Here is a 54,855-nt window from a genome sequence, read left to right as displayed (position 1 = left end):
TGAGCGGGTGCGATGTAGTAAAGGCTCTTGATGCAGCACATAAACAAGATAGAGACTGGAGATTGGGCCACAACACCTCCAACGATGGATATCTACTAAGAAAAGATCTTCATGCACTTTACGATAATCGATTAATGGTTATCACTGAGAGTGGTGAAATCCAATTTGACCAATCAGTTTTGAGTCATTATCAGGAATTTATGGGTAAGAAAATAATTCGAGCAAATGACCCAATTTAACTTGCTCCCGCCCGGACAACTTCAAACTCCAACGCCAAGCCAACATAACGGCCAACTATTACCACCGGGATTACCGGCGCCAAAACGCCAGCCTCTGATTGCTTGCCTATGGCTCAAGGTGTGAGACTATGAGACCGCTTTGGAGCGACAGTGAGCGAGTTTTGGGGAAATACTGACGGGCCAACCGGCTAAAAAATCCTGAAATGCCGGAATTCTGAAAAGCTGCAAAACTACACCTACTTGAAAATAGTTAAATTCTGAAAACTGAAAAGCTGTGTTCAAATACTTAAACTAGAAAAGTTATGATGAATGCTTAGGTGACTGAATGTGCAACGATGAATTAATTAAAACAGATAAATTAAAAATTGCTATTGGAGGGACAGTTATCAGCTTTCAGTTTATTGAAAACGACCTTGCTTATTTCATTGGTAAGCTTTTACTGCTCAAAGAAGATAAAGATGTGCATCGGATTTCTGCTGCTATGAGTTTCAAACAGAAAGTTGATTTCTTTTGTGAAATTTATCCGACTCGGCGATGGAAAAATTGGCCTGAAATGAATATCAAAGCGGTCAAAAATTCTTTGGTGGCCGCTGAAGAATTTAGGAATTCAGTTGTACATTCTTTTTGGTATGTAAGTGGAAAAAGGAAAATTGTCTGGATGAGAAGTAAAGGCTCTTTAAGGTCTAAAGTTGGATTGAATCATGTTGATGGGATTGCGGACATACGTGCATTGGAACAAGGTGTGGAAGCACTAAAGAAAATACGTGATTGGTATCTTGGTAAAACTGAGGAATTGATTACTGAAACAACAAAAATCAAAAAACTGACTAAAAAACTCACTCGCCAAGTTAAGTTCTCAGTAGAGCATTGAGAAAAGAAAAACGGCTCACATTTCTGCAAGCCGTCTTTTGTGTTTTGGTAGGGTGTGCGGGGATCGAACCCACGACAAACGGATTAAAAGTCCGCCTACCTTCATATCCCAAACAAAAAAGACCCAAGGCGTTAACCTTGAGTCTCTGTAAATGGTGGCCCCTCTGTGAGTCGAACACAGCACCAACGGATTATGAGTCCACATTGTTGAGGCACTATGCTTACCATTACGCAACAATACATATACTTAAATTACGTTATGCAACTAAATAGATGTGTCACCTGACTATAGCGTTGAACTTTTGTTGTATCTCTGTACGATTGTGCCTGAGTAATGACATCAAACATCTTACGCTTGAAGAAAGGGGCAAATTTTGCGCGTCCTACTTGAGATGGTTTAGCGCCCATTCGGCTACAAAGCCTCACGTTCGAAATCATCTGGCCTGTGCTCTCCACGCTTGATGCGCGCAATGCGATCGTCTCTGAACCGAAGTCCATCGCGTAACAGATACAAGAGAGAGACGGCATCTTCTCCGCCTGGGCCGAGGTCGAAGAAGGTTGTTGAATCCAGGTAGTACAGAGATACTGCATTCAGCAATTCTTCCAGAGAGGCTAATGAAGCCTTGACAACTGCGCGAGATGCAGGAGCAAGTGGCTGAACACTTTGGCCAAGCGCAAGATCGAGATCACGATGGGCAAGCCTCCTGTTGCGCCAATCTCGTGCGAACTCACAAGCAGCAAGGGTAGTGGCGGTGAGAGACTCGACTTTCGTACCGATGGGGGAGCTGGCCAGCAGTGCAGCAAGCTGGCGCACACTGAGGTTTGCCTTGCCCATAGACTTTGGTGGATCGGTCAGCCGAGCTAGATGAAGAAGCACATCCTCCCAGAGAGTATCTTGAACCGTGCGAATCATTGAGGGCGCAGCCTGATTCAAGAGGTTTATGCGCTCAGGGTTGGTGCCGAACAACGCTACATACTGAGCCCACTTCTTGTGGATCCAGGCTACTTCTTGCCAAAGTGCGCTGTAGATTGTACCAATCTCTTCACCCATCTTGGCGATGTGATCGGTCTTCGCTTGTGCGGCCGTACGTTCGGATGCGGACATGATGCGCCTTAACGTAGTGCTAACCGGCTCTGCGCGGCTTTATCGCGCAGCGCCCTACGCCCACAGGGAACGAGGTTCAAAGACATGTTAAACGTTGCCGACACCTAAAAAGCCTCATATCGTCTACCATATTTTAGTTGCAACAACTGCAGCCGCAATATTTGCGCAACTCTTCGGCAGACGAGATATTGATTTGAACTGGAAAACATTTAGCCCCAGAAAATTGCAGATAACGTGACCTATGACGTCCATTTGTGAATGAAATCACTCCTTCTACCACATCTTGAAGCAGACCAAACCATTTCTTTCTGGATGATAGTTCAAATGAAACTACGGGCATTTCAGGCACACCATTTCCGTTGGGATCAAGAAATTTTTGTATAGCTTCTTTTCTGTCTAACTGCCATCTATCAACCGTTGGAATTATGTATCCAGGCATTTCTCTTGAAAAGCACTCCATGAATGCTGCAGTATCAACAACAACTACACAATAATCATTTCTATCAAAACGACGTTTCAACTTAACAAAGTTATATGGCGTGTGATTGGCAGCTAAAGGAACCGTCCAGATTTCATCAGTATGAGTGACCATAAGTCTTTATTATTAGTTGAATTTTAAAGAATGTCTTAAAGAAACACTGAGGAAATGCTTCTCTACTTAAGCTGGGATCTAATAGTGCTCTTCTTAAATGATTATACGTTATAATCGATTAAGAGCAGTTTTGGCAGTTACTAGTTTAGCTTCTTGAAATGAAAAAACCCGCCATAAACGACGGGTTTCTTTGTTTTTTCGTATGTCTAAAGGTGGAGACTTAAGTCCGCGTTTCCTCTAGCTAACCTAAATTATTATACATAAATTATCTCATTTGTCAACACTTATGCCTGTTACACCACTAATGGCTGGGTTTATTTGCGAGACCATCACAAGATCTAGGCTCACTAGTTTTCATGCTAATGTTGCTGGCGGCAGTGATTCAGATGCAGTTAGATTGTATTTGTGGAATGCAAACCTTTCGTCCTCTTTGCTACTACCTATAGCGCTACTAGAAGTTGTGCTTAGAAATGCCGTTTCAGAGGCAATTAGTAACACATATGGGCCTAACTGGCATCAAAACAATGCATTTATATTAAGTCTTCCCGATCCAAAAGCAGCGTATTCGCCTCGCCGCGATCTTATTAACACAGCAGCTCAACATCAACTTATCGGCAAAACGATTCCGGAGCTTAAATTTGCTTTTTGGCGAGATATGTTTACAAAGCGCCATCAAGGACGAATTTGGGGAAATGAGTTAAGAAAAGTTTTTCCTAATGCCCCTCATGCATTGAGTGAGAGTGCGGTCAGGCTTCATATATATCACTCCCTAACGCAGATTAAAACTCTACGTAACAGAGTAGCTCACCATGAGCCAATTTTTCAACGAAACACTCAAAGTGACTTTGATCTTATTAAAGAAATTATTGAAATGCGTTGTAGCGCCAGTCACTATATGCTTTTGGAAAATGAAATATTCACTCAAACATTGGCCAATCGCCCATAATTGATTGTTTTATTCGCTTAGTATTTCTAAAACAAAACTTACTTGTTAGCTTTATTTCTTTTGTTAGTGGTGTGTTTCTTGCACTTTGAAAAACCTTGTTGAACTCATCGATTAATATTATCCGTCTTACTTGATAGCAGGTAGTCTTCCACCTGGTGCAACAATTTTGGAGCTAATTGACCGTTTATTTTTACCAATCCGCCAGCTGAAACTGATATTTGACCCATAGCACTTTCGTAAGTGATTTCATACGTACCAGTGTCCACTTTATATTTAGATCCCTGGAGAACAACTAGTGCATTGGGGTCGATACCCTGTTTTGAAGAAAATTCCATTCTAGATATTAAGTCTTCAGCGATAACAACATCACTAACTTTTAATCCAATTAATTTGATAGAGTCCGCATCTACGAACACTTTCATGGGTTCAAAGTTCGTAAATGACACTGGCTCACTTATGAAACCGAGCCCCACAATAGACTCGATAGCATTCAATAAGTCTTTAATATTTCTGCCAGGATTATCTACTCTGATAAACAAATTACCACGAATATCAATGACACTAAAGTCAACATAATTGACATTCAGAATATCAGAATAGGAAACATTTCCGTCTAAATCAAAACTTGTAACTACTACTTTAGTCTTCCAATAAAATCTAAATGGAGATTTCTCCGCATCCCTGTTCAGTATCGCAAACCCTGAATTACCTTCATTGGTGTAGGGACGTTGTAAAAGAACTTCGGACAAACTGACCATCTCTTTAGGTAGACGAATGTTGTACCAACGATATCTGACTAACATTATTCAGTCACCGTAGTCGATTGCATTTGAAACTGTTGTCTTAACTCAATAACAAGTGCACGAGCTTTAGCTTCAACAACTCTAGAAATCGAATCAATTTCTTGCTTGGTTGGACCCCTTCTTCTTGTGGATAATGCACCGTCCTCAAAAGGATATACACCACTCAATATAAATGAAAAACCAGTACAATCCTTCGGATCGGAGAATACAGCTTCGATGTCATAAACATTACCCACACCTGTGTTTTCTTGGGTCGTCCATCCAATTTTAGTTATGTAATATAGGTTGTTATCTAATAGCCTATTTAAAATTTCAGAGCGAGTGACACCAAAACCTCTCAGTGCAACTCGCTCAACATGATTATCGGTATCAGAATCTGTCGTTTCATCTTCGCTTTCATCACCCTCTTCCAGCTCAGGCATAGCTTTATAAACAAAAACATCAGTTACATCTTTTCGAGTAAATCCAGGAAGGCTACTTACTAGATCATGAAAAAATTTTGATCTCAATTTTGGGCTTGTTATATCGAATAAAGATACCGCTTTTCTCTCGAGTGGTTGAGTTGTGTCTTTATCCAAATTGCCTAATATGCTGTCACGTACATTGTTCAGATAATCATTATGCGTGTTTCGAACAATATAGCCATCTGCAGTTTTCTCAAACTCAATAATTCCGTCTCTAACTTGCACTTGGGCAAACTCACTGAGCTTGTAATCAATGGTTGAATACTGAACATTCATTGTAAAAATATTCCCATCGCGAGTGACTTGCACTACGTCGCCGGCCGCTTCTAATTCATGTTGCAATTTACTACACGCGGCTTTAACTGACTCAATATCATTCTGGCCAATAATATCCATTGAAGTAATTCGTTCTCTACGTGGTGTAATTCCAAGCCTTGAAGAAATGTCTTTATGATCAAAGTAATCATGTCCCAATCTAGCAAAATAATTTGCTAACTCATCTCTAGGCGTTTTTTTACTAACAATGATATTTCGACGTTGGAATAACTTGAAAATGGTTTGCAAATCCACCTTATGCTGGTTTAATGCATCAAAAACATTTTTATCCGTAGCGTAATAAAGTGATGCTCCATGAGAGTTATTTTTCATTCGCGCCACCCCATATCTCCTGGATTATAAGTAGCAGTTACGCTAGTGATTCTGTCGATTTGTATTTTATCTAATAAGGCCTCTCGAGTTTTATCAAACCCCCAAGACTTTACATATTTCTTCTTGGCCAAATGAAAAACACTTTTCAAATCATCCGTTGACTCTGTATTTGTTACTCTAATTCTAATTTTTTCCTCAGACTCAAGCATTTGATAGCGCGATAAAGTGTCTAGCAAATACTCGAACTCTTCTGAGGTTGTTCCGTCTCGATTGTAATAAATCAGGTAACCAGGACCGAAGTTATCAGCTGCCTTATGCCTGATTATTAAGTAGGGTCCAGTAAGTGACTCCACAGTTGCTGGTTGCCCCCAAATATCCCTTTGCCTTCGATTCATAACCAAATCAGGATAATAAAAAGTGTAATCTTTTGGTGCCTCGCCCAGTCCTCTCAATCGCAAGATATCATTAGCAATACTAAACAGTCTTTGGATGTCGTGAGGCCCCAAAAAATGCAATATTGAACCGTGTGAAATAGGCAATGAATATAAATCTATTTTGTTTATGGCATCGTAAAAAGACTTTTGGTACTCATTGTCGTGGTTATGGACAAACAACATTCCTCGCACTTCATATGGTTCATCTGAAGGAATGGAATATTTAGACCTCAAATCTGCAGACTCCCTCGCACATTCGACTGTCATACACATTGACTTAAAAGCACCACGGAGTTTAGTAGATGTAATCGAATCGACTTTATAACTTTTTAGATCAGTAAGAAGATATATCTTTTTTCCTAAGTACGGATCTTCATAAAAAAAGATCACATCGGCAGGATGTGAGATTTTGGGAGAACCCCCATCACTTTTATGATCCTCATTGGTACATTCAAAGTTGTCATCCATTTTGGGGTGAAATTCCCAATTAAAATATTGAAAAATATCTTTAGATAACTTGGCGGCGACTTCAGCAATATTGATTGTTTCTGACATGATTCGTTTAGCCTTATTTTTTTATTAATAAACAAAAGCACACCCTAGAAATCTAACATTACAATACAACATCTATCTATGCCACAAAAATACAATTCCTAATGCGCTAAACTAAAACTTAATAAGCTTTAAGCTGCCTTCAGGTCAGCACAGTGTCCGTACTAAATTAAGTCCACATTAAATTTTATTGGCATTTCCACCTCCCGAAAGCCGTGCACCAATTCCCAATCCACCGGCAAAGCTAATCAGCGGTATAAGTAGACGCTCTGCAGGATCATAATTTCCTTGAAAGGCAGCAACAACACTACACCCCCCTACAACAATTACAACTAGTGCTCCTAATCCAATAATGTATTTTTCTAAGGTCGCTTTACCAACGCTAGCCTCGTGACTTCGCTCAATGAAGCTTTTAATCAATTCTGCTGCATGCGGTGCGAGCGCATCAACTAGTGGCTGCCAATTAGTTTCATCTTTTTGTTGTTTGTCTTCTAACTCTTCACTCACGTCAATTCCCCCAGAAAATTAATCGGATTTTTTATAAGGCTAACTATAAATCGATAATACCCAAATAGATTGAATGTTTGGTAGAGTTGTTTCTAGGTAGTCGCTGAAAAAATTTAAAAAAATCACTATTTTATTAGGAAGATTTAGATGTCTATCGAGATTCCAAACTCACTCTCAGAGGTACTAGATACTTTTGATCAAAGAATGCCACCGATAGACGAGCATTCAGTAGCATCTGAACTTAACAAAGTTGCAGATGTTGATACGTTTTCTCCAGCTCAACGCAAAGCATTTGATGCCGAAATCTATGCTTTCAATTTTCAACCTGCGCGCGGTAAAGATTTCGGAGTATGGGGAATCTTTTGGCACGAATTAAGTAGCGTCACAACAAAATCTGGAGAAACACATTTGTTTCCAGATATTAAGCTAATTGATGCTGAAATCTTAGAGCATTGGAATCTTCGCTCACAAGATGTTAAGCACCCAGTTCTTAAAGCGCGCTATTCCGATTTGATCTGGGAAGTAGGGAAGTATTTTAACAAGCAAATTAAACATAAAAATGAACCTAAGCGAACAGTATCCAAAGAAGTATGTACTAGAGCTGTAAATGCATACGTTGAAAGTGTTGAAAAAAATCTGTTCGAACATGAATTTACTGCATGGGATCGATTGGAGAGAAGCTTAGCGTTGTCAATTAGCGTGAAAGATGGAGACCTTATCCAGGTCGTTAGAAAAGCAATTCTTAACTTCACACAAACTCGAATCAAATCTGGCGAAAAATGGATGTGGAGTCGTTTTGATAAGCTTATGTGGGAAAACTCAATAGCGCTGCAAATTAATGACGACGAAAAGAAACTTGTCATTGAGGTTTTGGAAAATACCCTAAGAGTGACTTCAGACTCCTCTAATAAAGGGAATTTTGATCCACATTTCTCAACATTAGCCGCAGATAGATTGCAACGCTGGTACACCCAGACTGGACAGAAGGATGAGGCGAAAAATGCAATCGTTTTGTCTTGTAAAGCATTTGAAAGTGCAGCAGAACTGGCCAACGCAACATTAGCCATCGCCTGGCTTCAAGATCTAATACCTCGCTACAAAGAAGCGGGTCTATTAGATGATGTTGCAAGGATTGAGCAGTTAATTTACAAACGCTTTAAAGAGCCAGATAACGGCATGGCGACTTTCGAGACTTCCATAGAGGTATCACATACGGAAATGGATGAGTATGTACAGAATTTTCTTACGGACTCTAAAGAGAATTCACTCGAGTTACTTGCTATTCACTTCATGCTCAGAAAAAACGATTTGAAAGACTTCGTACATAAGTCCGCTAAAGAAGCCCCTCTTTCCGCATTAATTGGTATCAGCTTAATAAATCAAGATGGGCTAACAGTCGCAACTATTGGATCTATTGAAGACGATCTTGAAGGAAGATTAATTCATCAAGCTACCACTAGCATTAACTTAAATAACTTATGGTTAGATCAGGTATTGAAGAGAGTCTTAAGTCATCACAATCTAAACGCTGAATCTTTAACAGAATACTTTGAACATTCTCCTTTGTTCCCAAAGGAAAAACTTTCATTAATTAAAGCCGGAATAGTTGCTTGGTTTGAAAAAGATTACCTAACCTGCATACATATCCTTGTACCCCAAGTTGAGGCAGCACTTAGAGAAGTACTCAGGTGCTTGGGTGGTTCAACAATTAAACCAGCTAGAGAAGTTAATGGCTTTAAGTTTATTGGTTTAGGCGACGTCCTTCACCACCCATTAATAGAGCAAAAAATTCATAGCGACATTCTTTTTCATTTCAAGGCGCTTTATATTGACGCGAGAGGAATCAATTTGAGAAATGAATTAGCTCATGGACTAATTCGAGCGGAATTGTTGGACAGCAATACTGCGAATCATGTAATTCATTCCTTAATTCTCTTACGTTGCCTTATTAAAAAGGTAGATGAAAAACGGCAATAACAAGGTTAATCATAATGGCGCAGATTATCTGGTATTTGGTTTGTGACTTTGACCAATCTTAATGATTGGTTTTTGATTCACATAGCTTACTTCAACTTTGGCACCCTTAATAAGTGATTGATCGCCGTTGATTTTGGCCAACTCGTGGATAACCACCCGATTCCGACCTAAATATTGAACCGCATGATGGGCAGTGATTTCAATCACAGTTCCAGAGTAGCTACTATTACCTGGTTTTATGAATTCAAATCCATAAGATTCAGCAACACGTTTTGCATCATTAAAGCTAATTTCAAAATTATTTAAGAGATATTTTTGATCATTCCGTAGGTGAACATTTTGCCTTATGACTACTTGAGTGCTTTGTCCTATGGCATCAGTAGTTTTTAACTGTTTACCAGCTCTAAGCAGGTGTTTTTCAACCATCTCCAAATGACGCTGCATCTCCAACTCACCTTTATATTTATTCATAAGTTGGTTTATCGAGTGGTCTGTGAACTCTACCCTCAGTCCCTTTTGAGCTGCCACCAATGCCGCACGCTCTTGAAACTCTCTTGGCCCGCTCAATGTTAACTTATTCCCAAACTTTGCTTGAGCTAGTTTCAAAGCAGCCTCAACTGTCAGAGCATCTGTTTTCAGCAAATCTACTTGTTTACCGGTATCCTTGATAACGTCTACACCACGAATTTTATATGTGACCAGACCTCCCCTATTGATCTCAAACTTGAGATTAAATGCCGCTGGATTTAACTTATTAATACTACCTGTAGTCAAAATACTGTTTTGCTCGAGATTGAGCTTAGGCCTGTTTTTTACTAGGCGCATAACCTCAGCCTTTGCCACTTCATCACCTTGCTTTGCGTAACCCTCTAGAAAAAGACGATATTTCTCAAAGTAGTGTTCTTTTTGCTCTATTTTAATGACGTCCCTAATAGCCTCAAACTCAGCTTTAACTTCCAACTCTTGTGTAATTCGCTCCATGTTCGCAATTGAGATTGCTGCTCGACGTTCAACATATTTCAAGCCTGGATTATTTTTAATGTCAGATCGCCTTTTTACATAGGTCGATTTAATTAATTCGATCTTTTGCTTCTGATATGAGTAAGACACCTTCAACTCTTCAGTCAGCCTTAAATAATTGTCGCTACGCTGCTTATGAAATGTCATCCATAGTTGTTTTCTTCGCTCTTTGGAGTGTTTTTCCAACTCATGCCGAAGCTTGTTATCAAGCACATCGCCCCCACCATCATCCATTCGATTATTTCGGAGGTTTTCAACCTTTGATACTAAATTACTGCGGTTTGAGTTTTTTTCTGTCCTACCATGTACCGGGCCAATTTTAGGCTCTGCTTCACCAAGACCTTTAGCAAGATTGCTTCTGAGGTCTAAATCAACTCCATGCAATTTCGCAAAAATGGAATATGTTTTTCGCATATTTTCGACCATATGCTTTTCATGCCATTTACGATCCTTGGCTGCTCCGCCTTTATGAGGAGATTTTGAATTTGCTCGCCGAAAGAACTGATCAGCATCACGATTAATACCATCTAGCTTGCGTTCTGTGAACATCAAATGTGCGTGGACATTTCTGCCCCCATCAGAAGCTTGTTTGTCATGAACAGCCAGGCGATAAGGATGATTGGAAGCTAGGGTTTCGACTGCAAACTCTTTTGCATAGGCGATGGGATCAACAATTTCACGGGGTATCGCAAACTCAAACTCTGTGTAGGTTCGCCCATTGTCTCTTTCCATTCTGTCCGCGACACCAAAGAAGTCAGCGCCATCACGTGCCCAGCTGGGCATGTTTACATCGGCCACAAAAATCACATCGGCTTTTTCTGCATATCTACCTTGACCGGCAATATATGAAGCGTGCTTTTGTCCCCTACCAATCTTGCCATTTTTAACGCTGAAATGCTGACTGGCCATACACGCTACTCCTTTGACGTTCGGGGTTTGCGCGTCGTTTCCTCACGCAGTGAGAAACGGGGAATCGCGCTTACTTTAAAAAAGTAAGCAAACTATAAGAAGGCCGTAGAAGTGTGTAAAGTTAGTGAACAATAAGCTACTTATTAGTTAATAATTAGTGACTTGCACCATATTAAAGAAAATTCAATTGGTCAGATAAATCTCAATAGGGTTTGGAGCTCACTTGAACTTGGAGTAGTTGGAATATCTTGTAATAACTTTCCACTATATTTTCCAAAGTCAATTCTAGTACTCATCAAGATTACGAAAGTGTTGTAATTTGGTATAGCTTCGCCTTTTTGCCATCGCCTCCAATTCCGCTCTGAAGCTTTAGAAGGCACAGTTATTTCTGTCAAAACCTTGGTAACTTTGTCAGTTTCTAATTTTTTAGAATGAGGGCTAATCAGTTGCTCCAGTTTCTGGCAACTTTTTACCTCAAGAATCTCCATTAAAGATAAAACCCATTTAGAAACAAATTTCTTCCCAATGCTCACCCTAAACTCATCACTTTCAGGTCTACCTTTGCCCTTAGTTGATTTTATTTCCTTACTTACGGATTTAAATCGTCTGATAACTCGTTCAGATTGAGTAATTAAAGCTTCCTGCTTCTCAATCTCAAGCTTCAGCTCGCTAATTTTGCGCTGAGCTTTATTAATTTCTAGTTGGGCATACCAAGCGTCCGCCTCCTCCAAACAAGTCCAGTTTTTGCTCTCGCTTTCAAAATATTCAGCCATGTACTGGATGTCATTTTCCAGCTTCTCATGATGCCATCTCATTAACTGAAGACTCAACTCGTCCATTTCCTGCATATTCCCACCACCTTTATATTTCGGACAAATAAATGTTACTAAATAAATTATATGTTTATTTAAAAGGAATTAAAAGGTCATTTAATACTTATTAGTATTTCATTAGTCCTTAATTAATAGACGAGCAAATGGTATGAGTAGAAAGTTCAAGGAGATCGACCCCAACGAATTTGCTAACGCAAATGACATTGATAAAACAACTATCAAAGGAGAAATGAGAAAACTGTATTCAGAAATTGACCGCAAGTTAAAAGAGGGAGGCTGGTCTGCAAAGGATGTTGTTACCTGGTTTAGCGCTCGTGGGTTACCCGTTAGCGTAGAGTTGTTTAGGGTCTATTTACGGGACTTAGATAAGGAGCATGGTTATAAGCGCTCAACCAATGAGTACGTAAATCCAACAGAGAGCCAATTGGGCAATTCATCAGTTACAACCCTCACAAGTACTTCAGCTACCCAGCCTTTTAAAGCCGGTATTAACAACATCACCAACCGACCTACTGCAGGGGAAAGCCCCAAGATCTCTAGCCCAGCTGATCTAAAGAAAGCCAGATCACAAGAGGTTAATTTAGACGATTACGAAGAATAGGACATCAAAATGAAAATTGCAGTTTTGAACTACACGGGCACAGTCGGAAAAACAACGATTGCTGCACATTTGTTATCTCCAAGAATGCCGAATGCAGAAGTATTTGCTATCGAATCAATCAACGAAACCGCCAGTGGTTTAGGGCTTGAAGTTGAGACCATCAAAGGCGAAAAATTTAAAGACCTGTTCAAAAAGCTTCTCAGCTTAACTGACGCGATCATTGATGTTGGTGCTTCGAACGTTGAGGCCTTTTTGAATGGCATGATCAAAGCAGAAGACTCCCATTTGGAGATTGATTTGTTTTTAGTACCGGTTACTAGTGGGTCTAAGGAACAAGCAGAAACCATTAAATTCATAAACACGCTTTCCAGCTTAGGTATTCCTAACGAAAAAATCAAACTCGTATTCAATCGGGTTGAAGAGGACGCAGAACAAGAATTTGCTCGCCTATTCACCTACTCGAAAAAAGAAAATAAATGCATTGCCCTTCCTGAGGCAGCTATTTTTGAGAATGAGTTGTTCGATATGGCTGCAGTAAAAAAAGTCACGATCTCAGCAATTCTCGCAGATGCAAATGACTACAAATCAATGCTTATGCATCTTGGCAAAGATGGCGACAAAAAGCAGGCCTCACAATATGCAGACATGCACTTCATGAAAGCATTGGCCAAGAGCGTAAATCGTAACCTCGATCAAGTATTCGCCACTGTGACCTCATAGGAAACACTATGTCTGACGCTCGCACAAAATTAGACATTCTGTATCAAGAAGTCTTGGGAGATGTGAAAGAAGTACTTGATCGCATGGACCAGTTGAAAAATGAACTGCCTAATGTTTTTGATGGTGCTATAGCTTTAATACAAATAGAGCACAAAAACATTTCCCTCTCTGCAGACAAGCTAAATGCAGGCTCACAAGACATCGTTAGCAAAATTGAGGCATATGTTCAGGCATCTGCAAAAAGCGCCGCTGAGACTGCCAAATTAGACATTAGTCAAGCTGCTGCAGATTCTATAAACGTGCTTATTAAAGGCTCTCTACAACCAATTCTGCTTCAGGCAAATATCGATGCTAACAGCAATTTAGATGAGCTAAGAATGATCTCTGAAAATATCCTAGCCACTTCTGAAACTGCAACGAATAACGCCATTAATTCCCTGAACAGTGCAATAAATAAATTAAAGAAAGATGTCGAGAAAGAAACGGAAAAAATTGAAGCAAACAAGTGGAACCACATGCTTCACAGCGGCATCGGCGCTTTATTTGGAACAGGTTTAACCATAATCATAACCACTATGGCATATCTGTTACTGAGATAAATGGTGAGGTTACTTTCTGAGGGCAGCCTCACCAACATTTCCAAACAATTTCGAAGGAAGAAAATGCAAAACCATTCTACCACTCTCTTAAAGAAAGGCGATCCATTCGTAACTGACAACAGAAAGCTGAATCGATTGCTAAAGATCTACTGGCATCAACTTCACGCCATGGCTGATGCAGAGCTCGCTGGATTACCAGAGCCTACTTTCTTTACACCTAAACTGCCCAAAAATCTGATTACAAGAACTTAACAAGGAGTAATAAATGAATCAAAAAACACGCTCACTAATTGCATTTGCCCTCTTTGTTTGGGCAACAACCTCAATGTATCTGGTTTGGTTTACAAAGTATGAAATGATCGGCGGCTTTGGATTCTTGGTAATGGCTGCCTTGAATATCTATTACAAAAAACATTCAGTTGGGAGTGCAGTATGAAATTTAAGCCAATCTTAATTGCTGCAATCCTCCTGCTGCCTGTAGGATCAGCTCACTCAGATACTGTGTATTGCGTTAACTGTTCCAATGAAGTCATGGAAATGGCTCGCCAGGCACAGAATTTTGCTCAATACGCCCAACAAACCTCAAACATCATTGCTCAATTGGAAGTGATGAGAGCCCAAGCAGAAAGACTGACAACTGCCACACCATTTTCACAAACGTCTTCACTATTAAATAACCTTATGCAAATTGTGAATCAAGGACAGGCACTGGGATACGACATTAGCAACATAACTCGCCGGTTTGAGAGTCAGTACCCTGGTTTCAAGGTGAATGGAAGTTATTACGACAATTACAAAAACTGGTCTCAAACGACTAGCGATTCTCTTCGTGCTGCATTGATGGCTGCAGGAATGCAAATGAATAACTTTGCTACTGAATCTGCAACCGCCGATACTTTGAGAACAATGAATCAGAGTCCAGCCGGTCAATTACAAGCAATACAAATAGGTAATGCAGTTTCCTCAGAAATGCTAGATGAAATGCGTAAGTTACGCCAAATTAATACGGCGCAAATGCAAGCTCAAAACGCTTACATGTTAGGGCAACAGCAGAAACTGGATACCGAACAAGCACAATCCAAACAATTTTTGGATCAGGTTCCATTAAATCCAAAACTCATCAAAAACATGAAGTAGGGGAGCATCTATGAAGAAGACTAAAAATAAAATAATGACGGTGGCCGCAGTAGCAGGTTTCATTATTTATCTGTTGATTAATTCATTCACCAATGGGGAAAAATTTGATCTTGGCAAAGAAACGCTCTCTGCAGATACAGAGGGCAGATCTTCTAAAGAGGCTACAAAGAAAATTTTTGATCAAATTGAATTGAATCCAAATATCGTAAAGAACTCCAGATAGGAATCACTATGCGTTTAATAGTCTATTTTTTGATTTTTGGTTTTAGCAGTGCATTGTTCGCGGCTGAACCAGCAGGTGTTTTATCAACAATTGAGAACTCTTACAAACCCTTGAAAGGCGTATGGCATGCTGCAATCATACCATTTGCTTATTCTCTCTTCTGGAAATTGGTATTACTCGATGTAATCGTTTCCACTTTCAAATTAGCTTTAGAGCGCAAGGAAGTGGGAGACTATATGGCATGGTTTTCTAGAAAGATGCTTACCGTTGGTTTTTTCTATTCGGTAATGAAGTTCAGTGACACATGGATTCCTTACATCATTCAGTCTTTTACGCTGATTGGACAAAAAGCTTCAGGGTATATGGACGCCTCTCCAGACGGGATAGTAGCGTATGGGGTGGATATGGCAATGAATATGCTAGCAGTTCTTGGAAAGCTTGGACTCGGTGATGTAGCGATACTGTTCCTTCCAATTGGCTTTTTTGCCATTTTAATATTTATCGCGTTTTGTGTAGTAGCTGGGCAACTGTTAGTTACATTGATTGAAAGTTATATTGTTGTTGGCGCTGGGGTAATTATGCTTGGTTTCTCTGGATCTCAATGGACATCGGATATGGCAACTGCTTATCTAAAATATGCTGTTGGTACTGGCGTTAAATTGATGATGACTTATCTAATCATCGGAGCTGGCATTATAGTTTTCCAAAATATGTCGATTGATGTAGATAACTTATTGAAATCTTGTGCTGTAGCTTGTGCGCAATCTTTGATATTTGTGTTCTTAGCTTGGAATATTTCTAGTATGGCAAGCGCCATGCTGTCAGGCTCTCCTTCTTCAACACTAGGTGGTTTGATCGGTGCAGCAACAACCGCTACTGCTGCAGTTGTTGCTACTGCAACATTTGCAACCCAAGCGACTAAAACAGGAGCATCGGCTGCTAAGGATCTGGCATCAGGTACTACAGATCTTGCACGTAACTTTGGTTTTAACCGTAGTAACTCTTTAACCGAAGGCTCAAAAAATTCAGTACCGGTTCCAGATCCTACTGGACCTGCGCCAACTGGAGATAAAGGTAATTCAAATAGGTCAGAGTCGCCTGCTGGGGATGCTAATCGCGCAAGCATAAGCGGAGAAGGCAATAGAACAAGCAATGCGATTGATCGATTTGCAGCACAACAGCAACAAAACAAGGCTAGTTCAGGTTCAAGTATGAGTGACAAAATCCGAGATTTAAATAAATATGTACCGCAGGATCAAGCAAATATCCAAGTACAAGGTATAAATCTTAGTCATGGTAAGGATTAAATCAATTAGACAAATAGCCGCTTTCGAGCGGTTATTAACTTAATTCAATAAGGATTAATGAATCATGAAAACTAAAGCAATTCAAGACATGACCATTGAAGAACTTCTCGCTGCAGGATACACCGAAGAAGCTGAAGCTTGGCGACAAAAACACGAGCGGAAAGCTCGTACTCGGCAATTAGTCAAAGATGGGATTCGCTCACCCGAAAGCATGTTTTTGATCCCTAGAGAAGTTGCAAAAGCTTCTAAAGTAAAGCATCGAGGGTTTAAAGATTAACAATTGCGTTTTAGAGTGTGAAAAATCTTTCTAGCGCGCTTTCATCGCCAAATAATATATCAACGTTAATCTTAAATAATTCAGTTTGAAATAGACTGTTTTCTGCTTCCTCCCTGGTAATATTTTTAGGTATGCTTTTGATTTTTCCTTCTTTTGAAATTGCTACGTACAAAGCATCCTGTTTGAGATGATCCTTAACCGGTTTGCGCAAACGCTTCTTTGCTGCTGCCACGACCTCTTTAGCTTTTTTCTCATCAGGGTATGCAGAAGTGAAGCCACCTATCCAGCGGGACTTCGCTTTCTCTGCTTCAATAAAGTTAACTACAGCTTCAGCAAGGCCCTGTTTGATAGCGTGACTACGTAGCGAATCATACAAAGTTGAATCCCAACGTTTATTGTCCGCACTGAGCTTCAACGTGAATGCTTTACTGAACTCTTCTTCAGCTAATATTGCTAGAGCTGTCGCACGGGAATATCGATGTGATTCAAAAAGTAATCGCGCATCTATACTGAGTTCGCAGCCATTGTCATAGGCCGCATGGGCAGCCAATTCGAGATCCTTCGTTAATTGCTCATCAACGTCTTTTTTCCATCCCAGACTTTTATCAGCCATATTTACAAACCTCCAATCTTGCCATTTAAAATAGCCTAGATGATAAACTTCAAAGCATGAAGAAACCGTCTCAAATTTCCAAGACTTACCCATAATGAATAAGATACGACATGGCCACAGCCCCTAAAGACCTTGACGAAATATATGCTGATACATGGGATAGACGAGAGCAAAACCTAGCTGGATTCACTTACGGTGAATATCTCCAGACAGAACATTGGCAACGTATTAGAGAAAGAGCAAGCAAAAGACCAAATTATCAAAAATGTGAGTTCTGTCAGTCTCAGCAAGTTGAATTACATCATACAAGTTACAAATGGATTTTTACTGACAATGAGTTAAGAGTAATCATTAGCCTCTGCCGAACTCACCATCAAGAAATTCATGATCTAGCAAAAGTACATAAAGTCTCAGTCCGAGTGGCTACCAATCTTCTTCGTAGGGTGTACAAACCAAACTACTGGCTAAAAAATAGAATTGAAAAATAGACAATACTTTAAGTGTGTCCTAAAGCTCTCACCTTTCAATTTTCTCAACCAGGTTGAGTGGGAAATTAGCATCATCAATAAGAAAAAAAGTGGCTGAGTGTGGGAAATAGCCCTTATTGCCAAACACTTTAGACCAAATTTTTATCGATTTTACCCTCTAAAAATTCAATCATTGTGAGTTCCGAAAAATCTCACCATAAAAATTGATATACCTGAGTTATCCACAACGGACTAGGTTATATATAGGTTAAATACGGTTAGCGAAGATCTAAACACCTCTGAAAGCCTTATTTCATATGGGTTTAATTGAATTCTGCATATTTCTAAACACAACAATTTCTATTTCTAAACACAAGGTCTGCTATTTCTAAACACAACATTGCCTCCCTCAAAATGATATTTCTAAACACAATAATCATTTCAGTTTAAGCTTACGTTTGACATGCACCAATTCACCCATTATTTGCCAAGACTCCAAGAATCCCACATCGACTAACTTTGTTAATGCCCTCTCAATTAACTGGCGTAGCGAGGCCAAGTTTTCAGTTGCGATGCCTGCACCGCGCTTCAAAGTGCCAATTTTCACGGCATAGGGTTTACTGTGACTAGCATAGTAACTATGCAGCCAAGTAGCCATTCCGTCGGGCAAGGCACAGCGTTGCGACCATTCGAGCTTGGTGTAATGAACATCTCCAAATAACGCTAATAATTCAGGTGCTACCTTAACTTGATATTGACTTAAGGCCATACCTGTCTCATTGCGCCATTTGAACATCGGTATCATTGAAAGACTCACCCCTTCTTTTAACCTCTCAGAGTAAATAGACAAAGAAGTCGCTTGCATGCGTCCTAAGGATTGACGTAAACGCTCATAGCTTCGTCCATCTATAGACCATCCAACTGCCTTACAAAGGGAATATGGGGTGAAATTAACGGTGTTACCTAACGGGCATTCTTTCGCCAGGTGCAGCAGTTGCAACCACACCGTTTCATCATCTTGGCGCAATTCCTCACCAGTGAAAGTAATCCTAGTCTCTCCAATAACTGCAATATTGGATTGCCTCAAATACTCTCTCGCTTGCCTTCTATTTTTCGCATTAAATAATGCTGACTGAGCAATTTCATTTGGTAAACAGCGAAGTCCATCACTCCATAATGGCAATTGCTTTGCAACATTACAAACTTGTTTATTTTGCAGTCGCTTGCTATCACTATTAGTTTTTTTTAACTTAGCTTCTAAAGCTTTTTTTGCAATCTTTGGAAAGGGATGCAGATGAAGATCGGCCTCACTAGTACGAGCACCGTTAACTCCGGTTTCATGATCAGTGTCATCTAACATTCTTGGCCAGCTTCTTATGAATGCCCAGACTCAAGGCAACGTTTTCTTAAGAGCTCAATATTTACCAAACTATATTTGCCAATAGAATAAGTCGGTAAATAGCCTTTATTGATAAACCCTATCACCACTCCCAATGGCAAGCCTGTCAAATCAGCGAATCTTTCCCTAGAAACTAATGGATGCGTAATGCTGTGCTGAACACTGAATTCTGGAGACTCGCTTGAACCGGTTGTATTTTCTTTATTGTTCATCAATATTACCTCACATAGTTAGTTAACGAATATATGAAGTAATGCTAATTAACAATAAATGACCGCTCAATTTCAAATAATATAAATACTTAATTATTTAATTATATTTATTTGTCCGCTTTTCTGATGTCACGCACAGTAAGATATTGTTGAGCAATGCGTGCTAAGACTGAGAAATATTATGGCGATAAATCAAGTAAAAACCGGATGGCAAGTAGATATTCAACCTGGTGGCAGATCGGGTAAGCGGGTCAAAAAGACCTTCAAAACAAAAGCCGAAGCAATTGCATGGGATCGTTATGTCCAAGCTAAAACACAAGAGTCATCTGACTGGGTTCCACCAAAGAAAGACACTAGATATTTAAGAGAGTTAGTAGAGTCCTGGTATCAGTATCATGGTGTAGAACTCAATGACGGCTTGAGACGAAAAAGACTGCTCTTAACTATGTGCGACTCAATGGGGAATCCCAAAGCAGAAACTTTCTCAACTGAACAATTTGCACATTACAGAATTAAAAGAATTGAGGCTGGAATCAAGCCAAATACTCTCAATCGGGAACATGCTTATTTAAGAGCTGTTTTCAATGAGAATATCCGCTTGGGCAATTGGAAGAAAGCTAACCCACTATCTCAACTTAGAGCTTTTAAAATTCAAGAACAAGAGCTTTCATATCTAACTCTCCCTCAAATCCAAAAACTGTTAAAGCGCCTCGAGTTATCTACTAATCCCCATGTCATGCTGATCACCAAAGTTTGCTTAGCAACAGGCAGTAGATGGGGCGAGGCAGAAGCTTTACGTATATCTCAAGTGAAGAATGGTCTTATTCAGTATGTGAACACAAAATCTACCAAGGCCAGATCTATTCCTATTTCAAGAGATCTCGAATCACAGCTTACTGAACATCATAAAACTCATAAAAATGGCCAAAGGATATTTTCATCAGCTTACTCTGCTTTCAGGGAAGCTCTTGAGCAGGCTAGCCTTAAATTATCTGAAGGCCAACTAACTCATATTCTGAGGCACAGTTTTGCGAGTCATTTTATGATCAACGGAGGCAATATCATCGCATTGCAAAAAATCCTTGGGCACTCTAGCCTTGCGATGACAATGCGTTACGCTCACCTATCTCCAGAGCACTTACAAGAAACCCTAAGCCTTAACCCATTAGCTAAGCTACACTCCGGTTCATCCTTGCACGACTAAGATAATTTTTATCATTATCAATAAACTTAATTTTTGAATTTCATTTGCATTATTTCCATAATTGTGGAAATATAGAATATATGGATATTAAATCGGCAGTGACACAACTCTCATCAATCGCTCAAGAGGCACGCTTGGAGATATTCCGCTTGCTCGTTCAAGCAGGAATTGAAGGGCTACCAGCGGGAAGTATTGGTGAGCAGCTAAAAATACCGCCAAGCACGCTCTCTTTCCACCTTAAAGAACTGAGCTATGCCGGACTGATTAACTCACGCCAGGTCAGTAGATTCATTTACTACACAGCAAACTATGCGGCTATGAATGGTTTGCTTGCATACCTCACTGAGAATTGCTGTGCAGGTGTCAACAATTGCTGTCCCGATGTAACAAGCTGTAATTCCGAGAAAGGTAACGAATCATGAAACGTATGCATTTGCATGTCTCCGTTGACGACATCACTCAGAGTGTCGGCTTCTATAGCAACCTTTTTGGCGCATCTCCAACCGTATCTAAACCGGACTATGCCAAGTGGATGTTGGATGACCCGTTAGTTAACTTTGCCATTAGCAAGCGTGGCGCTAAAGCTGGCTTAGACCACATTGGGATTCAGGTTGAGAATGAGTCTGAGCTTGAGGAAATCAAAGAGCGCTTAGAAAAGGCAGAGCTTAGCTTGGTGACTGAGGAGGGCACGACTTGCTGCTATGCAAAGTCAGACAAGCATTGGGTGCAAGACCCTTCAGGCATTGCTTGGGAAACTTACCGCACATTAGACAGTGCACCTACATTTAGCGGACAAGAAACACCAGAACATAGCGCGGCCTGCTGCATTCCTGCCACTCAAAAGATTGAGTTCGCTACAAGAAAGAAGTGCTGCTAAATGAATGCTACTGCCCAACCAAGCGTAATCAGTAGCTTTGAGCGTAACCTGACATGGTGGGTGCTTGGCTGCATTGTGGTCGGCATTGGATTAGGTCAGGTATTCCCTAGCTTTTTCCAAGCTGTAGGCGGTCTCAAGGTGGCTGAAGTAAATCTACCTGTGGCTGTCCTCATATGGTTCATGATTATCCCCATGCTGCTTAAAATTGACTTCAAGACCATGGGCGATGTTCTGGCGCATGGCAAAGGGATAGGCGTCACATTGTTCATCAACTGGATAGTGAAGCCTTTTTCTATGGCCTTGCTAGCTTGGATATTTATCCGGCACTTATTCGGTGACTTGTTACCCGCAGACCAGATTGACAGTTATATAGCAGGCCTGATTTTGTTAGCGGCTGCCCCATGCACGGCGATGGTATTTGTCTGGAGTGGCTTATGTGGTGGAGAACCTAGGTTCACGCTGTCTCAAGTTGCACTGAATGATGCCATTATGCTGTTTGCCTTTGCGCCGCTGGTAGCGTTGCTGTTAGGTCTGTCCAGTATCGTCGTACCATGGGACACACTCGTACTGTCTCTGCTGTTGTTCATTGTCGTGCCTGTGGTCATCAGTCAGTTTATACGTGAGGTCTTGCTGGCAGGTCGTCCGAGAGCACTTGATGCATTGCTTAAGCGCATTCAGCCTGTATCTCTGTCTGCTCTACTTGCCACACTGGTCTTGCTGTTTGGCTTCCAAGGTCAACAGATAATCGCACAGCCGTTTGTCATCGCTTTGTTAGCTGTGCCTATCATCATTCAGGTGTATTTCAATTCCATGCTGGCTTACTGGCTGAATAAGAAGCTCAAGGTGGCTCACTGTGTAGCAGCTCCGTCTGCCCTGATTGGTGCATCAAACTTCTTTGAGCTGGCTGTAGCAACGGCTATCGCTCTATTTGGGTTCAACTCAGGTGCAGCGTTAGCCACTGTTGTCGGTGTGCTCATTGAGGTGCCTGTCATGTTGTCTGTAGTGGCTATCGTTAATCGTAGCCGTGATTGGTACGAAACTGCCTAACAATCGAAAGTTATAAATGAACATCCTATTTTTATGTACAGGTAACTCCTGCCGCTCAATCCTAGCTGAAGCTACATTCAACGCTTTAGCGCCAGAAGGCACGAAAGCAATGAGTGCAGGGAGTCAGCCTACAGGTGAGGTGCATCCACGTTCTATAGCGTTGCTTAAGCGTGAAGGCATAGCTACCGACGGTTATTACAGTAAGTCATGGGATAACCTACCAGTGACACCAGACATCGTGATTACAGTATGCAGCAATGCAGCAGGGGAGACCTGTCCAGCTTATCTTGGCAACGTACTAAGAGCGCATTGGGGAGTGGATGACCCAGCCAAGGCGACAGGCACAGACGCTGAAGTTGACGCCTCATTCATCAAGGCATACTCAATACTTCGCAAGCGTATTGAAGCATTCTTAAGTTTAAGCCCTGAGTTGTTAAGTGACAAAGAAAAGCTAAAGCAGGAGTTGCAACGCATTGGTGAGATTGAATCTGTATAATCAGTTTATCTAGTCACACTCTGGATTACTGATGGCAAGCTGCTGTGAAGACAAGGGATGCGAAGTAACGGCTTTGAGGGAGTCTCATAGTCGAGTGCTTTGGGCTGTTCTAATCATCAATGCAGTGATGTTTGTTGTTGAAGCCTACTCCGGCATAGTTGCTCACTCAACGTCACTGTTGGCAGACTCTTTAGACATGCTGGGAGATGCAATTGTCTACGGCTTCAGCTTGTTTGTCTTGGCAAAGTCTCTCCGCTGGCAGGCTGTAGCTGCTGTGATTAAAGGCGTATTCATGCTGGCCTTTGGAGTTGGAGTGCTACTAGAGGCTGTCTATAAGGTCTTAAATCCAGTTGTGCCTAATGCTGAGCTTATGGGGACGATAGGTGCGCTTGCTCTGTTTGCTAACCTCGTTTGCTTTGGCATGCTTTATAGACACAGAAGCGACAACTTAAACATGAGTTCGACTTGGTTATGCTCTCGAAATGACCTGATTGCTAATGTCGGAGTATTGATTGCAGCGGGTGCCAGCTACTGGTTAACCTCACGCTGGCCTGATATTGCGGTAGGGACTCTTATTGCTGGATTGTTCCTGCACTCCTCTGTATCTGTCTTGAAGGAGGCACTTGAAGAGTTGCGTCAGCCGTCTCCTGCTCCGGTTAGTCAGCCTCAGCCTGTGGCCATTAGCGTTAGTATGCCAATCAGGCAAAATAAAAAGTAACAGAAGCCTGATTCTTCATTAAGTTAAACTCAAGAAACTTCGTCATGTTTGAATTAAAAACTATTACACTTTTTGTGATCACTGCCCTTGCCGAAATCATTGGATGTTATCTGCCTTATCTGTGGCTGAATCAAAATAAAAGCCCACTCTTGTTGATTCCTGCTGCAATTTCATTAGCTATCTTTGCGTGGTTATTAACACTGCACCCTTCCGCTGCGGGGAGAGTATACGCAGCATATGGTGGTGTTTATATATTCGTAGCCATTTTCTGGCTGTGGGCAGTCGATGATATAAAACCTAGCAACTGGGACTTCCTGGGGGCGAGTGTAGCGTTACTAGGCATGGCAATTATCATGTTTGCACCAAGAAATTAAGCACGTGCCTTTGTAAGCATACCCTATGCAACCCTATAAACCACTTCCAGTCTTCTCTAGTGGCTTTGCTGTCGGCACATTGGGAGGACTTATTGGGCTCGGTGGTGCTGAGTTCAGACTCCCATTGCTGATTGGCCTATTCGGCTTTGATGCACTCTCAGCGGTCATCCTTAACAAAGCTCTAAGCCTTGTCGTAGTGGCATCCTCATTACCGTTTCGGATGGGGACAATATCCTTATCAAGCATCTTGGAACGATGGGATGTGATTGTTACCTTGCTGGCTGGTAGCCTAATAGGTGCATGGTGTGGTGCCTCATGGGCTACTAAGCTGAAGTCTAAGACACTCTGTCGGGTGCTTGCGGTGTTGCTGGTGCTGATTGCGGTAGCATTGCTGTTCGGTCATGAGCCGAACACAAGTAGCGGGGCATTGCTTACTGGTGTGCCTCTGGTCATCACAGGCATTATTGTAGGATTTGGGATTGGGATAGTAGCTGCCCTAATGGGTGTGGCTGGAGGTGAGTTGCTAATCCCGACGATTGTCTTATTGTTTGGTGCTGATATTAAACTTGCGGGTAGTTTGTCATTGGCTGTCAGTCTCCCCACGATGATTGTAGGCTTCACCAGATACAGTAGGGATAAGAGCTTCAGCATCATTAAGCAGCAAAAGCGCTTCCTCTTGATTATGGCTGCTGGCTCGCTGGTTGGTGCTTATTTAGGAGGCCGCTTGCTTGGGATTATTCCGACTTCATATTTATTACCGTTGCTGGCAATAATTCTGGTGGTTTCCTCACTAAAAGTGTGGAGCCACTCCCACGCTGAATAGTCTGCATGCCATTTAATCTCACTTTTTTAACGCCCCCTGCAGAACAGACAAGATCCATAGTTAAATATGCCGATGCGGCGATACGATAAAATTACGAGTTATATTAAAACCATGTGATTTTACGTGGATAAGGGAGTGGAAATGATAGTTGAACATGACGGGCAGTTCTCAATACATGCACCCTACCAAGCCTTTTACATTCAATCCATGCTCTTCAATACAGCATCCGCACTTCAGGCATGTAGTAGAGCCTCCAAATACATTGAAGCTATATCCCATGGCCAAATTGGACCTCAAGACAGAAAAGATGAGTTGCTCGATTGCCTACAGAATTTCATCAACCATAGCGGTGCAGTTTCAAGATACTTCTTTCCTTCATTTGGTGGTATGAAGAAGGACAAGAAAGATATTCATCAGAAACGTGCTGAGCACCTGCGAAGAATTTTTGAAGTTGATGACACTAGCCCATTTCACAATAAAAAACTCAGAGATGCCATTGAACATTTTGATGAACGGCTTGACCGCTATCTTGAAGAGGGAATTGTTGGACAGATATTTCCAAGCCTTATCCTAAATAGGCCCGAAGAAACAGAAGTTCCACACCATATTTTTAGGGCCTATTATCTAAATGAGGGGATTTATCAAGTGCTAGGTGAGCGGCACCATATTCAACCAATCCTGAATGAAATGATTAGAGTTCATGATTTCTTAATCAAGTTTGACGAAAATGGCGGAATGCTTCGCACCGATTCAAAGAGTTAAATTGAAACAAATAATTTGCAAACTTCTCTAAACTTCCCGCACCTTTAAAGCTCAGTTGAACTTTTGTTGAACTTCCAAAATAAAAAAGGGTTACGAATTAACGTAACCCTTTGATTTTATTGGTGGCCCCTCTGTGAGTCGAACACAGCACCAACGGATTATGAGTCCGCTGCTCTAACCAAGCATGAGCTAAGGGGCCGGAAAGGGTTGGATTATAAACTAATCCTGACCGTTTTCTAAGAAGCTGCGCAGGCGCTCCGAACGGGTCGGGTGACGCAGTTTGCGCAGTGCTTTCGCTTCGATCTGACGGATACGTTCACGGGTCACGTCAAACTGTTTGCCCACTTCTTCCAGCGTGTGGTCAGTGTTCATTTCGATACCAAAGCGCATGCGCAGCACTTTAGCCTCGCGTGGCGTCAGTGACTCCAGCACCTCACTGGTCGCATCGCGCAGGCTGGCGTAAACCGCTGCGTCCATCGGGGCCAGGGTGGTGTTGTCTTCGATAAAGTCACCCAGATGAGAGTCTTCATCATCACCAATCGGGGTTTCCATCGAGATCGGTTCTTTGCTGATTTTGAGGATTTTGCGGATTTTCTCTTCCGGCATTTCCATTTTCTCAGCCAGGGTTGCCGGATCAGGTTCGAGGCCGGTTTCCTGCAGGATCTGGCGGCTGATACGGTTCATTTTGTTGATGGTTTCTATCATGTGTACCGGGATACGGATAGTACGTGCCTGGTCAGCAATGGAGCGCGTAATCGCCTGGCGGATCCACCATGTTGCGTAAGTAGAGAATTTGTAACCACGGCGGTATTCAAATTTATCCACCGCTTTCATCAGGCCGATGTTGCCTTCCTGAATTAAATCAAGGAACTGCAAGCCGCGGTTGGTGTATTTTTTGGCAATCGAAATCACCAGGCGCAAGTTAGCTTCAATCATCTCGCGTTTGGCGCGACGGGCACGGGCTTCGCCGGTGGTCATTTGTTTGTTGATTTCACGCAGCTCTTTGATCGGCAGGCCGACACGGTTCTGCAGGTTCTGCAAGCGCTCCTGCTGATCCAGGATGGAGTGCCTGAAGCGTTCCAAACGCTCGGCATAGGCCGGTTTACCAGCCAGTTCACTATCCAGCCAGTCCAGGTTTACTTCGTTACCTACAAAGCTCTTGATGAATTGCTGGCGCGGCATATTGGCTTTGTCTACACAGAAGTCCATGATTTTGCGTTCGTGTGTACGCACTTCTTCGACCATGCTGCGCACCTGATCACACAAAGCTTCTACCTGTTTGGCTGAAAAACGGAAAGCAGTCAGCTCATCCAGCACTTGCTGGTGCAGGTCTTTGTATTCGTCATTCTGCGTACCAACGGTAGTGCGGATCTCGTTCATTTTGGCGTTGGTTGCCCGGATCACGGAGAAGCGGTTCATAACCTCGTCCTTGAGTCGTGCCAGTGCTTCGGCAGACATAGCAGAAGCCTTGGCACCATCGTCGTCCTCTTCCTCTTCGTCTTCCTCTTCTTCGTCGCTGTTTTCTTCTTCGGTTTCAGCCACGGCCAGCGCGTCATCCAGCCCCAGGTCGCTATCAATCAAGCCATCGACCAGCTCTTCGACGCTCATCTCATCTTTTTCGACCTTGTCGACCATCTCCAGCAGCTGGGCGATGGTTGTCGGACAGGCAGCAATCGCCTGCACCATGTGCTTGAGGCCATCTTCAATACGCTTGGCAATTTCAATCTCGCCTTCCCGTGTCAGCAGGTCTACCGTGCCCATTTCGCGCATGTACATACGCACCGGGTCGGTCGTACGGCCAAATTCGGAGTCCACAGTCGCCAGGGCCTGCTCGGCCTCTTCGGCAGCGTCTTCATCAGTGACGGCGGGTGGCGCATCAGACATGAGCAACACTTCGGCATCAGGCGCTTCTTCATAGACCTGGATACCCATGTCATTGATCATGCCGATAATACTTTCGATCTGCTCCGAGTCCTGCACATCATCCGGCAGGTGATCGTTGATTTCGGCGTAAGTGAGGTAGCCGCGCTCTTTACCCAGAACAATCAGGGTTTTCAGGCGGGTACGGCGTGCTTCGGCATCCAGGGCCTGGGTGGCGGGATCTTTAGGGGTTTCGACTTCGTTGATTCCGAGTTCTTTATCTAAACTTTTATCTGCTTTTGGTCTGGCCATGGCCGATTCCACCTCTAAAATAATTGTTGTCGGGTGCTGATCTTGGCTTCTGATACAACACCCGCTATAACATTACGGGAAACCCTCTATTTTACCTGATTTTTGTACTTTCTTTAAGTATACCCATGATGCTTTTCAGGGATATATGCAAAAACAGGTTAGCGCTTGCTGGTCAATTGCCGCAAAGCCTCCCGCTCAGCGGCAGTGAGCATGGAAAAAGGCTTTTCCGTAAGCTTGCCCAACAGGGATTTGTCACGTGTTGCAAGCGCCATATCGGATAATTGGGTACACGCCCCTTCAAATTCAAGCGTAAAGTCCAGGCTTTCATCCAATAAAGATAGTTCCCTATGTAGTTGATTACGCAGCATATCTGAAATCGCCGGGCTGATGATTTGCAACAACACCACCGGCCGCGACTCCGGCTTTGCCAGTGCTGCCTTGACCACTTCGCGCAGCATGTGTGCCTCGTCGCTTTCGCCCAGCACATGGTCCAGCAACTCCATGCGCGCCCATTGGGGCCGCATCAGCAACATCAGCGCCAAGCGCACATGCAGGGATAACGGTGTTCGCGCGCGCTGGCGTGGTGCTTTTTCCTGAATCTTTTTCGGGTCCGGCAATTTCAGCATACGCCGTATTTCGCCTTCACCCAGCCCGGTCATTTCCGCAATTTTCTTGCGCAACAACATGGCATAACGCGGCGCCTGAATCTGCTTGAGAATAGGTTCGGCATCATTGAGAAACTGCACCTTATCCTCTTGTGAAGCCAGCGGATTATGTTCACTCAAATGCTGGATAATGTATTGCGAGAGCGGCATGGCCTTATCCATTTCGGCCTCAAACGCTTCTTTGCCAAACTCGCGCACAAAACTGTCCGGGTCATGCTCGGCCGGTAAAAACAGGAAACGCAACTTGAGCCCGTCCTTAATGGCGGGCAAGGCGTTCATCACTGCGCGCCAGGCTGCCGTACGGCCGGCATTATCGCCATCAAAGCTGAAGACGATCTCATTGGTCTGGCGCATCAGTTTGGCAATATGGAACGGCGTGGTGGCCGTTCCCAGTGCAGCGACTGCATATTCAATGCCGTATTGCGCCAACGCTACCACATCCATATACCCTTCCACCACGAGGACACGCCCGGCATCGCGAATTGCGCGCCGCGCCATAAACAGGCCATACAACTCATGGCCTTTCTGGAACAGCGGCGTTTCCGGCGAGTTATAATATTTGGGCGTATCTTCCGGGTTGATCACGCGCCCGCCAAAACCGATCACCTCGCCCTTCTGGTTATGGATAGGAAACATGACGCGATCGCGGAAGCGGTCATAACGGCGGCCCTGTTCGTTCTGTACCACCAGACCTGCGATCTCGAGTGCTTCGGCATCATATTGCGGAAACACCGCCTGCAGATTTTGCCAGCCTGCCGGGGCATAGCCGATCTGGAATTTGGCTGCCACCTGCCCGCTTAACCCGCGCGCTTTCAGGTAATCAATGGCACTCGGTGACTGCTTTAATTCGGCTTTGTAATAATTAGCCGTTTGCAACAAGGTTTCCTGCAAACTCAGCATCACCGCTTTTGATGGGGGCGCTGGCTGGCTGGGATCGCGTTTTTCCTGCGGCACAATCATGCCGACTTGCTTGGCCAACTCATGCACCGCCTCCACAAAACTGAGGCCGTTATACTCCATCAGGAAACTCAGCGCCGAGCCATGCGCGCCACACCCGAAACAATGGTAAAACTGCTTGGTCGGGCTGACGGTAAAACTGGGGGATTTTTCGTTATGGAACGGGCAGCAGGCAGAATAATTCGCTCCGGCTTTTTTCAGTGGTACAGCTTTGTCGATGACTTCAACAACATCGACACGATTCAGCAGCTCTTGAATAAAACTCTCGGGGATCATAAGTGCAAGTATCGCATATCGTGCCGCGGCTGGCACGATGGTGGTTGGTAGAAACAAAAAAGGCGCTCAATGCGCCTCTTTTCAAATGAGTTAGCAATACACCTTAACCCAGCGCGGCTTTAATCAGACCAGATACTTTTGCCATATCTGCTTTACCAGCGACCAATGGTTTCACCGCCCCCACCACCTTACCCATATCTTTGGCACCAGCTGCGCCGGTATCAGCAATCACTTTTGCAATAATGGCATTAATTTCTTCTTCGCTCATTTGCGCTGGCAGATATCCTTGCAGCACCGTCACTTCAAACTTTTCCTGATCTGCCAAGTCCTGACGGTTAGCACTTTCAAAAGCAGCAATTGAATCACGACGCTGCTTAAGCATCTTCTCAATAGCAGTAATTACTGCTGCATCGTCCAGCTCGATACGCTCATCTACCTCACGCTGCTTGATCGCTGCCTGCAACAGGCGGATCACGCCCAGCTTGGCCATATCCTTGGCACGCAGGGCAGTTTTCATATCTTCGGAGATTTGTGCTTTCAAGCTCATATGAGATTCCAGTAAATGGGGTGGCGATAAATACCGACTATAGAAATAGCTAAAGGTTGTGGCACGCCACAACCTTTGCAATATATCGGCCAGTCCGTAATTGGCTAGCCACAAAACACTCTAAAAATTAGTAGAGTTTTGTTGGCAACTGTTGGTTGCGCAGTCGGCGGTATTGACGCTTAACCGCAGCCGCCGCTTTACGCTTACGCTCCCAGGTTGGCTTCTCGTAGAACTCGCGAGCACGCAAGTCGTTCAACAAACCGGTTTTCTCAATCAAACGCTTGAAACGGCGCATTGCAACGTCAAACGGTTCGTTCTCTTTCACACGAATAGCGGTCATGTAAATCCCTATCCTTCAAATATTGGTTAGACAATGGTGCTTGCGGATTGATGCAGCACTGAAAACCGCGTATTCTATCGCGCTTATTTGGATTTATCAATCCTTTCTGCAAAAAATCATATGCGAGACTTCTCTTAAATGTTGGTATTGGGCATTGAATCTTCTTGTGACGAAACCGGCGTGGCGTTATACGATACCCATAGGGGTTTACTGGCGCATGCCCTGCATTCACAAATTGATATGCATGCTGCGTATGGTGGGGTGGTGCCGGAACTGGCTTCACGCGACCATATCCGCCGCGCGTTGCCACTAACCCGGCAAGTACTGACGCAAGCTGACAAAAACCTGCAGGACATTGAAGGTATTGCCTATACACAGGGCCCTGGCTTGGCTGGCGCTTTACTGGTAGGCACCAGCATCGCCCAATCTCTAGCTTTTGCGCTCAATGTACCGTCGGTTGGAGTACATCATTTAGAAGGCCACCTACTCGCACCACTACTGGAAGAGCACCCACCTGCTTTCCCGTTTGTCGCGCTACTGGTATCCGGCGGCCACAGCCAGCTGATGCGCGTCGATGGTATCGGGCAGTATGAATTACTCGGCGACACCCTGGACGACGCTGCCGGTGAAGCGTTTGATAAAACTGCCAAACTTCTGGGATTAGGTTATCCAGGGGGACCGGCCTTATCCAGGTTGGCGGAACTAGGTAAACCTCGTTTCCAGCTACCTCGCCCGATGCTGAACAGCCCGGACCTGAATTTCAGTTTCAGCGGCCTCAAAACCGCCGTTCTCACGCTGGTGAACAACCAGTCATCACTGGACGAAGAGACAATACAGGATATCGCCTGGGAATTTCAGGAGTCCGTGACCGAGATTCTGACCCTCAAGTGCATGAAAGCGCTCAAGCAGACAAAACTCAAACGCCTGGTAGTTTCCGGCGGTGTAGGCGCCAACAGGCGCCTGCGCGAGCGTTTAAACGAAGCGGCGGCAAAACGTGGCGTGAGTGTGAACTACCCAAGACTGGAATTCTGCACCGACAATGGCGCCATGATCGCATTTGCCGGTGCCATGCGCCTGCATGCCATGCAGCCAACTCTGCAGAATTACAGCTTCAGTGTGCGCCCGCGCTGGGATTTGGCCGAACTGAAAGCGCCGGTTTAATTACTTTTTGCCAAAACGCGTTTCAGTTCCTGCCAGGATTTTTTCAATATTTGACTGGTGGCGAATAATCAAAAGCGCCGCCATCACCACAACCACGGCCACATATACCGGGTAAGGTGACAGAAACTGCCAGGCGATGACGGGTGACAGCGCCGCAGCTACGAGAGCAGACAATGAAGAAATACGGCTGATTAAAAACACAACCAGCCAAACGGCGACGACACTTAATGCCAGCCAGCCGGAAAACGCAATCATCACGCCCAGCGCCGTTGCCACGCCCTTACCACCCTTGAAGCGGTGATAAATCGGGAACAGGTGGCCTAAAAATACTGCCAGGCCGACCAAAGCCACCACATCCATCAACATGCCCGCTTGCAAAGCCAGCCAGACCGGCAACCAGCCTTTAAACGCATCACCCAGCAAAGTCAGAATTGCCGCCGATTTCTTGCCGCTACGCGCCACATTGGTCGCACCGATATTACCGCTGCCTACCGTGCGCGGGTCTGGTAACCGGTAGAGTTTGCTCACGATAATACCAAAAGCAATCGAACCAATTAAATAGCCTGCCACTATCCAGATCAATGCCTCAATATCAAACCCGATTTCGCTCATATGATTCACTTTCTACTGATGCATCACAGCTATCTCAGCCGCGATACGATGTTGTATGATGCCGAATCATACTGGATTCCGGCTTGCGCGGAAATAATAACAAGGATGCTCCATGGACACTATTTTTCTCGAACAAGTCAAAGTACAAACCAAACTCGGCGTGCCCGAATGGGAGCGCGCGGTGCCGCAAACGGTGATACTGGATATCGAAATTGGCTATGACTTCAGTAAAGCCTGCCACAGCGATGCTATTGAAGATACCATTGATTATGGCCAAGTGGCTGTCCGCATCCGCGAGACATTGGCAGAACACAGTTTTAAACTGGTTGAAGCGCTGGGTGAACATGTATGCCAGCTTATTTTGCAGGAATTCAAGGCTCAGAATGTGAAATTGAAAGTGAGCAAACCGGGGATATTGCCAGGATTGAAGGCTTTGGGGATAACGATTTATCGAACAGCCTAAAATGACAATATTGATTCACACTTAACCATTTCCTTTCGCCCTTGGGCGACCACTCTTTCTTATGCTTGTCCATAAGAAAGAAGGCAAAGAACAGGACACTCCAGCTTCCGCTTGTTTCCTGCGTTGCTCAGTTAGGACTTTCGTCCGTTGCTTTATCGGACTAAGCATAAGTGGTCGCGAAACTCGACTTGGCAACTCACACAATTCGTGCGTTGCTGCGGGACTCAGACAACCGCTCCCTTCACCTTATTTTGGCTGCGCTACTCGGCGCAGCAGATGGGGACCCCGAAAACCAATCTAGTGTAACCGCTTGTGGATTGAATAAAAAAATCTAGTTTTTGAACCGTCCAAACTTCTACGAGGTGAGTTTGGCGAGATAAGTCCCATTCCATCACGCTGAGTAGCGCGGGCAAAATAAGAGGAGGGGGAGCAACTGTCTGAGCAACGCAAGGCAGCTACAGGCCGTGATGGTGGGTGTCATACGCTTGGGTTGTTTTCTGAGGGGACAAGTACCAGAAAGTCACTCGCCGAGAGGCGAAAAACGACCTACTAATCCAGAGCAATCTATTGCTTAAATCTCATTCCGTCCAGATGGCGGCCTACGCCAGAATAACAATGCTGGGAAAATCATCCCCGGGGATGATGCACCTTATGCAACTGCTGCAACCTCTCCCTTGCCACATGCGTATAAATCTGTGTCGTTGAAATATCCGCATGCCCCAGCAACATCTGCACCACCCGCAAATCCGCGCCATGATTGAGCAAATGCGTAGCAAATGCATGCCGCAGCACATGCGGACTGATATGCTGGCTAATCCGCGCCTGTACAGCATAGCGCTGGATCAAATGCCAGAACGCATGCCGTGTCATGGCATCGCCACGGTTAGTGACGAAGACGGCGTCGCTGATACCGCCCTTTAATATCTCCGGCCTGGACTCAGCCAGATAACGGTCTATCCACTCCGCAGCCTCCTGTCCCATAGGCACTAACCTGGTTTTGCTGCCTTTGCCGGTCACGCGCACCACGCCATCCTGCGTGCTGACTTCATGAATTTGGATATTCACCAGCTCTGACACGCGCAGACCGCTGGCATATAGCAACTCCAGCATCGCCCGATCCCGTTGCCCCAGCGGTGTATTCACATCCGGCGCATGCAGCAGGTCTTCCACTTGTGATTCGCTCAAAGTTTTGGGTAACGACTTCGGCATCTTGGGCGCTTCGATATGCAGTGTCGGATCTTGTTTGATCAGGTTTGCCAGTAAGGCATAGCGGTAAAAACGGCGCAACGTCGCAATCAGGCGATTAAGGCTTCGCACCTTGACCAGAGGGAAGCGATACGCGAGATATTCCTGTACATGCTGCGATTGCACATCCCACAGTGCCAGCGTGTGCCTGCCACACCACTCAGCAAACCCTTTCAGGTCATTGCGATAACTGGATAAGGTATTGGCTGACAGTCCATCTTCCAGCCATAACTGGTCGATAAACACATCAATTTCGGGAAAGGGCGCTATCGTTTCTGAAGAAACTTTTTTCTGCTGCATTTATATTATTTATTTGCCACGCTGCTCGTGCGCCAGTAACCAGCGTTTGATTTCCAGGCCGCCCTGGATACCTTGCATAAATCCACCCAGGCCATTACTGGCCACCACGCGGTGACAGGGGTTAAATAATGGTAGCGGATTAGCGCCACAGGCATTGGCGACGGCACGCGGCCCGGAGTGTATGGCAGCGGCTAATTGGCCATAGGTGCGCGTTTCACCCACCGGGATTTCGCGCATGGCTTCCCACACCCGCTGCTGGAACGGTGTACCGCAGTAAGGAGTAATCGCTTGCCACGACCTATGCGGATTTTCCAGATAGGCAGCCACCTGGTCGGCCACCGCCCGGGCACGCGGGTTAGGTTGGGCTTTCAGTGGCAACGCATGTAACAGAAACTGGAGCTCCTCCCCTGAGTCATAACAGCGCACCCCAACAAAACCAAAAGGCGCGGAAACCAGTGCATCAAGTTCATCATAGAGACTTTTCATCTCTACATTTAACTGTAAACTCGCCTGTAACGCAACCGGCAATAAAAAGGCCCTTCAACAGAAGGGCCTTTTTGTACAACGCTTAAATTAGCTGTTGTCTGCAGCGATGTCTTTCTCGCGCGCCACCAGTTTCTCTTTAATACGTGCAGATTTACCTGAACGCTCACGCAAGTAATACAGTTTAGCGCGACGTACGTCACCACGGCGTTTCACTTCGATAGAAGCGATTTGCGGGGAGTAAGTCTGGAATGTACGCTCAACGCCTTCACCGGAGGAGATCTTACGCACGATAAATGAGGAGTTCAGACCTTTGTTACGCTTGGCGATCACTACGCCTTCGTAAGCCTGTACACGTTTACGGTTACCTTCAACCACGTTTACACCAACCACAACTGTGTCGCCAGGTGCAAAGCTAGGAATGGTTTTGTTCAAGCGAGCAATTTCTTCTTGCTCTAGCATTTTGATAATGTCTGCCATGTCAGTTCCTTTTAATTGTAAAGTGACTCGTTCCTACTCGACGCCTTTTTATTCAGCATCCTTGAGTAGCCTAGCCTCTTCCTTCGTCAACGGCCTTTCAGCCAATAAATCCGGGCGTTTCGCCCTTGTTAGCATCAGCGATTGCTGTAACCGCCATTGTCTAATCTTTTCATGATGCCCGGACAGTAATACGTCGGGCACCTTCAATCCTGCAAATTCTTCTGGTCGCGTATAGTGCGGATAATCGAGCAGGCCGTTCACAAATGAATCTTCCTGTGCCGAATCGGCATCGCCTAGTGCACCTGGTAACTGGCGGATAATCGCATCCAGTAATACCATGGCCGGCAACTCGCCACCACTCAATACATAATCGCCGATGGAGATTTCTTCATCCACCAGGGTATCCAGCACTCGCTGGTCTACACCTTCATAACGGCTGGTCAATAACACCAGCCCTGGTAATTCTTTCAGCTGCAACACTTTTTCGTGTGTCAGCGGTTTGCCACGCGGCGATAAATGTATCACTCGTGGCGTAATTCCTTGCGCCTGTATCCTCGCTTTTGCATCACGAATCGCAGCACTCAGCGGTTCTGCCAGCATCACCATACCAGGACCACCACCATAGGGCCGATCATCGACCGTGTGATGCACATCCTGCGTATATTGCCGCGGGTTGGTCAGGGTTAACTGATACAAGCCCCGCTGCCTGGCGCGGCTGGTAATGCCATATTCCGTCAGCGCCGCAAACATCTCAGGAAACAAACTGATCACTTCAATCTGCATCATGAGACTTTAGTTTGCATTAAAAAAGGCCTCTTTAAAAATCGGCATCCCAATCCACCAGCACAGTACCGGCCTGAATATTTACATCAGGGACGGCTTCACTGGTAAACGGAATCAAACGCTCGCGATACTCTTCGCGCAGTTTGCCATCCTTACCTTTAACCTGCGTTGGCTGCTCTTCACGCACCACCAGCACATCATTGGCACCGGTTTCAAACACTTGCGTGATCTTGCCGAAGGCTTGTCCTTGCATATTGGCCACACTTAAACCAATCAGATCAGACCAGTAATACTCGCCTTCTTCCGTTTCCGGCAGGGCATCCCGCGGCACAGCAATATGCTGGCCTTTGAGGCTGAATGCAGCATCGCGATCGGCCACGCCATGCAGCTTGATCAGCAATACATCATTATGGATTTTGGCCTGTTCAACCGTGATTTCACGCCAATTTGGCGCTTTACCTATCCACCAGGTCTCATAATCCAGCAGGCCATCCAGGTATTCCGTGTCCGGGATAACTTTTACCCAGCCATAAACGCCATATGGGGCGACGATGCGCCCCATCACAACCATTTGTTCAAACGCCATCTGAATTCAGGCGTTAAAACAATTACTCAGCAGCTGGTGTTTCAGCTGTAGCGGCAGCTTCGGCCTCAGCTTTAGCTTTCTCGGCAGCTTCCGCAGCGGCTGCATCAGCTTCTGCTTTCAGTTTGGCAGCAGCATCCGCTTCTTTTTTCGCTTTGGCAGCGTCAGCTTTAGCGGCTTCTTTTGCTTTAACAGCAGCCATGCCATCCACGCCTTTAGCATGGAATTTAACCAGGCGTGCCACGGTATCGGACAATTGTGCGCCGTTACCGATCCAGTATTGTGCACGCTCTTCATTGATACGCAGGCCTTCTGCACCAGCACGGGCAGATGGGTTATAGAAGCCGATGCGCTCAACGAAACGACCGTCACGACGGTTGCGGGAATCTGCCACAACTACGCTGTAAAACGGGTTCTTTTTAGAGCCACCGCGTGATAAACGAATAACGACCATAATCTTGTTCTCTTAAAAATGAATTTCTTTGCAGAAAGGCGCGGATTATACTTGATAATTACAAAGGGTGGCAAGTGTTTTTCACGGGCCGGAATGCGTGTTTTTGTACGGCGTCGGATCGGTGACACCCGCTTGCTCGAACCCGGCTTTACGGAATCGGCAGGAATCACACACGCCACATGCAACACCGTTATCATCCGCCTGATAGCAGGAAACGGTTAATCCGTAATCCAACCCCAGCGCATGTCCGGTACGAATAATATCTGCCTTGGTCATATCAATCAGTGGCGCATGCACGGTGATGGTTTGACCCTCTACAGCCGCCTTGGTTGCCAGGTTAGCCATCCGTTGAAATGCATCCACATATTCGCCACGGCAATCGGGATAGCCGGAATAATCCAGCGCATTCACACCGATAAAAATATCGCGTGCCTGTAACACTTCAGCCCATGCCAGCGACAATGAAAGCATAATGGTATTACGTGCCGGTACATAAGTGACTGGTATACCCTGCGTCTCTTGCTCAGGCACGGCGATATTGCTATCAGTGAGCGCCGAACCGCCAAACAGTGACAAATCCAGTTGCACCGTTTTATGCCCAGCGGCACCCAGTGCTTTCGCCACACGCTGCGCGGCCAGCAACTCGACATTATGTCGCTGGTGGTAATCCAGGCTGAGGCAATAGCATTCATACCCTTTGGATTGCGCGATGGCCAGTACAGTACTGGAATCCAGCCCGCCAGACAACAAAATAACCGCTTTGGGTTGATGAGGCACTGCCAATTTATACTCCCTGCTTCTCGCCCCACAGGATTTTATGCAGTTGCAACTGCATTCTTACCTGTAGATGATCTTCCAATATCCAGCTCGCCAAGGTTTCACCCGAGACTTCATGAAAGCTGGGAGAAAATAAATGATCGCAGTTCATTGGAAACGCGCGCTCGGCCATCATCTGTTTCGCCCAGTCATAATCTTCACGGCTACATACCACCCATTTCACCTCATCGCCTGCTTTTAGCAGGGGCAGGTTTTCCCAGCGGTTTTTCTCTACTTCGCCCGAGCCTGGTGTTTTCACATCCATAATCACTTTGACACGGGCGTCGACTGGTGTGAGGTCCATGGCACCACTGGTTTCCAGCGAGACCTGATAGCCCTGTTCACATAAGCGGGTCAGCAATTCACTGCACCCTTTCTGCGCCAATGGCTCACCGCCGGTCACGCACACATAGCGTGTGCCGTAAGTGGCAATCTGCTGCATGATCTCGTCCAGCGTCATATTGCCACCACCTTTGAACGCATATTCGGTATCGCAATATACGCAACGCAACGGGCAACCCGTCAGGCGGATAAAAATGGTCGGCAAACCGACGCGCGAACTTTCGCCCTGCAACGAATAAAAGATTTCGAAAATTCTGAGTGTGGTCATGAGGATATGAAAATAAAACGGGCAGATATTGCTATCTGCCCGCTATTATCGCCTAAATGATACAAATCCAGTAAGGCAAATCTGCTATTTAATGCTTTCCAGGACCTTCAGGCGCTTTTGCGCACTCGGCGTAACTTCTGCCGCAGGATACGCTGCAATTAAATCTTTCAGCGTTTTCTTGGCAGCAGGAACCTGCCCCAGCTGAATCTGGCTGTTCGCCAGGTTCAGCATGGCATTGGGCGCCAAAGGATGTGAAGCATATTTGTCCAGAAACTTCTGCTGGGTTGCCACAGCCGATTTGTAGCTCTTCAGTGCAAACTGGCTATAACCCATCCCATACAACGCGTCAGGAGCCCATTTGCTGCCAGAGTAAGTTTTCAGAAAGGCATCATAAGCATTAAATGCCTCTTTGTATTTACCCGCCTGGCTCAACGCTTCAGCTTCAGAAAAAGCACGACTTTCCTGTTGCGAGGCGTCTCCGGAATTAGCATCTCCACCATTCGTCGCTTGCGCGCCGGCAGGCAGCGATCCTGCTTGCCCCGAAGTCACTTGCTGCGCCAGCGTTTCCAGCCCGCGCACACGCGTGTCCAGGTCAGTATACTGCGCATTCTGCTTGGTCTGCATATCTTCCAGCTGGTGATTGACCACTTCCAGATCACCTTTCAGCTGCGCCACATCCTGCCGGATCTGTTCCAGCTGATTCTGCATATCCAGCAACCCTTTGCCATTCATCAGCGCTTCCAGACTTTGTACCCGCTTATCCAGGGATTGCTGGGTACGCGTCAAGTCGCCGATGGCTTTTTGTTGGGCATCATGATCTGCTGTTTGCTTGCCTTCCAGCTCCAGAATGCGTTTTCTGGCCTCACTGTCATCAAACAAGGCAGCGTGGCTGACTGCCGAAACAGCCAGCCCCATTGCCATCACTGCAATCGCGATTGATGTTCGCAAATTACTGGCCTGCATAGACAACATCTACACGGCGATCATGCTGGAAGCAATCATCATCGGCGCAATTCTGTTTGGCGCGTTCTTCACCGTAGCTCACAGTTTCGATCTGGCTGTCGCTGACACCCAGTACGTTCAATGCATTTTTCACTGCGACGGAACGACGTTGGCCCAATGCCAGGTTGTACTCGTGAGTACCGCGCTCGTCGGTGTTACCTTGCAGTACCACTTTGGCTTGAGGGTGTGAAGTCAGGTATTTGGCATGGTTGGCAACCAGGCCTTTGTATTCTTCACGGATGGCATCACTATCGTAATCAAAGAAGATTTGGCGCTTTGCCAGCTCGCCCGCATCCAACTGGTCTTTGCTGGTATCCACATCGACTGTTTTGATGTCGATCTTGTCTGTATTGGCAGCATTGTCATTGGCGTTCCCCTGGTTGGTTGCCACCGGACGGGTAACGCTGGAATCCTCCACTTTGGCCGGATTCATTGGGGTGCTTTTACAAGCAGATAAGACCAATGCAAGCGCGGCTATTGTCCACAGATTGTTTTTCATGTTTTCTCCTTAAAAATTTAGTTACAAAATCAACGCCGACCACTAACTGACTACTTGGGTACCGCCGAAGCCGGTCCCCATGCAGGTTCACGAATATCACCACCGGCCTCTGACAGGCGCTGCCTCACCAGACCATCAACGGTAACCGTTGCCAGGGTGCCTCGCCCGCCTACACGTGTTGCGTACATAATCGTACGTGCATTCGGTGCAAAGCTGGGTGATTCGTCTTGCGAGCCATTACTGAGCAGCTTGACTTCGCCAGAACCTAAATCCTGCACGGCGACTTTAAATGCGCCACTATCATTGCGGATATAGGTCAAATATTTTCCATCCGGAGAAAAACGCGGGCTCACGTTATAGGCGCCCTCAAAAGTGACGCGGGAGGCGGAGCCGCCGGTGGCCGGCACTTTGTAAATCTGCGGGCGGCCACCCCGGTCAGAACTGAAATAAATGAACTGGCCATCGGGTGAAAATGCCGGCTCAGTATCAATCGAACTGCTCTTGGTGACCTGCTGCAAATTGGAGCCATCGGCAGAGATGGTATAAATCTGCGAGTTCGCGCCATAGGTCAGCACCACCGCCAGTTTACTGCCATCTGGCGCCCAAGCTGGCGCGCTGTTATTACCTTTGAAATTAGCCACCGCTTTACGCTCACCGGTATAAAGCGACTGTACAAATACGATCGGTTTCTTTTTCTCAAACGACACATACGCCATTCTGTTGCCATCGGGTGACCAGGCTGGCGAAATAATCGGCTCATTGGAAGATACCAATGTTTGTGCGTTAAAGCCATCGTAATCTGCAATTTGCAAGGTAAACCGTTTACCGACCTTGGTGACATAGGCAATACGTGTGGCAAATGCGCCCGGCTGACCCGTAAACTTTTCATAAATCTGGTCGGCAATCAAATGCGCCGCATGCCGGTATTGACTGGCAGAGACGGTATAAGTCTGCTGTAACAACGGTGTTTGACGCAATACATCCATCACCTGCACCGACACCTTGAGAGTCCCATTAGGGGCCTGCTGTACTTCCCCCAGGCTCAATCCCTGTGCCTTAAGCGCGGTCCAGTCTGTATATTTGATCTGTGACGCAGTGGTCGGCAAGGCAGGCATGCCACCGGTATTGATAATGCGGAACAGGCCGCTACTTCTGAGGTCGTTGCTGATAATCTCGTGCAGGCGGTTTTTACCCTGCACATTCGCAGCTTCAGTCATCGGCAAAATCGCGACCGGAATTTGTACGGCACCACCGCCACTGATTTCAACTTCGAGCGCTGCGTGGGCAGGTATGGCAAACACCAGGGCCAGTACGCCATTACAGAAGGTATTCAATAATGTCCAACGCGTATTTGCCAGGCCATTTTTCATAGTTTGCATGGTCACAATATTATTCACTTTTCTAATTGCCTGCTATTTCGAAAGATTATAACGAAAAGCCCGGCCAGCGTCATTGCCGCTAGCCGCGCGGTTTAAACTTCAAACGCATCTGATCCAGCATTTTTTTACGTGTCGCAGGATCGTCCGGCAAATCAAACGGTTTGGCCGCCAGAATCGCCCGCATCACCGCATCATCGCAGATCGCGTCTCCAGACCCTTTAACCATTTTCGGCATGCCAGATAAATCACCCGTACTCGTCATCTGCATCTCGACCGATAGCTCCGGATTCGAAGTCGGGCACAGGCCAGGATTTACATTGCTCCTGATTTTCCGGCTCATCAATCCAATATAGTAATTCAGGATAGAAGGATCTACTGGTCCGGTCGCCGCTGCCTGCGCATCCATATCCTGCTGGCGCATGGCGTCCTGGATTTTCTTCAGCTTCTCCTCTTCCTCTTGTTTACGCAGCGCTTCCTGGATTTTCTTCAGCTTTTCTTCCTGCTTTTTCTTTTCCTCTTCCTTTTTCTTTTCTTCCTCTAGTTTGCGCTTTTGCTCATCTTCACGCTTTTTGAGTGCAATTTCGGCTTCTTGTTCCGCTTTATCGACTTGCGGCTCGGGCGGCGTCACTTTTTCTGGCGGTTTCGGCTCAGGTTCTGGTGCCGGCTTTGGCTCAGGCGGAGGCGTCGGCTCCGGTTTGGGTGGCTCGGGTGCCGGTTTCGGAGGTGTTTTGCTGGGTAAACTATCCCACAAGGTGGCCTGCATCACCGACGGACTCACATGTACCGCCTTCCAGTCGATCATAAACACCATGGCCAGAAACAGCAGGACATGCATCAACACAGACAGTATCGCTGCGCGTCTGCGGAACACCTGATCCTGCGGAGAATGAACAACTTTCATCTAACTATGTAACCCGGTACTTACTTTTCGTTCTGGAACAACAGGCCAACCTGATTGACCTGTGCCTGCTTCAATAAATCCATCACCGAAGCGACTTCACCATAGGGGGTGGCTTTATCCGCCGAGACCACTACGGGTTTCTCTGCCTCAGACAGTTTCTGGCGGATCAAAGCCAGCATATCATCCCGCTCCATTTTCTTGCCATCCATGAGCACGGTGCCTTCTTTCTGCACGGTGACCACAATCGGGTCGCCACTTTGTTTCAAGGCCTGCCCGACTTTGGGCAGCTCCACCATACCAGGATTGGTCATCGGTGCCGTCACCATGAAAATGACCAACAACACCAGCGTCACATCAATATAAGGCACGACGTTGATCTGGTTCATCATGCGCCGTTTACGTGTTCTGCTCATAAGCGCTCCGATCAGGCTCTACGTTGCAAAATATTGGTGAATTCTTCGATAAAGCTTTCATAGCGTACGGACAAGCGGTCCACGCCAGCGGCAAAGCGGTTATAGGCGATCACGGCCGGAATTGCGGCGAACAGGCCAATTGCCGTCGCAACCAGAGCTTCCGCAATGCCTGGTGCCACCTGACTCAAAGTTGCCTGCGCGACATTCGACAAACCACGAAACGCGTTCATAATGCCCCACACGGTACCGAACAGGCCGATATAAGGACTCACAGAACCGACCGACGCCAGGAAGGGCAAATGCGAATCCAGGTAATCCAGTTCGCGGTTATAGGCGGCACGCATGGCACGTCGCGTGGCCTCCATCACATCGCTCACTTCAGTGTCTTTTTGCTGCTTGTAGCGGATAAATTCTTTCAAGCCGGCCTGGAAAATACTGGCCATGCCCTGGGGTGTTTTACGGCCAGCCGTAATGCGCTCATACAGCTCGTTTAAATCGCCACCGGACCAGAATTGCGCTTCAAACTGGTCGACATTTTCATTGGCCGCCTTCAATGAAAATACTTTAATGAAGATATACCACCAGGAGACCAGCGAGGTCAGCAGCAGAATCAGCATGACCACCTGCACAGGCAAACTGGCTCCGCTCACCAGGGTAAAAATCGACATATCGTTGGTTACATTCATGAAGACTCCAGTGCTATTTTGATACGGGCCGGAATACCCGTCGGTTTAAATGAATCCGCATTGACACAGGCCACCTTGACCTGTGCTTCCAATAAAATCACGTTGTCACGCATAATCTGTTGCTGGCAGGTAAAACTGCCGCGCCCCATTTCAATCAATTGCGAAACGACGTTTAAATCGTCATCCAGCCTGGCTGGTTTTTTAAATTGTATTTGCATGCTATGCACAACAAATAACACGTGCTCATCATGTCGCAACGCGGCCTGGGCAAAACCCAGGCCGCGCAACCATTCTGTCCGCGCCCGTTCCATAAAGTTCAGATACTGGCTGTGGTAAACCACGCCACCGGCGTCGGTATTTTCATAATATACACGTACAGGCAATGCAAACATATTACTGCCCGCCATCCTGCCACAAGTCGCCACCGACCATATTCGACGGCGCCTTCAATCCGAAATGCTGGTAAGTCAGCATGGTGGCCACACGTCCGCGCGGGGTGCGCATCAAATAACCTTGCTGGATCAGGTAAGGTTCAAGCACATCTTCTATGGTATCGCGCTCTTCGCCAATCGCTGCTGCCAGGTTATCCAGGCCGACCGGGCCGCCACTAAATTTTTCAACCACGGCTTGCAATAGCTTGCGGTCCATCACATCCAGGCCTTGCTGGTCAACATCCAGCATTTTCAGTGCGGCATCGGCAATGATATCCGTCACCACGCCATCAGATTTCACCTGCGCATAATCGCGCACGCGGCGCAGCAAACGGTTGGCAATACGTGGCGTGCCACGTGCCCGGCGTGCAATTTCAAACGCACCTGCCTGCTGCATGTCCACTTCCAGCAACGTGGCCGAACGCGCCACGATACTCGCCAGTTCGTCATGGCTGTAAAATTCCAGGCGGGCGACAATACCAAAGCGGTCACGCAATGGGTTGGTCAGCATACCGGCACGGGTGGTCGCACCCACCAGCGTGAATGGCGGCAAATCGAGGCGCACACTACGGGCAGCAGGACCTTCGCCTATCATGATATCCAGCCGATAATCTTCCATCGCCGGGTACAGAATCTCTTCCACCACCGGACTTAAACGGTGAATTTCATCGATAAACAGGACATCATTAGGTTCGAGATTAGTCAGCAGCGCCGCCAGGTCACCAGCGCGTTCCAGCACCGGACCGGAAGTCATACGCAGGTTGACGCCCATTTCCTTGGCGATAATATGCGCTAATGTGGTTTTCCCGAGGCCAGGCGGGCCGAACAATAGCACATGGTCCAGCGCCTCTTGTCTTCCACGGGCGGCGTTGATGAAAATTTCGAGTTGGCCACGGGCCTTTTCCTGCCCGACATATTCATCCAGCAGCTTGGGGCGCAGGGCACGCTCCAGCGCTTCTTCCTGAACGCTGGCAGTAGCGGGAGCAACAAGTCGATCGGTTTCTATCATGGGTGGCTGGTGAGAAAGTGCAGTGCAAACCAATCAGTGCAAGGCTTCATTGCTGCTTATGGGAGAAGTTATTTTTTGTCATCATATCATGGGTGTCAGGCAATGGCACGCCACCGCAGATGCCCACCGCAATTATTTGGACAGGTACTTCAAGGCCTGGCGGATGCCATCACTGACACCTACGCCGGGTTCCAGCAACTTGATCGTCGCGGCGGCTTCACGCTCGTTGTAGCCGAGTGCCACCAGTGCATTAAGAATATCATCCGTCGCGGCTTTCGCTGCTGGCTGGGCCGACATGGAACCGGTCACGACGAACTTATCTTTCAGCTCCAGCAACAAGCGCTCTGCAGTTTTTTTGCCGATGCCGGGAATGCGCGTCAGCAGGGAGACTTCCTGCTGACTGACTGCCAGCATCAGGTCATTGACGCTGACGCCACTCAGGATAGACAAGGCAGATTTGGCGCCTATGCCATTCACCTTCAGCAATTGCCTGAACGTATTTTTTTCCTGCTCGCTGCCAAACCCATATAACAACTGCGCATCTTCGCGCACCACCATATGTGTCAGCAATTGCACCGGTTGGCCAGTCTCTGGCAGGTTGTAAAACGTGCTCATGGGCACTTCTACTTCGTAACCGACGCCATTGCAGTCAATCACAATCAGTGGCGGGGATTTTTCCAGCAAACGACCATTCAAACGCGCAATCATATCAATCTTCCATTTCTTACCCTGAAGCCGGTGGTTGCCAACGCGCCCAGGCCTTGCCCGCCATGCGCATGGCAAATGGCACACGCCAGCGCATCGGCAGAATCCGGGCTGGGGTTAGCGGGCAGTTTCAACAAGCGCTTGACCATTTCCTGCACCTGCTCCTTTTGCGCATGACCGTTACCCACAACGGATTGCTTGACCTGCAAGGCAGTATATTCGGCAACGGATAACTGTTTGATTACGGCCGCTGAAATGGCGGCCCCCCTGGCCTGCCCCAGCAACAATGTGGATTGCGGGTTTACGTTGACGAACACTTTTTCAATCGCGACTTGTGTCGGCTGGTAAGTTTCAATGACTTCAAACAAGCCATCCAGAATGACTTTCAGGCGCTCGGGCAGCGCCTCTTTTTCCGACTCGCCATCTGCACTTTTTTTTGCCGCGGCTGTTTTAATCACGCCGCTGGTGACATAGCCAAGTTTGCCATCAACCGCCTCAATAATACCGAAGCCCGTGACTCTTAAACCTGGGTCTATGCCTAAAATGCGCTGTGCCGCCATGATGTGTAACCAGCCGGAATCTAGTTTTCTTCGATCACGGCCGAGGTATACACTTCCTGTACATCATCCAGGTCTTCCAGCATATCGAGGATTTTCTGCATTTTGACTGCATCATCGCCGGTAAATACCACTTCGTTCAGTGCTTTCATGGTCACTTGTGCCATCACGGCTTTCAGGCCAGCGGCTTCCAGTGCTTCTTTCACCGTGACAAAGTCGTTAGGCGCGGTAATCACTTCGATACTGCCGTCTTCATCCGTTATCACGTCTTCTGCCCCGGCTTCAAGGGCGGCTTCCATCACGGCATCTTCCGATACGCCTGGTTCAAATACCAGTTGGCCACAGTGCTTGAACATAAACGCCACACTGCCATCGGTGCCCAGATTGCCACCGTGCTTGGTCAATGCATGGCGTACATCCATCACCGCACGCTGGCGGTTATCGGTCAGGCAATCAATGATAATGGCCGCGCCATTAATGCCATAACCTTCATAGCGGATTTCCTCGTAACTCACACCCTCCAGTTCACCCGTGCCTTTTTTAATCGCACGCGTGATATTGTCTGAAGGCATGTTCTCTTCTTTGGCGGCGGCAATTGCGGCACGCAGACGCGGGTTCATGTCAGGATCACCACCACTCAACCTGGCCGAAACTGTAATTTCCTTAATCAGCTTGGTGAAAATCTTGCCGCGTTTGGCATCCTGACGGCCTTTTCGGTGCTGGATATTGGCCCATTTACTATGTCCCGCCATGTGGTTTCCTTGTGTCTCTTCTTGCAACGTTGTTGAATATGGTGAATCGCGCAATTTTACCACAGGCGGACTAGCCCTTTACCAGCCGGCCAGAGATGTTCATCAAACAAAACAGCCTGACATCGTCAGGCTGTTTTCACTATTTTCCGGGCGGCGAAAGTGTTACCGGCTTACTGGGTGGCCGCATCATCAGTATGGAAATCAGTGCCAGTGAAAAGATAATCAGCGACATGCCGGTAATCTCCATCTTGTCGGGCACTTCATTTAACTGTATCCATGCGGCAAAGACGCCAAGCACCGGTGCCAGCATGGAACCCATACTGGCCACGCCTGCCGGCAACCGTTGCAGGGCAAATATCCACAGCAACCAGGCCAATGCGCCGCACAACACCACATTGAAAAAGACGGCGCCGATCAGGTACGGTGCCCACTGTATCGCTGGCGCAGGCACCAGCCAGGCAATCAGTACCATGGGCAACGAACCCAGCAACATCGGCCATGCCGTCAGGTTCATTAAATCCAGTCCGGGATAGCGCCGTTGCACTTGCTTGGTCATGATGGCCGACAATGCCCACGAAATACCGGACAATACGGCCAGCAGCATACTGAAAGCATCGGCCCGGATATGCAACGGATCAAAAATAAACACCATTCCCAGCACGGCAGAAAGGACTGCCAGCCATTGCCAGCCATGCACGCGCTCACCCAGCAACGGCCACGCCAGCAACAAGGTCCAGAAAGGCATGGTGTAAGTGAGCACAGCCGTTTTACCCGCACCCCCTTCGACCAGCGCCCACATCAGCACGCCGGTAAACCCGACATTCTGCAACAGGCCCAGCACCAGCATGGTAGGAAACGCAATCAGTTTCATTGATCGCCGCGTCACATACAGCACCAGAAACAACACCAGCGCACCAAAAAAAGTGCGCATGGCGGCAAACTGGAACGGGCCGACATAATCCAGCGCGCTCTTCATCACCACCCAGTTGTACCCCCAGATAACAGCGAGTACCAACAGCGCAGTGAGTGCCTGAGAACGTTGTTTAACCAGTTGATCCATAAAGTATCCGTTTCATTAATTCCAGATATGCGTCACTGCCAGCCACTGGCCATCTGCCTGTTTCTGGAAAACGACCTGTACATTGCCGCCAAACTGTTGTTTGACGCCATCCTCACCGATCATGGCAGCTGCCCAGTTGCCAGTTTGGGTGGCAAGGGTATCAGTCACAATGGCGTCTTTCATGGTCAGGTTGTGCTCAATCACACCGGCCTGGATCAAGCCGCCGAAAAAATCGGCGATTGCCTGGCGGCCTTTTACCGGCTGCCCTGCCGGCGCAGGCATCACGGTGGCATTATCAGCGTACAAGGCAGCGATCGCTGCTGTATTCTTGCTGTTGAAAGCAGCATCAAACTGTTGATTCAATGCGGTCAAAGTGGTGACTGTAGTCATGGCAATACTCCTTTATCAAAGGTTCAAAATACAAAAATTACTGATGAAAATCCCAGGCAGACAACCCGCGGTCTATCACGCCCAAAATACTTTGCAAATCGCTACGCTGACGCTCTGACAGCCCTTGCATGCATAAACGCAAACGGCTGTAGTAATCCGGCATCACGGCATCCAGCTTGGCCTGGCCGGCTGCTGTCAATTTAATCTGCACGCTGCGCCTGTCCTGTGGGACAGATTCACGTTGCACCAGCCCCCCCTGCTCCAGGCCATCCAGCAAACCGGTCATGGTAGCGCGCGTCACGCCCAACTTTTCTGCCAGCACAGAAGGCTGCGAAGTTAAATCCTGCTCGCGCATGAGTAAAATCAGCACCCACCAGCGCCCCTGCAGCAAATCATGCTTGCTCAGGCAGGCATCCAGCGCCATGGACAAATCCGTTGCCACGCGCAGCAACATGAGGAAACTGGCAATCGCCGTCACATCCGCTTCCGGATACCGCTGCGCAAACCGCTGCAATATTTCTTCTGTAGGGAGGTCGCTGAGTTGTAACATAGTTAGCCACATTATAATTAGTTTCCTAATTATGTCAAGTGCAATGAATGGTTTTGCTCGTCCCTACATCGGTGTATATTAGTTATCCGTGATGATGAAAGGAGGAAGCGATGAAGACTCTTCAACAAGTACTCAATCAGAAAACACACCAGGGGATTATCAGCATTGCCCCCAACCGTCCCGTATATGACGCCCTGGTCATCCTGGCCGAATACAAGATAGGCGCCCTGGCAGTGATCAGGGATGGCGTACTGGTAGGTATTTTTTCCGAACGTGACTACGCACGGGAAATTGTCTTGAAAGGACGCTCATCCAAAACCACCCGGATCAGCGAGGTCATGACAGAAAAAGTCATCACCGGCAAACCGGATGAACTGGTGGAATCTGCCATGTCCACCATGCTGGAAAAGCGCTTCCGCCACTTGCCTGTGGTAGATAACGGCAAAATGCTCGGCATGCTGTCTATCGGCGATATATTGAAAGAAACTATCAGTTACCAGCAAGAACTGATCAAGCAACTGGAAAACTATATCCACAGCTAACGCTCGTCCGCCGGGAAAGCATTAGACACCGGCTCACCATGATAGGAAGCACCGGCCAATGAGCCAGCTTCCCTGCCCCTGCGTTAGCGCAGTCACGGTGAGCCCATCAGCTGCTTATTCACCAATAATCTTGACCAGTACGCGCTTGTTGCGGCGACCATCAAACTCGCCGTAGAAAATCTGCTCCCACGGGCCAAAGTCCAATTGACCGCCCGTAATGGCAACCACCACTTCTCGGCCCATGATCTGGCGCTTGATATGCGCATCAGCATTGTCTTCACCCGTATCATTATGACGATAGCCGCTGACAGGCTCATGCGGCGCCAGCCTCTCCAGCCAGACTTTGTAGTCGTGATGCAGGCCACGCTCGTCATCATTAATAAACACGCTGGCGGAAATATGCATGGCATTGATCAATACCAGGCCTTCCCTGACACCGCTCTCCCGCACACACGCCACCACATCGGGAGTGATGTTCTTGAAGTCCATGCGTGCCGGGATATTGAACCACAACTCTTTGCGAAAACTTTTCATTTTAATTCCTCACTTCTCAAGTGGAAATTATTTTAACACTGCGACAGAAAACCGGATGCCCATAAAGCACAAGGACCTGATTAAAGGCCCTTTTGAACATCAATCACACACCCTCATCATATCAACTGGATACGTCCACACTGTGCGTAAAGCGCTTGCCTTCGTTATCCGTCGCCACCACTTCCAGCTTGCCAGGGGCATCCGGAATAAAGCTGAATTTCATGTAAGGATCTTCACTCGTCCCCACACCCACGTCAACGGTCATCAACTCCTTGCCATTGTAGGTGAAAGTGGTTTTATTGATGTAAAACGCCGGCACATAGCCCTGTGACACCAGATCGCGTTGCAAACCGGTACGCATCACGTGCTTGATATTAAATGTCACTGTCGCTGGCTGGCCCATGTCAGGGGCCGCCACATTCATTTTAATTTTTCCGGCAGCAGCGCGCACTTCGGCTTCATTATTATCAACGGTTCCGCCGCAACCACCCGCCGCGCGGATTTCACGTTTGGCCATGTACAACTTGCCATCGGCAGTTTCGCCAATCAAGCGCACAAAAGAATCTGTTTCCTGGCGGATCCTGGTGGCCATCTGGAAGCCATTTAACTGGTCGGTTAAATGATAGGTGGAAGCCAGTTGAATCGGGTTGGCATCGACAATAACATATAGCTTCTTGATCACCACGCCATTGGCCGCAGCTTTGTCATAAGTCAATGTCACCGGCACTTGTGCACCGCTCTCGGCACGGCGCGGCGCGTCGATTTTAAGAAAATCCACTTCCTGGATATCGCGTTTGGGGAAGAAGGCCTCTTTCACCACCGCCCACAGTTTTGGGTCTGCCTCTGCCTGCGCCAGCGTCGCCAGGCTCAACGCACAGATTCCCATCAGTATTACGCATAGTTTTTTCATTGCTGACCCCACATTCCGTTTTGTCGTTATGTTCACTTAATTTGCATGAAAAACATTTTCTAATGAAAACTCAATCCCAATATGTGATGCCAATCACAAACCGGTAAAACTATACCTGCTTGCTGGGATCACCTGAAGGCCGCATTTCATAATTCGGGTCGGCATATTCAGAGAAATTCAACTCCACACCATTACCAGCCGGGTCACGCATATTAATCTGCCGGATACCGTTTGCAAGGATACGCGTGGTATAAGTGATGCCTTGGGCTTGCAAATGGGCTTCCATTGCAGGCATGTCATTGCAGTTGAATGACACATGATCATAAGTACCATGCACATGCAATTGCGGTGGCTCTGCGGTTTTATACTCAGCCAGGTGCACCACTGCCTGCTTGCCGATATATAACCAGTAGCCATAGGTAGTGCTCGCCACACGTTTACCCACCGTTAAACCCAGCACATCACAATAAAAGTCACGCAACAGGTGCATAGTGTCACGATCAGTACGAAAATTGACGTGATCAATTCCAGTTAAAGGCATGATTTCCCAATCATTGAAATATTAAGCGCTGCGTCATCTATATGGGGTGGGCAGCTGAACCACACAATGCTAAACAGGCAATATAGTACAAAATTTAATGCCCCTCAAATTGACACAGGGCAAATCCCCGAATGCCCGCAGACTGCAATCGCTGCATCCCGCCCAGATCAGGCAAGTCAACAATAAATGTAGCGTGCGCCAGCAAGCCACCCAACTGGCGAACCAACGCAACAGCCGCCATGGCCGTGCCGCCAGTCGCAATCAGGTCATCGACCAGCAACACCCGCTCGCCAGGCTGGATCGCATCTTTGTGCAACTCCAGCGCATCCATGCCATATTCCAGTGTATAAGATTGTGAGATCGTTGCCGCCGGTAACTTGCCTGGCTTGCGTGCCGGCACAAAACCCGCCCCCAATTGAATAGCCAGCGCTGCTCCGACAATGAATCCGCGCGATTCAATCGCCAGCACCTTATCAAAAGCATGACTGGTATAGTGCAGACTCAAAGCATCAATCGCCGCAGCAAACCCCTGCCTGTCCTGTAACAAGGTCGTGATATCCCGGAACTGGACACCAGGCTTGGGATAATCCGGAATCGTGCGGATCAATGCCTCAATCATATTAATCCTTAAAAAAAGCGATGTTGACAATAAAAAACGCGCCCATGACGGACGCGTTCTAAATTAAAGCGCAGCTTGCTTAGTTAACCCTGCAAGCACGTCCATATCAACCCGCAGCAGCGTTTTGCTGGCGCACGCGGATATGCAATTCACGCAGCTGTTTCTCGTCCACCTCGTTTGGTGCATTGGTCATCAGGCATTGCGCGCGCTGGGTTTTCGGGAAAGCAATCACGTCACGGATAGACTCGGCACCAGTCATTAATGTCACCAGTCGATCCAGGCCGAAAGCCAGGCCGCCGTGCGGAGGCGCGCCGTATTGCAGGGCATCCAGCAGGAAGCCGAATTTCTCCTGCGCTTCTTCCTTGCTGATTTTCAGTGCATCGAATACTTTGGATTGCACATCCTGTTTGTGGATACGGACTGAACCGCCACCGACTTCCCAGCCGTTCAGTACCATGTCGTAGGCTTTGGACAGACAGGCACCGGGATTGCTGACCAGCAGATCTTCGTGGCCATCTTTAGGTGAAGTGAACGGATGATGCAACGCCACCCAGCGATCTGCTTCCTCATCGTGTTCGAACATCGGGAAATCCACCACCCACAATGGCGCCCACTGGCGGCCATCGACATGGCCTTTTTCGTGGCCAACTTTGGTACGCAACGCGCCCAACGCTTCATTGACGATTTTGGCTTTATCGGCACCGAAGAACACGATATCGCCGTTTTGCGCACCAGTGCGCTCGATAATCGCTTGTAGTGCACTGACGTGAATATTCTTCACAATCGGGCTTTGCAGGCCTTCTTCGTTGAGTTTGGTGATATCGTTGATCTTGATATAAGCCAGGCCCTTGGCACCGTAGATTTTGACAAATTCGGTATAAGCATCAATTTCGGAACGGCTGATCGCAGCGCCATTAGGCACACGGATCGCAGCCACACGGCCACCGGCCATATTGGCAGCACCGGCAAACACTTTAAAATCGACATCTTTCATCACGTCACTCAGTTCAGTGATTTCGAGCGTCACGCGCATGTCCGGCTTATCTGAACCGTAACGGTTCATCGCTTCAGAGAAAGGCATGCGTGGGAATTTGGCTGGCAAATCGACATCTTGCAGCTTTTTCAACATGCGACGGATCATCTCTTCGACGATATCCATGATTTCGTTTTCTTCCAGGAACGATGTTTCGATATCGACCTGGGTGAATTCCGGCTGGCGGTCCGCGCGCAAATCTTCGTCACGGAAGCATTTGGTGATCTGGAAGTAACGGTCAAAACCGGACACCATCAGCAATTGTTTGAATAACTGCGGAGATTGTGGCAGCGCAAAGAACATGCCGTGGTGTACGCGGGATGGCACCAGGTAGTCACGCGCACCTTCAGGCGTCGAACGTGTCAGCATCGGTGTTTCCACTTCGATAAAACCGTTGTCATCCAGGTAATCACGCAGGTTTTTCGCAACCTTGTAGCGCAGCATCAGGTTTTTCTGCATGGCCGGACGGCGCAGGTCGATATAACGGTGCTCCAGGCGCACGGTCTCGGTCAGGTTATCGTCATCCAGCATAAATGGCGGTGTCAAAGAAGCGTTCAGCACTTCAATCTCGGTCGCCAGCATCTCGACTTCGCCGGTAGGCAGGTTAGCGTTGACGGTACCTTCAGGACGGGCACGTACTTTACAGACCACGCGCAAGACAAACTCGCTACGCACGGTTTCAGCAATGGCAAATGCGTCTTTGGTATCCGGGTCAATCACGATCTGTGCCAAGCCTTCGCGATCACGCAAATCAATGAAAATCACGCCCCCGTGGTCGCGACGACGGTGGGCCCAGCCACACAGTGTCACGGTTTGTCCGATATGTTCGCGGTTCAGGTGACCGCAATAATGTGTACGCATCATAATAATTTTATAAAGTTAGAAGGTGTGTTGCGGTTAATGGTGTTTAGGCAAGGGCGCCACTGTACCCATGCTGATGATGTATTTCAAGGCCTGATCCACACTCATGTCGAGCTCAATCACATCCGCCTTTGGCAGCATCAGGAAAAAGCCGGAAGTTGGATTGGGTGTAGTAGGGACATACACGCTTACATATTCCCCCGGCAGATGATTGGCCACATCGCCACCAGGCGTGCCGGTCAGGAAAGCGATGGTCCAGCTTCCCTCACGCGGATACTGGATAAGCAATGCCTGGCGGAAAGCGTTACCGGAATCTGAAAACAAGGTGTCAGACACCTGCTTGACGCTGGAATAAATGGACTTCACGACTGGTACACGTACCAGCAGCCCTTCCCATAACTCAATCAGTTGCTGACCGAAGATATTGGTCGCCACCAGGCCGGTTGCCAGCACGATGCCCACCGTCAGGATCACGCCAAATCCTGGGATATCAACCCCCAGCCAGGCTTCAGGACGCCAGGAAACCGGCAATAACAACAGGCTCTGGTCCAGCGTCTGCACCAGCGTTTTGAGAACCCATACCGTAATGAACAACGGCACCAGTACAAGTAAACCTGTAATGAAATATTTTTTCATGAGGATGCTTTCGCAGTTAGTGACAGGCGCATCCCGGTACGCACTTGGCACTATCCGCCGCATTCGCACTGGCGGATTCAGTGACCTTGCCACTACCGGAATTGTGATTGTTTTTGAAATCCGTCGCGTACCAGCCACTGCCA

The 54,855-nt window shown here is 46.8% G+C and carries 70 protein-coding genes and 1 tRNA gene (2 of these 71 only partly in view); 25 read left to right on the top strand and 46 right to left on the bottom strand.

What is annotated here, in order from left to right; genetic code table 11:
• On the top strand, positions 1-239 hold the end of the coding sequence (locus BLP53_RS07645) for an HNH endonuclease signature motif containing protein (RefSeq protein WP_091471578.1). It extends 1,045 nt beyond the left edge of the window; 239 of the gene's 1,284 nt are visible here — the last part of the coding sequence; its start codon lies beyond the left edge, outside the window; the stop codon is at positions 237-239.
• Positions 240-564: 325 nt separating this feature from the next.
• Positions 565-1,110: a hypothetical protein gene (locus BLP53_RS07640; RefSeq protein WP_091471577.1), complete on the top strand. Its 546-nt coding sequence runs from the start codon at positions 565-567 to the stop codon at positions 1,108-1,110.
• A gap of 411 nt (positions 1,111-1,521) precedes the next feature.
• Here the strand turns inward: BLP53_RS07640 and BLP53_RS07630 are convergent, their stop codons facing one another.
• A complete protein-coding gene (locus tag BLP53_RS07630; RefSeq protein WP_091471576.1) occupies positions 1,522-2,214 on the bottom strand; it encodes an AbiU2 domain-containing protein in 693 nt (230 codons plus the stop codon).
• 133 nt (positions 2,215-2,347) lie between these two features.
• A complete protein-coding gene (locus BLP53_RS13570; RefSeq protein WP_143001358.1) occupies positions 2,348-2,806 on the bottom strand; it encodes a plasmid fertility inhibition factor family protein in 459 nt (152 codons plus the stop codon).
• Between the two features lie 286 nt (positions 2,807-3,092).
• Here BLP53_RS13570 and BLP53_RS07625 point away from each other — a divergent pair, with 286 nt between their 5' ends.
• Positions 3,093-3,752 (top strand): Abi family protein, encoded by a 660-nt coding sequence (locus BLP53_RS07625; RefSeq protein ID WP_091471575.1) that lies wholly within the window; start codon positions 3,093-3,095, stop codon positions 3,750-3,752.
• Positions 3,753-3,856: 104 nt separating this feature from the next.
• On the opposite strand, the gene BLP53_RS07620 is transcribed toward BLP53_RS07625, so the two are convergent.
• The 4 genes from BLP53_RS07620 to BLP53_RS07605 all read right to left on the bottom strand — a co-directional run bounded on the left by BLP53_RS07620 (position 3,857) and on the right by BLP53_RS07605 (position 7,160).
• Positions 3,857-4,555, bottom strand: coding sequence for a hypothetical protein (locus BLP53_RS07620; protein WP_091471574.1), 699 nt, complete (start codon positions 4,553-4,555; stop codon positions 3,857-3,859).
• The gene (locus BLP53_RS07615) at positions 4,555-5,667 is read right to left on the bottom strand and encodes a hypothetical protein (RefSeq protein WP_091471573.1); all 1,113 of its coding nucleotides are present in this window, start codon (positions 5,665-5,667) and stop codon (positions 4,555-4,557) included. Before BLP53_RS07615 ends, BLP53_RS07620 begins: the two co-directional genes overlap by 1 nt.
• Positions 5,664-6,656, bottom strand: coding sequence for a PD-(D/E)XK nuclease domain-containing protein (locus tag BLP53_RS07610; RefSeq protein WP_091471572.1), 993 nt, complete (start codon positions 6,654-6,656; stop codon positions 5,664-5,666). Before BLP53_RS07610 ends, BLP53_RS07615 begins: the two co-directional genes overlap by 4 nt.
• A gap of 177 nt (positions 6,657-6,833) precedes the next feature.
• Complete coding sequence (locus BLP53_RS07605) at positions 6,834-7,160, bottom strand: hypothetical protein (protein ID WP_091471571.1); 327 nt, start codon at positions 7,158-7,160, stop codon at positions 6,834-6,836.
• A gap of 147 nt (positions 7,161-7,307) precedes the next feature.
• On the opposite strand from BLP53_RS07605, the gene BLP53_RS07600 reads away from it, so the two are divergent.
• Positions 7,308-9,137, top strand: coding sequence for a DUF4209 domain-containing protein (locus tag BLP53_RS07600; RefSeq protein ID WP_091471570.1), 1,830 nt, complete (start codon positions 7,308-7,310; stop codon positions 9,135-9,137).
• A gap of 24 nt (positions 9,138-9,161) precedes the next feature.
• Here BLP53_RS07600 and BLP53_RS07595 read toward each other — a convergent pair whose 3' ends face one another.
• Both BLP53_RS07595 and BLP53_RS07590 read right to left on the bottom strand, forming a co-directional pair.
• Complete coding sequence (locus tag BLP53_RS07595) at positions 9,162-11,066, bottom strand: LPD7 domain-containing protein (RefSeq protein ID WP_091471569.1); 1,905 nt, start codon at positions 11,064-11,066, stop codon at positions 9,162-9,164.
• Positions 11,067-11,257: 191 nt separating this feature from the next.
• Complete coding sequence (locus BLP53_RS07590) at positions 11,258-11,914, bottom strand: hypothetical protein (RefSeq protein WP_143001357.1); 657 nt, start codon at positions 11,912-11,914, stop codon at positions 11,258-11,260.
• Positions 11,915-12,047: 133 nt separating this feature from the next.
• Between BLP53_RS07590 and BLP53_RS07585 the strand changes: the two genes are divergently transcribed.
• From BLP53_RS07585 to BLP53_RS07550, 8 genes are all read left to right on the top strand, one after another.
• Entirely contained in the window at positions 12,048-12,500 is a 453-nt protein-coding gene (locus BLP53_RS07585; RefSeq protein ID WP_091471567.1) for a hypothetical protein, read from the top strand.
• A gap of 9 nt (positions 12,501-12,509) precedes the next feature.
• On the top strand, positions 12,510-13,220 hold the full coding sequence (gene stbB / locus BLP53_RS07580; RefSeq protein WP_091471566.1) for a StbB family protein: 711 nt from the start codon (positions 12,510-12,512) through the stop codon (positions 13,218-13,220).
• 8 nt (positions 13,221-13,228) lie between these two features.
• Positions 13,229-13,819, top strand: coding sequence for a hypothetical protein (locus tag BLP53_RS07575; protein WP_091471565.1), 591 nt, complete (start codon positions 13,229-13,231; stop codon positions 13,817-13,819).
• Positions 13,820-14,084: 265 nt separating this feature from the next.
• The gene (locus BLP53_RS13650; protein WP_176755236.1) at positions 14,085-14,255 is read left to right on the top strand and encodes a hypothetical protein; all 171 of its coding nucleotides are present in this window, start codon (positions 14,085-14,087) and stop codon (positions 14,253-14,255) included.
• Complete coding sequence (gene trbJ, locus BLP53_RS07565; protein WP_091471563.1) at positions 14,252-14,956, top strand: P-type conjugative transfer protein TrbJ; 705 nt, start codon at positions 14,252-14,254, stop codon at positions 14,954-14,956. The genes BLP53_RS13650 and trbJ overlap by 4 nt, the downstream gene beginning before the upstream one ends.
• Positions 14,957-14,966: 10 nt before the next feature.
• Positions 14,967-15,179 carry a hypothetical protein gene (locus BLP53_RS07560; RefSeq protein WP_091471562.1) on the top strand — a complete coding sequence of 71 codons (213 nt, stop codon included), beginning with the start codon at positions 14,967-14,969 and terminating at the stop codon, positions 15,177-15,179.
• An 8-nt stretch (positions 15,180-15,187) separates the two neighbouring features.
• Complete coding sequence (trbL, locus tag BLP53_RS07555; RefSeq protein WP_091471561.1) at positions 15,188-16,486, top strand: P-type conjugative transfer protein TrbL; 1,299 nt, start codon at positions 15,188-15,190, stop codon at positions 16,484-16,486.
• Between the two features lie 64 nt (positions 16,487-16,550).
• Entirely contained in the window at positions 16,551-16,763 is a 213-nt protein-coding gene (locus BLP53_RS07550; RefSeq protein ID WP_091471560.1) for a hypothetical protein, read from the top strand.
• Positions 16,764-16,773: 10 nt separating this feature from the next.
• On the opposite strand, the gene BLP53_RS07545 is transcribed toward BLP53_RS07550, so the two are convergent.
• A complete protein-coding gene (locus BLP53_RS07545; protein WP_176755235.1) occupies positions 16,774-17,376 on the bottom strand; it encodes an AbiV family abortive infection protein in 603 nt (200 codons plus the stop codon).
• Between the two features lie 110 nt (positions 17,377-17,486).
• Here BLP53_RS07545 and BLP53_RS07540 point away from each other — a divergent pair, with 110 nt between their 5' ends.
• Positions 17,487-17,864 (top strand): hypothetical protein, encoded by a 378-nt coding sequence (locus tag BLP53_RS07540; RefSeq protein ID WP_091471558.1) that lies wholly within the window; start codon positions 17,487-17,489, stop codon positions 17,862-17,864.
• Positions 17,865-18,279: 415 nt separating this feature from the next.
• On the opposite strand, the gene trfA is transcribed toward BLP53_RS07540, so the two are convergent.
• Together trfA and BLP53_RS07530 are read right to left on the bottom strand one after the other, a co-directional pair.
• Positions 18,280-19,203, bottom strand: a complete 924-nt coding sequence (gene trfA, locus BLP53_RS07535) for a plasmid replication initiator TrfA (RefSeq protein WP_091471557.1) — start codon at positions 19,201-19,203, stop codon at positions 18,280-18,282.
• A gap of 14 nt (positions 19,204-19,217) precedes the next feature.
• Positions 19,218-19,454, bottom strand: coding sequence for a hypothetical protein (locus BLP53_RS07530; protein ID WP_091471556.1), 237 nt, complete (start codon positions 19,452-19,454; stop codon positions 19,218-19,220).
• Between the two features lie 181 nt (positions 19,455-19,635).
• On the opposite strand from BLP53_RS07530, the gene BLP53_RS07525 reads away from it, so the two are divergent.
• The 9 genes from BLP53_RS07525 to BLP53_RS07485 all read left to right on the top strand — a co-directional run bounded on the left by BLP53_RS07525 (position 19,636) and on the right by BLP53_RS07485 (position 25,755).
• Positions 19,636-20,658 (top strand): phage integrase, encoded by a 1,023-nt coding sequence (locus tag BLP53_RS07525; protein WP_091471555.1) that lies wholly within the window; start codon positions 19,636-19,638, stop codon positions 20,656-20,658.
• Positions 20,659-20,738: 80 nt separating this feature from the next.
• On the top strand, positions 20,739-21,080 hold the full coding sequence (locus tag BLP53_RS07520) for an ArsR/SmtB family transcription factor (protein WP_091471554.1): 342 nt from the start codon (positions 20,739-20,741) through the stop codon (positions 21,078-21,080).
• On the top strand, positions 21,077-21,535 hold the full coding sequence (locus BLP53_RS07515) for an ArsI/CadI family heavy metal resistance metalloenzyme (protein WP_091471553.1): 459 nt from the start codon (positions 21,077-21,079) through the stop codon (positions 21,533-21,535). Before BLP53_RS07520 ends, BLP53_RS07515 begins: the two co-directional genes overlap by 4 nt.
• Complete coding sequence (gene arsB / locus BLP53_RS07510) at positions 21,536-22,582, top strand: ACR3 family arsenite efflux transporter (protein ID WP_091471552.1); 1,047 nt, start codon at positions 21,536-21,538, stop codon at positions 22,580-22,582.
• 16 nt (positions 22,583-22,598) lie between these two features.
• Positions 22,599-23,078, top strand: coding sequence for an arsenate reductase ArsC (locus BLP53_RS07505; protein ID WP_091471551.1), 480 nt, complete (start codon positions 22,599-22,601; stop codon positions 23,076-23,078).
• A 31-nt stretch (positions 23,079-23,109) separates the two neighbouring features.
• Positions 23,110-23,796: a cation diffusion facilitator family transporter gene (locus BLP53_RS07500; RefSeq protein ID WP_091471550.1), complete on the top strand. Its 687-nt coding sequence runs from the start codon at positions 23,110-23,112 to the stop codon at positions 23,794-23,796.
• Positions 23,797-23,840: 44 nt separating this feature from the next.
• Positions 23,841-24,170: a YnfA family protein gene (locus tag BLP53_RS07495; protein ID WP_091471549.1), complete on the top strand. Its 330-nt coding sequence runs from the start codon at positions 23,841-23,843 to the stop codon at positions 24,168-24,170.
• Between the two features lie 25 nt (positions 24,171-24,195).
• Positions 24,196-24,993 carry a sulfite exporter TauE/SafE family protein gene (locus BLP53_RS07490; RefSeq protein WP_091471548.1) on the top strand — a complete coding sequence of 266 codons (798 nt, stop codon included), beginning with the start codon at positions 24,196-24,198 and terminating at the stop codon, positions 24,991-24,993.
• A gap of 141 nt (positions 24,994-25,134) precedes the next feature.
• Positions 25,135-25,755 carry a hypothetical protein gene (locus BLP53_RS07485; protein ID WP_091471547.1) on the top strand — a complete coding sequence of 207 codons (621 nt, stop codon included), beginning with the start codon at positions 25,135-25,137 and terminating at the stop codon, positions 25,753-25,755.
• 120 nt (positions 25,756-25,875) lie between these two features.
• Here BLP53_RS07485 and BLP53_RS07480 read toward each other — a convergent pair.
• The 5 genes from BLP53_RS07480 to rpsU all read right to left on the bottom strand — a co-directional run bounded on the left by BLP53_RS07480 (position 25,876) and on the right by rpsU (position 30,712).
• Positions 25,876-25,954 (bottom strand) — tRNA-Ile (locus BLP53_RS07480).
• Between the two features lie 20 nt (positions 25,955-25,974).
• Complete coding sequence (gene rpoD, locus BLP53_RS07475; protein ID WP_091471906.1) at positions 25,975-27,927, bottom strand: RNA polymerase sigma factor RpoD; 1,953 nt, start codon at positions 27,925-27,927, stop codon at positions 25,975-25,977.
• A 158-nt stretch (positions 27,928-28,085) separates the two neighbouring features.
• Entirely contained in the window at positions 28,086-29,825 is a 1,740-nt protein-coding gene (dnaG, locus tag BLP53_RS07470) for a DNA primase (RefSeq protein ID WP_091471546.1), read from the bottom strand.
• A gap of 103 nt (positions 29,826-29,928) precedes the next feature.
• Positions 29,929-30,372, bottom strand: a complete 444-nt coding sequence (locus BLP53_RS07465; RefSeq protein WP_091471545.1) for a GatB/YqeY domain-containing protein — start codon at positions 30,370-30,372, stop codon at positions 29,929-29,931.
• A gap of 127 nt (positions 30,373-30,499) precedes the next feature.
• A complete protein-coding gene (gene rpsU, locus BLP53_RS07460; protein WP_018987466.1) occupies positions 30,500-30,712 on the bottom strand; it encodes a 30S ribosomal protein S21 in 213 nt (70 codons plus the stop codon).
• 138 nt (positions 30,713-30,850) lie between these two features.
• Here rpsU and tsaD point away from each other — a divergent pair, with 138 nt between their 5' ends.
• On the top strand, positions 30,851-31,873 hold the full coding sequence (gene tsaD, locus BLP53_RS07455; protein WP_091471544.1) for a tRNA (adenosine(37)-N6)-threonylcarbamoyltransferase complex transferase subunit TsaD: 1,023 nt from the start codon (positions 30,851-30,853) through the stop codon (positions 31,871-31,873).
• On the opposite strand, the gene plsY is transcribed toward tsaD, so the two are convergent.
• Positions 31,874-32,485, bottom strand: coding sequence for a glycerol-3-phosphate 1-O-acyltransferase PlsY (gene plsY, locus BLP53_RS07450; RefSeq protein WP_091471543.1), 612 nt, complete (start codon positions 32,483-32,485; stop codon positions 31,874-31,876). It abuts the gene before it with no gap.
• Between the two features lie 112 nt (positions 32,486-32,597).
• Between plsY and folB the strand changes: the two genes are divergently transcribed.
• On the top strand, positions 32,598-32,948 hold the full coding sequence (gene folB / locus BLP53_RS07445; protein ID WP_091471542.1) for a dihydroneopterin aldolase: 351 nt from the start codon (positions 32,598-32,600) through the stop codon (positions 32,946-32,948).
• 627 nt (positions 32,949-33,575) lie between these two features.
• On the opposite strand, the gene xerD is transcribed toward folB, so the two are convergent.
• From xerD to BLP53_RS07330, 22 genes are all read right to left on the bottom strand, one after another.
• The gene (gene xerD / locus BLP53_RS07435) at positions 33,576-34,493 is read right to left on the bottom strand and encodes a site-specific tyrosine recombinase XerD (protein WP_091471541.1); all 918 of its coding nucleotides are present in this window, start codon (positions 34,491-34,493) and stop codon (positions 33,576-33,578) included.
• Between the two features lie 9 nt (positions 34,494-34,502).
• Entirely contained in the window at positions 34,503-34,979 is a 477-nt protein-coding gene (locus BLP53_RS07430) for a methylated-DNA--[protein]-cysteine S-methyltransferase (protein WP_091471540.1), read from the bottom strand.
• 87 nt (positions 34,980-35,066) lie between these two features.
• Positions 35,067-35,456 (bottom strand): 50S ribosomal protein L19, encoded by a 390-nt coding sequence (rplS, locus tag BLP53_RS07425; protein WP_091471539.1) that lies wholly within the window; start codon positions 35,454-35,456, stop codon positions 35,067-35,069.
• A gap of 48 nt (positions 35,457-35,504) precedes the next feature.
• Positions 35,505-36,239, bottom strand: coding sequence for a tRNA (guanosine(37)-N1)-methyltransferase TrmD (gene trmD / locus BLP53_RS07420; protein ID WP_218119034.1), 735 nt, complete (start codon positions 36,237-36,239; stop codon positions 35,505-35,507).
• Between the two features lie 34 nt (positions 36,240-36,273).
• Complete coding sequence (gene rimM, locus BLP53_RS07415) at positions 36,274-36,825, bottom strand: ribosome maturation factor RimM (RefSeq protein WP_091471537.1); 552 nt, start codon at positions 36,823-36,825, stop codon at positions 36,274-36,276.
• 22 nt (positions 36,826-36,847) lie between these two features.
• Positions 36,848-37,276, bottom strand: a complete 429-nt coding sequence (gene rpsP, locus BLP53_RS07410) for a 30S ribosomal protein S16 (protein WP_091471536.1) — start codon at positions 37,274-37,276, stop codon at positions 36,848-36,850.
• Between the two features lie 81 nt (positions 37,277-37,357).
• Positions 37,358-38,059 carry a 7-cyano-7-deazaguanine synthase QueC gene (gene queC, locus BLP53_RS07405; RefSeq protein WP_091471535.1) on the bottom strand — a complete coding sequence of 234 codons (702 nt, stop codon included), beginning with the start codon at positions 38,057-38,059 and terminating at the stop codon, positions 37,358-37,360.
• A 1-nt stretch (position 38,060) separates the two neighbouring features.
• The gene (gene queE, locus BLP53_RS07400; protein ID WP_091471534.1) at positions 38,061-38,702 is read right to left on the bottom strand and encodes a 7-carboxy-7-deazaguanine synthase QueE; all 642 of its coding nucleotides are present in this window, start codon (positions 38,700-38,702) and stop codon (positions 38,061-38,063) included.
• A gap of 84 nt (positions 38,703-38,786) precedes the next feature.
• A complete protein-coding gene (locus tag BLP53_RS07395) occupies positions 38,787-39,650 on the bottom strand; it encodes a YbgF trimerization domain-containing protein (RefSeq protein WP_342670208.1) in 864 nt (287 codons plus the stop codon).
• A 1-nt stretch (position 39,651) separates the two neighbouring features.
• Positions 39,652-40,203 (bottom strand): peptidoglycan-associated lipoprotein Pal, encoded by a 552-nt coding sequence (pal, locus tag BLP53_RS07390; RefSeq protein ID WP_091471532.1) that lies wholly within the window; start codon positions 40,201-40,203, stop codon positions 39,652-39,654.
• A gap of 50 nt (positions 40,204-40,253) precedes the next feature.
• Positions 40,254-41,600, bottom strand: a complete 1,347-nt coding sequence (gene tolB, locus BLP53_RS07385) for a Tol-Pal system beta propeller repeat protein TolB (protein ID WP_091471531.1) — start codon at positions 41,598-41,600, stop codon at positions 40,254-40,256.
• 61 nt (positions 41,601-41,661) lie between these two features.
• Positions 41,662-42,483 carry a cell envelope integrity protein TolA gene (gene tolA / locus BLP53_RS07380; RefSeq protein WP_091471530.1) on the bottom strand — a complete coding sequence of 274 codons (822 nt, stop codon included), beginning with the start codon at positions 42,481-42,483 and terminating at the stop codon, positions 41,662-41,664.
• A gap of 20 nt (positions 42,484-42,503) precedes the next feature.
• Complete coding sequence (locus tag BLP53_RS07375) at positions 42,504-42,896, bottom strand: biopolymer transporter ExbD (protein WP_091471529.1); 393 nt, start codon at positions 42,894-42,896, stop codon at positions 42,504-42,506.
• 11 nt (positions 42,897-42,907) lie between these two features.
• Positions 42,908-43,582, bottom strand: a complete 675-nt coding sequence (tolQ, locus tag BLP53_RS07370; RefSeq protein WP_091471528.1) for a protein TolQ — start codon at positions 43,580-43,582, stop codon at positions 42,908-42,910.
• On the bottom strand, positions 43,579-43,974 hold the full coding sequence (gene ybgC, locus BLP53_RS07365) for a tol-pal system-associated acyl-CoA thioesterase (RefSeq protein WP_091471905.1): 396 nt from the start codon (positions 43,972-43,974) through the stop codon (positions 43,579-43,581). Before ybgC ends, tolQ begins: the two co-directional genes overlap by 4 nt.
• 1 nt (position 43,975) lies before the next feature.
• Positions 43,976-45,022 carry a Holliday junction branch migration DNA helicase RuvB gene (gene ruvB / locus BLP53_RS07360; RefSeq protein ID WP_091471527.1) on the bottom strand — a complete coding sequence of 349 codons (1,047 nt, stop codon included), beginning with the start codon at positions 45,020-45,022 and terminating at the stop codon, positions 43,976-43,978.
• Between the two features lie 132 nt (positions 45,023-45,154).
• Complete coding sequence (gene ruvA, locus BLP53_RS07355; protein ID WP_091471526.1) at positions 45,155-45,730, bottom strand: Holliday junction branch migration protein RuvA; 576 nt, start codon at positions 45,728-45,730, stop codon at positions 45,155-45,157.
• Positions 45,727-46,287, bottom strand: a complete 561-nt coding sequence (gene ruvC / locus BLP53_RS07350) for a crossover junction endodeoxyribonuclease RuvC (RefSeq protein ID WP_091471525.1) — start codon at positions 46,285-46,287, stop codon at positions 45,727-45,729. The genes ruvA and ruvC overlap by 4 nt, the downstream gene beginning before the upstream one ends.
• 20 nt (positions 46,288-46,307) lie before the next feature.
• Positions 46,308-47,036: a YebC/PmpR family DNA-binding transcriptional regulator gene (locus tag BLP53_RS07345; protein WP_091471524.1), complete on the bottom strand. Its 729-nt coding sequence runs from the start codon at positions 47,034-47,036 to the stop codon at positions 46,308-46,310.
• Positions 47,037-47,175: 139 nt separating this feature from the next.
• Complete coding sequence (locus BLP53_RS07340; RefSeq protein ID WP_091471523.1) at positions 47,176-48,096, bottom strand: DMT family transporter; 921 nt, start codon at positions 48,094-48,096, stop codon at positions 47,176-47,178.
• A gap of 15 nt (positions 48,097-48,111) precedes the next feature.
• Positions 48,112-48,486: a YybH family protein gene (locus BLP53_RS07335; RefSeq protein WP_091471522.1), complete on the bottom strand. Its 375-nt coding sequence runs from the start codon at positions 48,484-48,486 to the stop codon at positions 48,112-48,114.
• 37 nt (positions 48,487-48,523) lie between these two features.
• Positions 48,524-49,036 carry a MarR family winged helix-turn-helix transcriptional regulator gene (locus tag BLP53_RS07330; RefSeq protein ID WP_091471521.1) on the bottom strand — a complete coding sequence of 171 codons (513 nt, stop codon included), beginning with the start codon at positions 49,034-49,036 and terminating at the stop codon, positions 48,524-48,526.
• A 110-nt stretch (positions 49,037-49,146) separates the two neighbouring features.
• On the opposite strand from BLP53_RS07330, the gene BLP53_RS07325 reads away from it, so the two are divergent.
• Positions 49,147-49,578 (top strand): CBS domain-containing protein, encoded by a 432-nt coding sequence (locus BLP53_RS07325; RefSeq protein WP_091471520.1) that lies wholly within the window; start codon positions 49,147-49,149, stop codon positions 49,576-49,578.
• 114 nt (positions 49,579-49,692) lie between these two features.
• On the opposite strand, the gene BLP53_RS07320 is transcribed toward BLP53_RS07325, so the two are convergent.
• The 7 genes from BLP53_RS07320 to BLP53_RS07290 all read right to left on the bottom strand — a co-directional run.
• Entirely contained in the window at positions 49,693-50,112 is a 420-nt protein-coding gene (locus tag BLP53_RS07320) for a secondary thiamine-phosphate synthase enzyme YjbQ (protein ID WP_091471519.1), read from the bottom strand.
• Positions 50,113-50,233: 121 nt separating this feature from the next.
• Positions 50,234-51,022 carry a quinoprotein dehydrogenase-associated SoxYZ-like carrier gene (locus tag BLP53_RS07315; RefSeq protein WP_091471518.1) on the bottom strand — a complete coding sequence of 263 codons (789 nt, stop codon included), beginning with the start codon at positions 51,020-51,022 and terminating at the stop codon, positions 50,234-50,236.
• A gap of 109 nt (positions 51,023-51,131) precedes the next feature.
• Entirely contained in the window at positions 51,132-51,563 is a 432-nt protein-coding gene (locus tag BLP53_RS07310) for a VOC family protein (protein WP_091471517.1), read from the bottom strand.
• Between the two features lie 94 nt (positions 51,564-51,657).
• On the bottom strand, positions 51,658-52,182 hold the full coding sequence (locus tag BLP53_RS07305) for an adenine phosphoribosyltransferase (RefSeq protein WP_091471516.1): 525 nt from the start codon (positions 52,180-52,182) through the stop codon (positions 51,658-51,660).
• Positions 52,183-52,288: 106 nt separating this feature from the next.
• Positions 52,289-54,079: an aspartate--tRNA ligase gene (aspS, locus tag BLP53_RS07300; RefSeq protein WP_091471515.1), complete on the bottom strand. Its 1,791-nt coding sequence runs from the start codon at positions 54,077-54,079 to the stop codon at positions 52,289-52,291.
• A 33-nt stretch (positions 54,080-54,112) separates the two neighbouring features.
• On the bottom strand, positions 54,113-54,712 hold the full coding sequence (locus tag BLP53_RS07295) for a DUF502 domain-containing protein (RefSeq protein WP_091471514.1): 600 nt from the start codon (positions 54,710-54,712) through the stop codon (positions 54,113-54,115).
• Positions 54,713-54,728: 16 nt separating this feature from the next.
• Positions 54,729-54,855 carry the final stretch of an FmdB family zinc ribbon protein gene (locus BLP53_RS07290; protein ID WP_091471513.1) on the bottom strand. Its footprint extends 146 nt past the window's final position, so only the last 127 of its 273 coding nucleotides appear in the window; its start codon lies off the right edge, out of view; its stop codon occupies positions 54,729-54,731.

Origin of the sequence: Methylophilus rhizosphaerae, from assembly GCF_900100975.1 — a bacterium.
Taxonomy (GTDB): Bacteria; Pseudomonadota; Gammaproteobacteria; order Burkholderiales; family Methylophilaceae; genus Methylophilus; species Methylophilus rhizosphaerae.
Note: the sequence above shows the minus strand (reverse complement) of the source record. Positions and strands in the feature narration are given on the sequence as shown.

Bases quoted from the DNA above. Each gene is read 5' to 3' on its own strand.
- BLP53_RS13570 (WP_143001358.1), bottom strand. From the start codon at position 2,806: ATGGTCACTCATACTGATGAAATCTGGACGGTTCCTTTAGCTGCCAAT.
- BLP53_RS07340 (WP_091471523.1), bottom strand. From the start codon at position 48,096: ATGGATCAACTGGTTAAACAACGTTCTCAGGCACTCACTGCGCTGTTG.
- rpsP (WP_091471536.1), bottom strand. From the start codon at position 37,276: ATGGTCGTTATTCGTTTATCACGCGGTGGCTCTAAAAAGAACCCGTTT.
- BLP53_RS07325 (WP_091471520.1), top strand. From the start codon at position 49,147: ATGAAGACTCTTCAACAAGTACTCAATCAGAAAACACACCAGGGGATT.
- BLP53_RS07560 (WP_091471562.1), top strand. From the start codon at position 14,967: ATGAAGAAGACTAAAAATAAAATAATGACGGTGGCCGCAGTAGCAGGT.
- BLP53_RS07595 (WP_091471569.1), bottom strand. From the start codon at position 11,066: ATGGCCAGTCAGCATTTCAGCGTTAAAAATGGCAAGATTGGTAGGGGA.
- BLP53_RS07500 (WP_091471550.1), top strand. From the start codon at position 23,110: ATGGCAAGCTGCTGTGAAGACAAGGGATGCGAAGTAACGGCTTTGAGG.
- rpsU (WP_018987466.1), bottom strand. From the start codon at position 30,712: ATGACCGCTATTCGTGTGAAAGAGAACGAACCGTTTGACGTTGCAATG.
- rpoD (WP_091471906.1), bottom strand. From the start codon at position 27,927: ATGGCCAGACCAAAAGCAGATAAAAGTTTAGATAAAGAACTCGGAATC.
- ybgC (WP_091471905.1), bottom strand. From the start codon at position 43,974: ATGTTTGCATTGCCTGTACGTGTATATTATGAAAATACCGACGCCGGT.
- BLP53_RS07610 (WP_091471572.1), bottom strand. From the start codon at position 6,656: ATGTCAGAAACAATCAATATTGCTGAAGTCGCCGCCAAGTTATCTAAA.
- BLP53_RS07375 (WP_091471529.1), bottom strand. From the start codon at position 42,896: ATGAGCAGAACACGTAAACGGCGCATGATGAACCAGATCAACGTCGTG.
- arsB (WP_091471552.1), top strand. From the start codon at position 21,536: ATGAATGCTACTGCCCAACCAAGCGTAATCAGTAGCTTTGAGCGTAAC.
- BLP53_RS07540 (WP_091471558.1), top strand. From the start codon at position 17,487: ATGGCCACAGCCCCTAAAGACCTTGACGAAATATATGCTGATACATGG.
- BLP53_RS07310 (WP_091471517.1), bottom strand. From the start codon at position 51,563: ATGCCTTTAACTGGAATTGATCACGTCAATTTTCGTACTGATCGTGAC.
- BLP53_RS07345 (WP_091471524.1), bottom strand. From the start codon at position 47,036: ATGGCGGGACATAGTAAATGGGCCAATATCCAGCACCGAAAAGGCCGT.
- dnaG (WP_091471546.1), bottom strand. From the start codon at position 29,825: ATGATCCCCGAGAGTTTTATTCAAGAGCTGCTGAATCGTGTCGATGTT.
- tolA (WP_091471530.1), bottom strand. From the start codon at position 42,483: ATGAAAGTTGTTCATTCTCCGCAGGATCAGGTGTTCCGCAGACGCGCA.
- BLP53_RS13650 (WP_176755236.1), top strand. From the start codon at position 14,085: ATGAATCAAAAAACACGCTCACTAATTGCATTTGCCCTCTTTGTTTGG.
- BLP53_RS07315 (WP_091471518.1), bottom strand. From the start codon at position 51,022: ATGAAAAAACTATGCGTAATACTGATGGGAATCTGTGCGTTGAGCCTG.
- xerD (WP_091471541.1), bottom strand. From the start codon at position 34,493: ATGCAGCAGAAAAAAGTTTCTTCAGAAACGATAGCGCCCTTTCCCGAA.
- rplS (WP_091471539.1), bottom strand. From the start codon at position 35,456: ATGGCAGACATTATCAAAATGCTAGAGCAAGAAGAAATTGCTCGCTTG.
- tolQ (WP_091471528.1), bottom strand. From the start codon at position 43,582: ATGAATGTAACCAACGATATGTCGATTTTTACCCTGGTGAGCGGAGCC.
- BLP53_RS07515 (WP_091471553.1), top strand. From the start codon at position 21,077: ATGAAACGTATGCATTTGCATGTCTCCGTTGACGACATCACTCAGAGT.
- BLP53_RS07600 (WP_091471570.1), top strand. From the start codon at position 7,308: ATGTCTATCGAGATTCCAAACTCACTCTCAGAGGTACTAGATACTTTT.
- rimM (WP_091471537.1), bottom strand. From the start codon at position 36,825: ATGGCGTTTGAACAAATGGTTGTGATGGGGCGCATCGTCGCCCCATAT.
- ruvC (WP_091471525.1), bottom strand. From the start codon at position 46,287: ATGGCGGCACAGCGCATTTTAGGCATAGACCCAGGTTTAAGAGTCACG.
- BLP53_RS07495 (WP_091471549.1), top strand. From the start codon at position 23,841: ATGTTTGAATTAAAAACTATTACACTTTTTGTGATCACTGCCCTTGCC.
- trbJ (WP_091471563.1), top strand. From the start codon at position 14,252: ATGAAATTTAAGCCAATCTTAATTGCTGCAATCCTCCTGCTGCCTGTA.
- BLP53_RS07330 (WP_091471521.1), bottom strand. From the start codon at position 49,036: ATGTTACAACTCAGCGACCTCCCTACAGAAGAAATATTGCAGCGGTTT.
- BLP53_RS07620 (WP_091471574.1), bottom strand. From the start codon at position 4,555: ATGTTAGTCAGATATCGTTGGTACAACATTCGTCTACCTAAAGAGATG.
- trfA (WP_091471557.1), bottom strand. From the start codon at position 19,203: ATGTTAGATGACACTGATCATGAAACCGGAGTTAACGGTGCTCGTACT.
- tsaD (WP_091471544.1), top strand. From the start codon at position 30,851: ATGTTGGTATTGGGCATTGAATCTTCTTGTGACGAAACCGGCGTGGCG.
- BLP53_RS07545 (WP_176755235.1), bottom strand. From the start codon at position 17,376: ATGGCTGATAAAAGTCTGGGATGGAAAAAAGACGTTGATGAGCAATTA.
- BLP53_RS07305 (WP_091471516.1), bottom strand. From the start codon at position 52,182: ATGATTGAGGCATTGATCCGCACGATTCCGGATTATCCCAAGCCTGGT.
- BLP53_RS07520 (WP_091471554.1), top strand. From the start codon at position 20,739: ATGGATATTAAATCGGCAGTGACACAACTCTCATCAATCGCTCAAGAG.
- BLP53_RS07630 (WP_091471576.1), bottom strand. From the start codon at position 2,214: ATGTCCGCATCCGAACGTACGGCCGCACAAGCGAAGACCGATCACATC.
- BLP53_RS07640 (WP_091471577.1), top strand. From the start codon at position 565: ATGTGCAACGATGAATTAATTAAAACAGATAAATTAAAAATTGCTATT.
- BLP53_RS07585 (WP_091471567.1), top strand. From the start codon at position 12,048: ATGAGTAGAAAGTTCAAGGAGATCGACCCCAACGAATTTGCTAACGCA.
- BLP53_RS07590 (WP_143001357.1), bottom strand. From the start codon at position 11,914: ATGCAGGAAATGGACGAGTTGAGTCTTCAGTTAATGAGATGGCATCAT.
- trbL (WP_091471561.1), top strand. From the start codon at position 15,188: ATGCGTTTAATAGTCTATTTTTTGATTTTTGGTTTTAGCAGTGCATTG.
- BLP53_RS07530 (WP_091471556.1), bottom strand. From the start codon at position 19,454: ATGAACAATAAAGAAAATACAACCGGTTCAAGCGAGTCTCCAGAATTC.
- stbB (WP_091471566.1), top strand. From the start codon at position 12,510: ATGAAAATTGCAGTTTTGAACTACACGGGCACAGTCGGAAAAACAACG.
- ruvB (WP_091471527.1), bottom strand. From the start codon at position 45,022: ATGATAGAAACCGATCGACTTGTTGCTCCCGCTACTGCCAGCGTTCAG.
- BLP53_RS07575 (WP_091471565.1), top strand. From the start codon at position 13,229: ATGTCTGACGCTCGCACAAAATTAGACATTCTGTATCAAGAAGTCTTG.
- BLP53_RS07505 (WP_091471551.1), top strand. From the start codon at position 22,599: ATGAACATCCTATTTTTATGTACAGGTAACTCCTGCCGCTCAATCCTA.
- aspS (WP_091471515.1), bottom strand. From the start codon at position 54,079: ATGATGCGTACACATTATTGCGGTCACCTGAACCGCGAACATATCGGA.
- BLP53_RS07465 (WP_091471545.1), bottom strand. From the start codon at position 30,372: ATGAGCTTGAAAGCACAAATCTCCGAAGATATGAAAACTGCCCTGCGT.
- BLP53_RS07490 (WP_091471548.1), top strand. From the start codon at position 24,196: ATGCAACCCTATAAACCACTTCCAGTCTTCTCTAGTGGCTTTGCTGTC.
- BLP53_RS07550 (WP_091471560.1), top strand. From the start codon at position 16,551: ATGAAAACTAAAGCAATTCAAGACATGACCATTGAAGAACTTCTCGCT.
- plsY (WP_091471543.1), bottom strand. From the start codon at position 32,485: ATGAGCGAAATCGGGTTTGATATTGAGGCATTGATCTGGATAGTGGCA.
- BLP53_RS07485 (WP_091471547.1), top strand. From the start codon at position 25,135: ATGATAGTTGAACATGACGGGCAGTTCTCAATACATGCACCCTACCAA.
- pal (WP_091471532.1), bottom strand. From the start codon at position 40,203: ATGAAAAACAATCTGTGGACAATAGCCGCGCTTGCATTGGTCTTATCT.
- BLP53_RS07615 (WP_091471573.1), bottom strand. From the start codon at position 5,667: ATGAAAAATAACTCTCATGGAGCATCACTTTATTACGCTACGGATAAA.
- ruvA (WP_091471526.1), bottom strand. From the start codon at position 45,730: ATGATTGCGCGTTTGAATGGTCGTTTGCTGGAAAAATCCCCGCCACTG.
- BLP53_RS07320 (WP_091471519.1), bottom strand. From the start codon at position 50,112: ATGAAAAGTTTTCGCAAAGAGTTGTGGTTCAATATCCCGGCACGCATG.
- BLP53_RS07525 (WP_091471555.1), top strand. From the start codon at position 19,636: ATGGCGATAAATCAAGTAAAAACCGGATGGCAAGTAGATATTCAACCT.
- trmD (WP_218119034.1), bottom strand. From the start codon at position 36,239: ATGCAGATTGAAGTGATCAGTTTGTTTCCTGAGATGTTTGCGGCGCTG.
- folB (WP_091471542.1), top strand. From the start codon at position 32,598: ATGGACACTATTTTTCTCGAACAAGTCAAAGTACAAACCAAACTCGGC.
- BLP53_RS07335 (WP_091471522.1), bottom strand. From the start codon at position 48,486: ATGACTACAGTCACCACTTTGACCGCATTGAATCAACAGTTTGATGCT.
- BLP53_RS07625 (WP_091471575.1), top strand. From the start codon at position 3,093: ATGCCTGTTACACCACTAATGGCTGGGTTTATTTGCGAGACCATCACA.
- BLP53_RS07295 (WP_091471514.1), bottom strand. From the start codon at position 54,712: ATGAAAAAATATTTCATTACAGGTTTACTTGTACTGGTGCCGTTGTTC.
- queE (WP_091471534.1), bottom strand. From the start codon at position 38,702: ATGACCACACTCAGAATTTTCGAAATCTTTTATTCGTTGCAGGGCGAA.
- BLP53_RS07430 (WP_091471540.1), bottom strand. From the start codon at position 34,979: ATGAAAAGTCTCTATGATGAACTTGATGCACTGGTTTCCGCGCCTTTT.